Raw genomic sequence first — 57,270 nt, 5'->3', positions numbered from 1 at the left:
GCAAGAAAAAGTGAGCGATATGCTCACTTTTTTATATCCATTATATTTAATCTAAACTCATATCCATTAAAATCATTACCAGTACCACATGATGAGAAGGCTTAAATGAGCAAAGATTTCCATGCCAAAACCTATATTGTAGATGAAAATCTGGCTGACACTTTACACTGGTTAAGCCTGCATCAGGACTGTTATGACTCTTTTAGTTTTGATGCACTGACGCAGGAACTGATCGTACATCATGCCAATGGAACAGACCAGATCCGGATCGGTGATTATCTCAATGCCAGTTATGGCATTTTAATTACTGCGCATAACTTTTCAGCATCTTGAATTATTTCAATTAACTTGCCATTGCATCAGTCGCCAATGCGCGGATGCTTGGCTTTGGTTGTTCTGCTACCAGTCCCAATTTTTCAAAGAGCTGTTGGTCACGACCTTTGGCTGTATTTGGAGTCGTTAGAAGTTTTTCGCCTGAGAAAATTGAGTTGGCGCCTGCCATAAATGCCAATGCCTGATCTGAGTCAGTCAGTGATTCACGGCCTGCCGAAAGACGAATATAACTTTTTGGCATCAGAATGCGGGCCACTGCAATAGTTCGAATCCATTCAATCACATCCAGTTTTTCAACATCTGCCATCGGTGTGCCTTCGATTGGCACCAGCATATTGATAGGCACAGATTCCGGATGAATTGGAAGGGTAGAAAGCTCAAACAATAAACCGATCCGGTCATTACGACTTTCACCTAAGCCGACAATGCCACCACTACACACTTTTAAACCCGCTTGACGCACATGATCCAGTGTATCCAATCGGTCATCAAAACTGCGGGTACTGATAATATGTGAATAGTATTCACGTGACGTATCCAGATTGTGGTTGTAATAATCCAGTCCTGCATCTTTCAGGCGTTCTGCCTGTGAGGCATTCAGCATGCCTAAAGTCATACAGGTTTCGAGTCCCAGTGCTTTGACTTCACGTACCATGTCCAGTACATAAGGCATATCACGTTCATGCGGATTACGCCACGCTGCTCCCATACAGAAACGTGAACTGCCAGAGGCAAGAGCTTCTTTTGCTTCCTGAATTACTTTTTCTACTGCGATTCGTTTTTCCGCTTCGAGTTTGGAGTCATAATGTGCGGACTGAGAACAGTATTTGCAATCTTCTGGGCATTTACCGGTTTTAATAGAGAGCAGGGTACTGACCTGAACGGCATTGGCATCAAAATATTGACGATGAACCTGTTGAGCCTGAAAGATTAAGTCCATTAAAGGTTGTTGATATAGGGCTTCAATTTCTGCACGAGACCAATCATTACGTATTGGATCAATACTGTTCATCTGTCCATCCTTGTTCATATTTATTTATCAGACTCCATCTTAAGTAAAAGTATCGCCATCTTCATTAGCAAAATATGACCTTATAGAAAAAACAAAACCCACACAAGGTGAGCTTTGTAGTTGAACTCTTGATCGGAGTTTATTCACGATGATTTCCGTGAATATTCTGGTTTTGTAAATCACTACGATGTTGCTTGTTTAATACACGTTCATCTTGTTCGTGCTGGTTATTTTTTGGAGAGCCAAGCGGGCCATGTTGTGACTGCTGCTGTTGCTGTTGTTGCTGCTTCTGGTGTTGATGTTGCAACTCTTCAAGCTGTTCCTGATTTTGATGTTGTGTATCAGATGACTTTTGCATATCCACCTCCGGCTTTATTTCTATTCTTTTTCCTTTATGCCATAGCTTGCACAGTAACTGTGTAAGGCTTTGACGAGAAAATGTGAACCGAAGTAAAAATTGAAAATTACCGGGATTTTGCCAGTTGTTCCTGTATGGCCCAGTCAATATGAACTTGTACAATCTCATCATGTTGATTCTGCTGAGCTTGTAATGCCTGGACAATCTGTGGATCAAAAGGCGCATTACCCAAGCCGATCGCAATATTGCGCATAAAGCTCTGATAGCCGGTACGGCGTAATGGACTGCCTTCAGTTGAGCTTAAAAATGTAGCTTCATCCCATTGCCAGAGATCCAGTAAACTCACTTGATCCAGTCCATGTCGGGGGTGAAAATCTTCAATATTAGTTTTTTGAGCAAAGCTGTTCCACGGACAAATCAACTGACAATCATCGCAACCGAAGACCCGGTTACCAATCCCTCGACGTAACTCCTCTGGAATGATCCCTTTATACTCAATGGTTAAATAAGCAATACAGCGACGTGCATCCAGCATATACGGTTCAACAATAGCCTGTGTCGGGCAAATATCAATACAGGCTGTGCATGAACCACAATGTTTGCTTGCAGGCTCATCAAAGGGTAGTTCCAGTGAGCTAAACAGCTCACCTAAAACAAAGAAAGACCCGGATTTTTTATGGATTAATAAAGTATGTTTACCGGTCCAGCCCATGCCCGCACTTTCGGCCAGGGATTTTTCAAATACAGGAGCAGAGTCTGCAAAGGGGCGGGATTCAAATTCACCGACTTTTTCCCGAATTTTAGAAGCCAGCATTTTTAGGCGCCCGCGCATGGTCTTATGATAGTCACGACCACGGGCATAACGGGCAATAATCGCAGAATTTGGTGCATAGGGCACTAGACGCGGTTCTGGAAGATCGACCAGATAATCCATTCGTACACAGATCACGGATTTGGTATTGGGAATAAGCAGTGTGGGATCGGCACGTTTTTCCAGATTTTCTTCCAAAAACTTCATATCACCGTGATAGCCGCGGTCTAAATATTCCTGCAAGCGGACTAATTCTGCTTGAGCATCCGGTTGGGCAATGACACAATCAGAAAAACCCAGTTCTCGTGCCTGCGCTTTGATCCACGCTTTCAGTTCATGGGGATCTTGTTGATAAACTTGGATTTGCGCTTGGGAATCGGGTGTTGTCATAAACCAGAAACAGGAAATAAGAAATGCAGCAGCAAGTTTATCATAGCCGCAATATACAAGCATGGGAGCAGCGCTGGTTTGGCAAGCAAAATAGTTCTTATGGTTTGATGCAACAGGTAGCATGGTCGATTGCGCAGCGACTCATCCCTTTGTTGGAACAACAGCAATTGACCCGAATCGCTGTGTGTTGCGGTCAGGGTAATAATGCCGGTGATGGTTATCTGATAGGTAAATATTTAAAACAGGCCGGTTTTGAAATAGATATTTATGCAGCAGAACCCAATCCATCACAGGATCTGGCTCAAGCAATCCGGGAAACTCAGCAAATCGGTATACCCACTTATTCAGGTTTTAATTTTCAGAAACAATATGATGTCTATATTGATGCCTTATTTGGGATCGGCTTGAACCGTGATCTGAATGAAAATTGGCAACAGATTATTCAAAGCATTAATGCCCAGCAAGGTCTTAAAATTGCAGTGGATATTCCAAGCGGACTGCATGCCAATACCGGACAGCCTTTGCCGGTTGCCATTAAGGCAGATCATAGTTTTACTGTTTTAGGTTTAAAGGCGGGACTATTTACCGGACAAGGCAAAGAATATGCCGGCAAGGTAGAGGTCATCTCGGTTATTCCTCCCGATGCTGAACTTGTGCCGATAGCTCAAATTTCCTCGACTCAAATTCATCTGCCTAAACGTGAAGCTTTTGGACATAAGGGCAGTTATGGGCATGTGCTCGTAATTGGGGGGCATGCCGATATGGGCGGTGCGGTCATTATGGCAGCTGAGGCAGCCTTTGCTGCCGGTGCAGGTAAGGTCACTGTGGTTTGTGATGCCAAACATCATACTGCCATTTTGTCACGTGCTCCGAATATCATGCTGCGTGATATTAATGCGCTAGATGCTGAGCAACGCCAAGCTTTAGTTCGTCATGTGGATGCTGTCTGTTTTGGTATGGGGTTAGGACGAGATACTTGGGCTGAACAGCAATATAAATACTGGTTTGACCTGATTCAGCAATCAGAACTGGAGACAGTTCTCGATGCAGACGCCTTGTGGTTTCTGGCAAAATCACCACAAAAGTTGAATGCCCATACTTATGCAACACCACATCCGGGTGAAGCGGCTACTTTGTTAGAAATGAAAGCATCAGAAGTCGAAGCAGATCGTATTCAGGCAATTCAACAGCTCCAGCAAAAATATCAGGGACAATGGGTGCTCAAAGGTTCAGGTAGCCTGATTTTAGAAGATGCTCTTTTCATCTGTACCGCAGGCAATGCCGGTATGGGAACCGGAGGAATGGGAGATGTACTTGCTGGCATGATCGCCAGTTTGAAAGCCCAATTTAAAGATGCCATTCATTTACATGAGATCGTAACTTTGCACGCACTTGCAGGCGATTTGCTGGCAAAAAATGGGGAGCGCGGCTTGCAGGCACAAGATATGAAACATGCCATTTACCAGGTTGTGAACCACTAAGGAAAATAAAAATGCAGGCCATTCATTTGATCATTCAGGGCAAAGTGCAGGGCGTGGGCTACCGTCGCTGGTTTGAACAACAAGCAATTCAATTAGGTTTAAAGGGTTTTGTGCGTAATCTGGAAACAGGCGAAGTTGAGGCTATCATTGTGGGGAAGGAAACGATTGTTCGGGAAATGATCCAGCTCAGCAGAACTGGACCACAACGTGCAGAAGTCACTGCAATTCATCAGCAGAGTTTGAATCTTCAAGACGCTGATTTTCAAGATTTTAAAGTATTAACTGAAGACTAACGGCGGCGGGTGCTGACCCGACTGCGCCCACGTGCCATACCACCCAAGGCATTCAATACAGCCATTTTACTCATGCTGCCTGAAGCATGAGCATGACAAATCGCAGCAGCAAGTGCATCGGCAGCATCCTGTTGCGGTTTGATTGTCAGGTTCAGAATACGCATAACCATCATCTGAACCTGTTCTTTGTCTGCAGCGCCATAGCCCACAACAGACTGTTTGATCTGCCGTGCCGTATATTCGGCAACTTTCAGATCCAGATTCACCAAGGCTGCGACTGCCGCACCACGAGCCTGACCCAGTTTGAGAGCAGAATCCGGATTTTGTGCCATAAACACCTGTTCCACCGCAGCCTCGGTCGGGCCGTAAAATTTGACAATTCGTTCGACACCAGCAAAGATTCGTTTTAAACGTTCAGGCATTTCCGCTGTTTCAGTTCTAATCGTTCCTGCATCAACAAAAGTGAGTTTTGAACCTTCTTTTTGGATGATACCGTAACCTGTTAGACGCGAACCGGGATCAATCCCAATAATTAATGACATGCCTGCACTTTAAAAATAAAATAATGCCCATATTGTTACATAAGCGTATCAAAAAAGCTTGATCCTGATGAAGCAGTTGATTACAGCATCCTAATATTTATTTTACTGAGATTAGATTAATTTTCATGAAATTATTTCTTATTATCCTGGCCGGCTTAGTCCTCGAAGTATTTGTATGGATTGGCGTGGGTGACCTTGTCGGGAGCATGTGGTACGTATTTTTCTGGTTCGTAGCGGCCTTCTTTATCGGTATGAACCTGATCCGGAAATATTCGGCCGGTGTAATGCCACAAATGCAGCAAATGCAGATGGGACAGATGAGTGCAGATCCAGCATTATCAAATAATTTGCCTAAAATCTTAGCCGGCTTTTTCCTGCTGATTCCTGGTTTGATTAGTGATGTGCTTGCGGTATTAATGCTGATTCCACCTGTACAACGTGCTTTCCAGGCAGCCATGATGAAAATGATGATGAAACGTCAGCAAGCCATGATGGAAAAAATGATGGGTGGCATGATGGGCGATGTCGGTGGAGGTGCAGGTCAAAACCCGTTTGCTGAAATGATGCGTCAAATGCAGGATATGCAGAACCAGCAGGGGGGGCATGGTGATTCGACCATTATTGATGGTGAAGCCCGTGAAGTGACCCCGGAAGCCAAGAAAATTGAAATGAAAGATGTGAACAAGAAATAAAATCACGCTTTCAATATAAATACTTCAAGCCGAATCTCATGATTCGGCTTTTTTATTGGAACTTTCTAATTTCATTAAACAAAAGTTATAATAGTTTTTTTACCATTTGATCTTTTTTAAATGTCCTTGCTTTTTACCATCTGTTTTCTGCATTTTGTTGCTCAATTAAGCCCGGGTCCTGACATTTTACTTATCGCAAAAAGTGCTGCTTCTACGACACGTATGAATGCCTTAAAGGTGATTGCCGGAATTTCAGCGGGGATCGTGGTTTGGGTGATATTGACGCTAGCTGGCTTTACCGTACTGATCGATCAGTTTCCCTGGATTCAGCAAGTATTGATGGTCATCGGTGGGCTATTTTTGGCCAAAATGGGCTGGGCCATGCTAAAAAGTGGCTGGCAAAGTTTTCAGAACAGACATCAAACTCAAGATGATTTAAATACGGTAGAAGCACCAAAAAGTTATTTTATGCAGGGTTTATTGACTAATCTGTCGAATCCCAAAACCCTGATCTATTTCAGTAGCGTATTTTCACTTGCACTGAGTTCATCAGCTTCTGATTATTTAAAAGCACAACTGGCAGTGATTATTCCACTGCAAACATTTATCACTTTTACTTTACTGATGCTATTAATTTCCCATCCTAAAATTAAAGAGGCTTACCAGCGATCAGGAAGTTATATCGATATGATTTCAGGCGGGTTATTCCTGATTTTTGCAGTCTGGTTATGGTATGACGCGCTGGTTCTAATGAACTAAAAATCTTAATTTGATGGAGTGACAGAGGAGTTTTCGTTAGAAAGCTGCTGTGCAGCGGAAGCGTCAGAAACTGGATGATCCTGTTTCTGCACTGGAGACTGATAACGATTCGGTTTAAGGGTGGCCTCAGTATTTTCCGAACCCTGATAACTGCGACTGCGATTGGCACGCTCACGTAAGCCGCCTTTTTTAATTAACTGAACCATTTTCATCTCTCACTGCAAGATGACTTATTGTAATTCAAATTTTCTATTCTGGCAGCGTTTCATATTCAAGTTAAAAACGCATAAAAAAGACCTGATCCAAGTCAGGTCTTGCTGGAGGATAAAAAATTAGCGCGGACGTTTATTATCTTGTTGCAGCACATCAAATAAAGACGACTGAGCTGGCACTTCCTGCTGCTGTGACTGGATATAAACATGCATTACCTTGAACGCGATTGCAGTAACCAGACAGGCCACCAGACATAAAATCCAAAAACCATAAGGGCTGCGAATATTATGTGAGCCACAGGCATGACATTCTTTTTGGCCAGCTTCCACAACTTTATCGCAGCACGCACAGTGATATTGATAGTACATTGCTAAGCTCCATTACATTTCTGATATTTTTTTTGTTATCTTTCACGGACTTTTATTTCAGGTCTGCATGTCATGTTAATGATGCAATTAGACGCTGACAAGTCATATAACAAAAAGTTACCCAAGTCTCAGTGAGGAAAACAAATAATAATTGGCTAAGTACATAACATCATTAAGTTATTCCGAGAAATTTCTCTGGAATAATTAACTATGCTATCTATCAATTCATAAGCAATTTTTGAACCAGTTCGAGTGGAGCTTAAGAACAACAAGTATAAAATGGGAAATAGATAGGGCAAGAACTTAGATGAATTGATCTGCCCTAAAAAATAGAATGATATGGAATATATTTTGCTTATTTTTTAACTATTCGTTGCACTGTATTAAGTCTATAAAAATGTTTAATTTCAATAATTTTTATGAAAGTGCATTATAAACTTAAGGAACAATACTGATCTCATGAAGAAAATATCACTGTTTTTATCATCCTTGCTCTATATGAGCAGTCTTTATGCACAATCGGATATTGAAAAGGAAGTTATTGCCCAGTTTCAGCAGGATTTTAATGCGCAAAATTATGCAGCAATTTTTGAAAAGTTTTCACCTGAAGCGAAAAAGGCGATTCCTTTAAATATGTTTGAAAAAGTCTCTAAAGACTTACAGCAGCAACTCGGCAAAATACAAAGTCTTAAGTATATAGAGTCTAAAGGTAAAGAGACTGCAGTCTATAAGGCCAACTTTGAAAAAGACCGTCTGAAACTCAGCATGAGTTTGAATAATGATCAACAGATTTCCGGCCTTTTATTTACGCCCTATATCGAATCTACCGCAGCAAATAATAAGACAGTCAATGCTATTCAAGGCTATCCAAAAGCGATTGCAGAGAAAATTTATCAGGCTACTCGTACTTTTCCAGAACAAACTCAAGTAGCGATAGCGGTATTAGATCAGGACAAACCCCATTACTATGGAGTACAGAAGCATAAGGACAAAATCCAGGCCCAGGCCAATCAGGATAAAGTCTTTGCAATCGGTTCTCTGACCAAAGTAATGACATCAACTATATTGGCTGAACTGGTGACACAAAATAAAATTAAACTCGATGACAAGATTAATCCTTATTATGCCTTTCCATTCAAGGAAAATATCCAGATTCGCTTTCAGGATTTAGCCAATCATACGTCTGGACTGCCACGACTACCGAGTAATTTGGAAGTAGATGATGATACTGATCCATATAAGGAATATGATGCAGCTAAACTGGAAGAATATTTAAAAAATTCCTTAGAGCTTGAACATGCAAATAACAGTGGAAAAGTGCCACATTATTCTAATTTGGCTGTGGCTTTATTGGGACAGAGTTTGAGTCAATCACAAAATAAGGATTTTGCTGAGTTACTTAATGAATATGTCTTTAAAAAGTATGGGATGAAACATAGCTATACCTCGCTTGATCAAGCAGCTAAGCAGCTTGTACCTGCATTTGATGCCCAAGGAAAAGAAATCACCACTTGGGTATTTGATACCTTTTTACCTGCGGGCGGCGTACTCTCTACAGCTTCAGATTTAACCAGATTTGCACAAGCTCAGCTCGATGCAAAAAATGCGGCAGTACAATTAACTCAGCAAGCAACCACAGAACAAGCAGGTAGCTACCAATTGGGATTGGGCTGGTTTGTGCGAGAACAGGAAAATGGCACCAAAATCATCTGGCATGGGGGAAATACCGCAGGGCATTCTGCTATTTTGATGATTGATTTAAACAAGAAGAAAGCAGTCACGATTTTAGCTAATATTGCTGCTGTACATCCTGAAATGGGAAATATTGAAAAACTGGCTGCTCAATTACTACAGGAATAAATCAGCTTTAAGATATAAAAAAGCCCGCATTACGCGGGCTTTTTTAATTCATGAATTTTAAGGATTACTGACCAGAACGGATGATGTAGTCGAAGGCAGATAATGATGCTTTGGCACCTTCACCAGTCGCGATGATGATCTGTTTGTAAGGAACAGTGGTACAGTCACCTGCAGCAAATACACCTTTCACATTGGTTTCGTTGCGCTCGTTAATCACAATCTCACCACGGTTAGTTAGCTCAACATCGGTTCCTTTCAGGAAGTCAGTGTTCGGCAACAAACCGATCTGAACGAAGATACCTGCCAATTCAACAGTGTGCTCTTCATCAGTTGCACGGTCTTTGTATTTCAACGCTGTGACTTGTGAACCATCACCGATCACTTCGGTAGAAAGTGCATTTTTGATCACAGTCGTATTTGGCAAGCTGTTCAGTTTGTCCTGCAATACCTGATCCGCACGAAGTTTAGTATCGAACTCAACCAGCGTTACATGCTCAACGATACCCGCAAGGTCAATTGCAGCTTCTACACCCGAGTTACCACCACCGATCACTGCAACACGTTTACCTTTGAACAGTGGACCATCACAGTGTGGGCAATACGCTACACCACGAGTTTTGTATTCTGCTTCACCTGGAACATTCATTTCTCTCCAGCGTGCACCGGTAGATAAAATCACAGTTTTAGATTCAAGTTTGGCACCATTTTCTAAAGTCACTTCTACCAGACCATTGGCTGTGCGATCTGCACCTTTGATGTCAGACACGCGTTGCAGGTTCATGATGTCAACACCGTATTCACGCACGTGTGCTTCCATTTCAGCCGCAAATTTTGGACCTTGGGTTTTTTGCACTGATGTGTAGTTTTCAATGTCCATGGTATCCATCACCTGACCGCCCATGCGTTCAGCCACGATGCCAGTTTTGATGCCTTTACGTGCTGCATAGATCGCTGCAGTATTCCCTGCAGGTCCACCACCAATCACTAGGATATCAAATGCATCTTTGGCATTCAGTTTTTCCGCGTCTTTGGCTGCGGCATTGGTATCCAGTTTGGCAATGATTTCTTCCAGTGTCATACGACCCTGACCGATATGTTCATTGTCCTGGAAGACCATCGGTACGGCCATGATTTTACGTTCTTCTACTTCTTCCTGGAAGAAAGCACCATCGATCATGGTTGCTGTGGTACCCGGGTTATAGATGGCAATCAGGTTCAATGCCTGCACCACATCAGGACAGTTATGGCAGCTTAAAGAGACAAATACATCAAAGTCAGATTTAATGCCTAAACCTTTAATCGATTCCAGAACTTCGGCAGAGACTTTTGGTGCATAGCCTGAAGTTTGCAGCAATGCCAGAATCAGGGAAGTAAACTCATGGCCCATCGGCAAGCCTGCGAAGAACACACGAGGCTGTTCACCGGCTTTTGCCACACCAAAGCTTGGTGCACGTTTGTTGGTACCATCAAAACGGGCAGTCACTAGATCAGAAAGCTGGGCGATTTCCTCAACCAGTTCTTTGATTTTGGCTGATTTGTCAGAGCCATCCAGAGTTGCCACTAATTCAATCGGGCCCTCCAAACGTTCAAGTAGTGTTTTTAATTGAGCTAAAGTATTTTGATCTAACATTGCTAACGTCTCCAAAGGAGTAAGAATTCATTCGATAAGTAGATACTAAGCTAAATCGATAAATAGATAAAACAGTTTGTTTTTATAAATTTAATCGGTTTTGCAAATGTATTGAAAAATTCATGATTAATTTCAAGCTTATATCTGGGTGCTTAGCATGAATTTTCAAGTAGTTTAGAATGATATTGCTCTTTTTCGGTTAAGATTGGAATTCTGCATTTGAGAGTTGAACGATGGAATTACAACGCGGTATTTATCAACATTATAAAGGCAAGCTTTATCAGGTCCTGCATATGGCAAGGCATAGTGAAACAGAAGAAAAACTAGTGGTTTATCAATGCCTTTATGGGGACTATTCAATTTGGGTACGACCACTATCCATGTTTACTGAACGTATTATCACCAGTGATGATCGTGAAGTAGAACGCTTTAAATTGGTTCAGGCACTTTAATCAATCCATAAAAAATTTATTTAGATCACCTCAGGGAAGAGCAATGAATCAATTACAACATTTTGAAAGTTTTATGCAGGAACTGTATAAGACCTTTCATGCGCATGATCTTCAGCAAACTGAACGTCTGCAACGCTATCGAAATATTGAGCCTGAATCAGGCCGATTTTTATCATTACTCATTCGTGCCCAGCAGTCCAAACGTATTCTGGAAATTGGGACTTCTACAGGCTATTCCACTTTATGGCTGGCCGAAGCTGCCCGGCAGACTCAAGCGATGATTACAACATTAGAAATAGATGCAGAAAGAGTTGCGCAGGCCGAGCAGTATGCAAATCAGCTAGGCTTAAAGGATTTGATTGATTTTAAAGTGACAGATGCCTTGTATTATCTGCAAGCTGAGCAGGACGTATTTGATTTTATATTGTTAGATGCGGAACGTGATGCTTATGTGGATTATTGGACCCATTTGGCCCGATTGCTCAAGCCAAAAGGTGGAGTATTGCTGGTGGATAATGTGATTTCACATGCTGCGGAAGTAGAAGAATTTATTCAGCTGATCCAGCAGGATTCAGGTTTTATCATGAGTACATTGCCGATTGGAGCTGGCTTACTCATAGTGACTTATCGTTAAGCAGAAATTAGTTAAATTAAAACAGGCAAACTCGGTCGAAATGTAAGTTGTATTCAAGATATTTCTGTACAAAGGCCATTTTATCTTGTCGTCTTAACAGGTTGTCATAAACAAATTCGGGAACAGGATGGTAGAGCTCTATATCGCCATTGCTATAAATGATTTTCAGGTGGCGGCTAGAAGGACTATAAGCCCATGAGATCACGGTTAGCAGTTTTTGCATACGTTTTCCTCCACTGAATATTATTATCTTATGTCTTGAACTTATGCCAACTGACATTGAAGATGTATAACTGAATTGTAAGCATAAGTAGGGGATTGTTATGGAGAGGATGCAATATGCATGCCTGATTTTTATATGATCTTTAAAGTGAAAAATAAAGATTTGGCAGGATGGCTTTAGATAGAAGAAAAAGGAAAATAAAACGTTTGGCCAATAGAGCAATCAAATAAATGTTCAAATAAAAAAACCACGCTAAAAGCGTGGTTTTTTTAAATCAGTTCAATCTAATACAGATTAGATTTTACCAACTAGGTCGATTGAAGGAGCAAGAGTTGCGTCGCCTTCTTTCCATTTAGCTGGGCAAACTTCGCCTGGGTGAGCGTGTACATATTGAGCTGCTTTAACTTTACGAAGAAGTTCTTGAGCATCACGACCGATACCGCCAGCGTTGATTTCAACGATTTGGATTTTACCTTCTGGATCGATCACGAAAGTACCACGGTCAGCAAGGCCGTCAGCTTCGATTAGTACGTCGAAGTTTTTAGCAAGAGTCCAAGTAGGATCGCCAACCATTACGTATTGGATTTTTTTGATTTCTTCAGAAGAATCGTGCCAAGCTTTGTGAGTGAAGTGAGTGTCAGTAGAAACTGAGTAGATTTCAACGCCTAATTTTTTGAATTCTTCGTAGTTGTCAGCAAGGTCGCCAAGTTCAGTTGGGCAAACGAAAGTGAAGTCAGCTGGGTAGAAGAATACTACAGACCATTTACCTTTAAGGTCAGCTTCTGTTACTTCGATGAATTTACCATTTTGGAACGCAGTTGTTTTGAACGGTTTAACTTCAGTATTAATTAAGCTCATCATTGTCTCCATGATTGAGGTTTGTATTTAATTTCCAATAGGGTACAGAAATTATTTTTCTTGCTGAAACAGTATTTTTACATAACATACATCGGAAAAACCGAATTAAGCTAAAAATAAAACACCATCAGCACAAACAGCATTGCTCTTGATATAAATGATTCAACCGTAGAATGGTGAATACATCATGACAAGACTCACCCCGATTTAATGCCTATTCAGACATGATGCCGCAAGCAGTAAAATTCAAGGGCAAAAATTAAAAAATTATAAAAATATTCAAAATGGCCGTTCTTTCGCTTAGGGGCAATACAGCGTAAAATAGCTGCCTATTGTCTTTTTTTATATCAGGTGTTTTCTCAGTGCAGAGTCCTTTAAATGTAGATCAGCTCGTTATGGCGCGTGACCGTCATCGTTTAAATCGACTCCAAAAAGGTAAAGATGCCAACCAAAAGCAATATCAAGAATTATTTGAAAAATCGCATGCCAAAGTCATGCAGCGTATCGAACGCATTCCCAATATCAAGCTGAATCAGGATCTGCCTGTTACCCAGTATGCAGACAAGCTGATTGAAGCGATCCAGCAACATCAGGTCATTATTGTGGCTGGTGAAACCGGTTCCGGTAAAACTACGCAATTACCACAAATCGCCATGCTGGCAGGTCGAGGCCTGACTGGTCTGATTGGCCATACCCAGCCACGTCGTCTAGCTGCGCGTAGCGTCTCACAGCGTATTGCAGAAGAAGTTGGCGAGAAACTGGGTGAGTCAATTTCCTTTAAAGTCCGTTTTAATGAACAGGGCTCGCAGGATTCGATCGTCCGTTTGATGACGGATGGTATTTTATTGGCAGAGCTGGCCAATGACCGGTTCCTGACCAAATACGACACCATTATCATCGATGAAGCGCATGAACGTTCGCTGAATATCGATTTCATCATGGGCTATCTCAAGCAGCTCTTGCCGCGTCGTAAAGATCTAAAAGTGATCATTACCTCGGCAACGCTGGACGTAAACCGTTTCAGTAACTACTTCAATGGCGCACCGATCTATGAAGTGGAGGGACGTAGCTATCCGGTAGAAGTGCGTTATCGTCCAATTTCTGAAATGAGCATTGTCGGCAGTGATGACGACGAGTTTGATGATTTTGAAGAAAATTTGCCACGTGCAGTGGTTGCAGCAGTAGAAGAATGTTTTCAGGATGCACAGGAAAAAGGTCATCCGGAACATGCCGATATCCTGATTTTTGCCAGTACCGAACAGGAAATTCGTGAACTGCAGGAAACCCTGATCAAGCATGGTCCACGCCATACTGAAGTGTTACCACTTTACGCACGATTAGCATTAGCAGAACAGCAAAAGATCTTTAATCCATCCGGTGGCGGTCGGCGGATTATTATCGCCACCAACGTAGCAGAAACTGCACTGACTGTGCCGAATATCCGTTATGTGATTGATAGCGGTTTTGCCCGTATTTCCCGTTATAACTATCGTTCACGGGTGCAGCGCTTACCGATCGAAGCAGTTTCTCAAGCTGCTGCCAATCAGCGTAAAGGCCGTTGTGGCCGTATTGCGCCAGGCGTCTGTGTTCGTCTGTACAGTGAAGAGGACTTTTTAAGTCGTCCTGAATTTACCGAACCTGAGATTAAACGGACCAATCTGGCATCCGTTATTTTACAGATGCAAAGTCTGGGCCTAGGTTCACTGGAAGATTTTGATTTCATTGAGCCACCAGATCACCGCCTGGTCAATGATGGTCGCAAGCTCTTGATTGAGCTTGGGGCAATGGTGGAGAAGAGTAAAGCCCCTCTTTCTGAAAGAGGGGTTGGGGGAGATTCTACTAATCCTCCTAAATCCTCCTTTACGAAAGGAGGACTTCAAGGCAAGGGAGATTCTCTAACCAAGATCGGTCAGCAAATGGCAAAAATGCCAATTGATCCACGTCTGGCGCGAATGATTCTTGGCGGTGCGCATTTTGGTGCATTGAATGAAGCTTTGGTGATTGTCGCGGCGCTGGCAGTACAAGACCCACGTGAACGTCCTGCGGATAAGCAGATGCAGGCTGATCAGAAACATGCCTTGTTCCGTGAAGCAGATTCAGATTTCCTGTTTTATATCAAGCTCTGGGATACCCTGCATAACAACCGTGAAAGTATGAGCGAAAACAAACGCCGTACTTTTGCACGGAATCATTTCCTGAGCTGGTTACGTCTGCGTGAATGGAAGAAAACTCATGAGCAGCTGGTGGATCTGGCTAAAGGCTTAAAACTGTCCTTTAATGAAAAGAAAGCCAGTTATGAAAATCTGCATCGCGCTTTATTGACTGGCTTACTGTCTTTTATTGCCAACAAGACTGATGAACGTAATGTGTTTATGGCAGTTCGTCAGCAGAAAGCACGGATTTTCCCGGCATCAACGCTGCACAAAACCAATACCCCATGGGTAATGGCTTTTGAAATGGTTGAAACCTCGCAGGTATATTTACGGACTCTAGCGAAGATTGAGCCGGAATGGATTCTGCTGGCTGCGCGTGACTTGCTAAAACATCATTATTTTGAGCCGCACTGGTCGAAAAAAGCAGGTGTCGTAAATGCATACGATCAGATTTCGTTATTCGGCCTGATCATTGAACCGAAACGTCCGGTCAATTATGAGAAAGTGGATCAGCCAGCTGCACATGAAATCTTCCTGCGTGATGCACTGACTACTGGCAATCTCGGTATTAATCCCCCATTCCTGAAGCATAATTTGCTGAAACTGGAAGAAGTGGAACGGGTAGAAGACAAGCTACGCCGTCGTGACTTGGTCGTGGATGAAGAAACTATTTACCAGTTTTATGCCTCCAAAGTGCCGCCAGAAGTGGCGAGTCGCCGTAGTTTTGAAGACTGGCGTGCCACGGTAGAGCCACATGATCCACGTTATCTGTTTATTGATGATGATGCGCTGTGGCTGAATGATCGTCCGACCACACAACAATTTCCGGATTATTTACGTAATGGTGAATTGCGCCTGGCGACCAGTTACCGTTTTGACCCAAGTCATGATGAAGATGGTGCAACGGTTAAAATCCCGCTGCAGGCTTTGCCGCAGGTCGATGAAAATATCTGGTCATGGGGGGTTCCAGGCTGGCGTCTGGAACTGATCGAAGCTTTATTAAAGACTTTGCCTAAAGATAAACGCCGTAGTCTGGTGCCGATTCCAGATACTGCGAAAAAGCTGGCAGCCCGTATTGATGCAGTCAATTTACGTGAGCATATTTTCAGTTTTCTGGCTTTCCAGTTGCGTGGCGAGCAGATTACAGAAAAAGATTTTAGTCTGGATCGGGTTGAGCAATATCTCTTGCCTTTGATCAAGTTGATAGATGAAAAAGGTCACGTGATTGAACAAGGCCGTGATCTGGCCGAGCTAAAAGCCCGTTGCCGTACTGAAACTCATAGTCCGGTGAAACAGTTAAAAGGTGAGTTTAAAACCTTCCCGGAAAACTTTGTCTTTGAAGCGTCGCAGAAAGTGACGGGTGTAGTGGTCAAGCAATATCAGGCATTGGTTCCGACCAAAGACTTTGCTGCACTGGAACAGAAAGATGAATCTGGTGTCGTGATTCAGACCTTTAATGATCAGGCTGAAGCCGTCAAACAGCATCGTGAAGGGATTATCCGACTGGTGCATATGCAGCTCGGAGATCTGGTGCGTCAGCTGAAAAAACAGATTTCCAAACCGCTGGCACTGGCATATTCACCGCTTGGCGATAAGGCTCAACTGGAGCAAATGTTAGTTTATGCCACACTGCACCTGTCAATTAATGAGCTGCCTGTCAATATGCAAGAGTTCCAAAAGTTGGTAGAGGATGTAAAAAAATCTTTCCTGACACATGGCCAGACTGCACTGAAAGAAATCACGGATATTTATATCCAGTGGCAGGAAATCCGTCGTAAATTACTGGTTTTAGACCCATCTATATTTGGAAAAAATATTGATGACATTGAGGATCAGCTTGATTTGATGAATCTTTCTGACTTCGTTTATCGGAAACCTTCCGACGTATGGTCAGAATTTCCACGTTATTTGAAAGCCCTGATCTTGCGTTTAGAGCGCTTGCCAAATAACCTACAGAGGGATGATTCCGCCATTGACCAAATTGATCCGTGGATGGAAAAATTATTTAAGTTTAAAAATGACGCTCGCCTTAAAGAATTGTATTTTATGGTTGAGGAGTTAAGGATCTCATTGTTTTCTCAACCGATGAAAACGAAAACACCCGTTTCTCCAACTCGCCTGCAAAAAGTATGGGAACGTCTTGGAATCAGTTAAGATATAGGTCATTTTGAGAAGGAGTTTTACATGGGCATCCGTATTACGGGTACTGGCTTGTTCCATCCGGAAGATGTCATTACCAATGAAGAGTTAGTTGAAAGTTTAAATGCTTATGTGGAACTGTATAATCACGAAAATGCAGATAAAATCGCTGCAGGCGAATTAGATGCGCGTCGTGGTTCTAGCGCAGAATTTATTGAAAAAGCGTCAGGCGTACAACGCCGTTATGTGTCAGAAAAAACTGGCATCCTCGATCCAAAACGTTTACGTCCAAATCTACGTGAACGTTCAGATGATGAAATTTCCCTTCAGGCAGAATGGGGCGTGATCGCAGCAAAACAGGCGATGGAAAATGCTGGTGTCACTGCTGAAGATATCGATGTTGTGATCCTGTCATGTTCAAATCTGCAACGTGCTTATCCTGCGGTTGCGATTGAAATCCAGACTGCTCTGGGTATTCAAGGTTATGCGTATGACATGAACGTCGCATGTTCAGCAGCAACTTTTGGTTTAAAACAGGCTGCCGATGCCATCAAAGCAGGTGCACGTCGTGTATTGCTGGTAAATGTCGAAATTACCTCTGCACATACCGATTTCCGTTCACGTGACTGTCACTTTATTTTTGGTGATGTCGCAACTGCATCGATCATTGAAGATACTGAAACTAAAACCGGTTTCGAGATTCTGGATACATCATTATTTACCCAGTTCTCAAACAATATCCGTAATAACTTCGGCTTCCTGAATACGTCTGAAAATGCAGATATTGACGACAAACGTTTCCGTCAGGACGGTCGTAAGGTATTTAAAGAAGTGTGTCCACTGGTTGCCAAGATGATTACTGCTCAACTTGAGAAAAATCATATTGCACCTACAGATGTAAAACGCTTCTGGTTGCACCAAGCCAATGCCAGCATGAATGAATTGATTCTGAAACTGGTAGTGGGTAAAGAAAATGCCAAACCAGGTCTGGTACCTATCATTCTGAATGAGTTTGCCAATACTTCTTCCGCAGGTGTCATTATTGCCTTACATCGTACTGCAAATGAAGTTGAAGACGGCGAATATGGCGTACTGTGTTCATTTGGTGCAGGCTATTCAGTGGGTTCAATCCTGGTACAAAAACGCGTGGCGTAAGCCGAGTATATTTTGCAGGTCAAGCATGACGCAGCATGGATCAGGCGCTTAAGTGCCTTATCCAAACTGTATTTCACGCCTACTTTTTTAGGGGCTGAAAATATTGATGCCAGTCGACCTGCAATGTATGTCGGTAATCATTCCATGTATGGCATCTTTGATGCGCCAATGCTGATTGATTACCTGTACAATGAACATCAAGTGGCTGTGGTCAGTATTGCTGATCATAGCCATTTTTATGTGCCGCTATGGCGTGAAGCAGTGAAGAAATTTGGTGCTATTGATGGCATACAGGACTATGTCCGCTCGGCCATGCAGCAAGGCTACTCGATTCTGGTCTTTCCGGGGGGTGGCCGTGAAGTGCTGAAACGGGAAGGTGAGCAGTATCAGCTGATTTGGAAAGAGCGTTATGGCTTCCTTAAGCTGGCTCAAGAGTTTCAATACGATATAGTCCCTTTTGCTGCACTCGGCGGTGATGAAATCTATGAGATTGGATTTGATGCCAATAAGATCATTCAACATAAGTATTTTCAAAAATTATTAAAAATTCCCCAACTCAATAAATTATTACGTCATGGTGACGTGATTCCTTCCTTACCTAAAAATCTGTTTCCCAAACGCTTGCCTTTTTATTTTCAGTTTATGCCGCGGCAGCCAATTCATCATGTGCAGCACGAGAATGATCTGATTGATTTTCGTGAGTATTTACAACACAAGATCTATCAGGGGCTAGAACTGTTGGCTGACAGACGTCGGCAAGATGAAGTCTAGGTCTTTTCATCATTCCTGCTTTGCTTTACATTGAGATCGAATCGTCTAAAAAATCACCATGCTTCAATTTCTGTAATAGAAAGGAAAAAGCGATTTTAAAGGATTGAAATTCAGTAGGTCTGTAACTCAATAGGGTTAAAACGAAGGGGGAAATATGGAACAGGAGGGTTTGTTACTGCCATTCAGACAGCTCGCTGAACAATGCCTCAGTATTTTTCCTGAGTTAAATCAGCTGTATCTGGATCAAATGGCGCTTATTGGTCATGTGAATGCCCAGAATTTGTTCAGGATTCATCAGGATGAGCATCGAATTGATCTGCTTAATGGCTTATTAAATATACAGCTATATACACCTCAAGATTTAAATCTGGAAAGTCCCCATGCCTTAGCAGAAATGCAGATTGATTCCAGGCTGGCTAAAGCAGAGGCTTTGGAAGAATTTTTTTTTCAGGATATTTACTTTCTGACTGGCGATTTAAAGCCCCAGCATTCCCTGTTTTTACGTGATAAAGCCAAACAGCTCCGTCAACTTATTATTGATCAAGTCTATATATGGGTTAATGCGCCTGACCGAGTTGCTAATTGCTTAAAACAGATGTCGCTTGTGCAGGCTGAAATCATCGACTCCTTTATGATTAAAGCCGAAGTGTTTATACTCAGCCTTGTATCAGTAATTGTCTTCAAAGTGGACATGAGATTCCGGCGCATGTTTTAAAACAGCTACAGCAAATCTTTTCCTTGCAATATTTGCAGCCAGATGAGTTTCTATCGATTCAGTCAGTGATGGACAGTCTGGATGCATTCTGTTTCAGTGCGCCTGAGTTTCTGCACCCAGCGACCTACCGGATTATCTCTTTATCCTTTGAAAACCGGTTCAATCTGCATGAACTGAATGACCATATTGACGATATCCGTTTGCTGTATCGGCATGCCGAAGAGCAAAGTCATCTACTGGGCTTTGTACGGCTGATGAATCGTGATAGCTGGCATCGGAGTGATCTGCTATCCAAACGCAATTTTCTGGAAAATAATCCTTATTTATGGCAGAAAAAAGTCGCCAAACTTCCTTTATTTGACTGTCATCGGGTAGTGAACTGGTTATTTAAACAGCCTGCGGAAATTTTGGATTGGCTGAGCAGCAATATTCAACATAGTAGTGTGCGGGTGGCGGCAACAGCTTTAAGCTTTATCGATACGCATCATGTTCATCCGCAGATTGTTTTAGCTACCTTGCAATATTTTCAATATATCGCAGCACGTCTGTTTATTGATGATGTTCATCAATATGCTCTTCAGCATTGCTGGTTTGAGCATGAGCGGAATCGAACAGTTGTTCTCAAAGGGACGCGTCAGGCTATTGAGGATCATCGTATTGCGATTAGTCCATCGATTTTATATCTGGATGAATGGATCGGATTATTGCGAGATGTAGTGGCAATGGATGATCAGATGACCAAAAGGGTCTATGCTAACTTAAGTCGGGTGATACAGGCTTATATGCAGTATCTGTATAAGATTACCTGTGATTTGCCTGAGGATGTGCTGGCTTATATTCGGCCTCAAACTCAGCAAGACCGTAATTTTTATAACGTGCTACAACGTAACCAGATTCCATTTGTAGAGTTCAGGAAGCGTTTTTATTTACACGCCCGGCATGTGCGGGAATCCTGTTTTGACGGTTATATCCGCGATTATCTGCCGGAGTATTTTTCTACTCAAACAGAAGTGCCTAAGAATTTAAGCTGGACCAGTTTATTTATGCAGGCAGTTGCCTGGCATGAGCAGATTCAGAAGCAGGAAATTATTGCCAAGCTCAAAAAAGACTTTGCGCTTGCCAGCTGGAGGCCGCTCACACAAGCACATTTTCTACTGTATTTTAATTGGCGTTTTGAGGAGTTGAAAACACTAGAGCGGATTATTGAAGAGGCCAGAATATTCCGGAACTGTCTGGCTGCAAGTTATGCACAGCGTATAGTCGAAGGTGAATATGTGGCTTTTCGCATGTCACATCCTGCAATCAAATTACCTCTGATTTTAGGCTGTCAGTTGCAGAATGACCAAGTCATCTTTGACCAGCTTGAGTATCCAAATAATCAAAAAGCGGAAGTTGAATATATCAATATTGCCCAGCATTTTATTAACTGGTTAAACCTGCAGGCTTGACCTGATTCAATGCTTTTCTGTCCGTGAAGCTTAACTTTTCCGGCAAAAATCGTTAGGCTATAGCCGTTCTTTTACGGTATCTCTTTTATGAAACAGGAAACTGCACTTAAACTCTTAAAAGCAGGGGAAAATGTCTTTTTAACCGGTTCTGCGGGTGCAGGGAAAACTTATACGCTCAATCAATATATTAATTATCTGAAAGCCCGTAAGGTATCGGTCGCTATTACTGCATCGACTGGTATTGCGGCAACGCATATGAATGGTATGACCATTCATACCTGGGCCGGAATCGGGATCAAAGACTTTTTGTCTGAAGAAGACCTGAAGCGCATGAAAGAGCGTAAATACCTGAAAGAACACTTGGAAAATGCGCAAGTTCTGATTATTGATGAAATTTCTATGCTGCATGCCAAGCAGCTCAATCTGGTCAATCAGGTGCTAAAATATTTCAAGGAAAGTGATGAAGCTTTTGGTGGGATTCAGGTCATTATAGCAGGGGACTTTTTCCAGTTACCACCCGTTGGGAAAAATGATGAGCGTAACCGCGATAAATTCTGCTTTATGTCGGATGCTTGGGTTGAAGCCAAGTTTCGGATTTGTTATCTGACCGAGCAGCATCGTCAGGGTAATGACTATCTGAATGATATTCTGAATGCCATTCGTGCGCAGGCCATTTCACCTGAACATCGTTCAGCGCTACAGGGTACACGTCAGCAGGATATTGGCGATACCTATACACGTCTCTATACCCACAATATGGATGTCGACAGCATTAACTTTAAGCATCTGAATGAAATTGATCAGGATTCACGCCAGTTTGATGCGCAATGTGATGGTAATGAAAAACTGATTGAAACCTTAAAGTCTTCAGTCCGTGCACCCGAAGCCTTAACCCTGAAAAAACATGCCAAGGTCATGTTCGTGAAAAATAACTTTGATATGGGCTATATCAATGGCAGCTTGGGCGAAGTAATTGGCTTTGAAGATGATGATGAGCATGGCGTGCTGCCAAAGGTCAAACTGACAGATGGAACTACATTAATTGTAGAGCCTGAAACCTGGTCGGTGGATAATGAAGCAGGCAAAACCATTGCCAGTTTCCAGCAGATTCCATTACGTCTGGCTTGGGCGATTACCATTCATAAGTCTCAAGGCATGACGCTAGAAGCTGCTGAGATTGACTTGAGCCATACCTTTGAAAAAGGTCAAGGTTATGTAGCATTATCCCGTTTGAAAAGCTTAAATGGTCTACGTTTGAAAGGCTTTAATGAACAGGCTCTGGAACTGGATAGTCTTGCCATTAAAGCTGATCGCCGCTTTCGGGAACTGTCGGATGAAGCTGAAGCGAATTTTGAAAACGTGGATTTGACTGTACAGCATAAGGCCTTTATCCGTCATTGTGGTGGTACTTTGAATGAAGTCGAGATCCAGCGTAATGAGAAGAAAATTGCCAAAAATGGTGGCAAGCAAAACTACGCGACTGCAACCTTGGATGAAACCCGTGAATTGTTTGAAGAAGGTTATGAGATTTCCGATATTGCCACTGAACGTGGCTTGACACCTGCCACTATTATTAATCATTTAGGACGTTTGCATAAAGAGCAAGGGCTGGATATCTCAGTAGCTCATCCGGGTGAGGAAGTTGTTGAACAAGTCCGCAAGATTTATAAGCGTCTGACTAAACGTCAAAACTCAGATCATTTCAATGATGACGGCAGTATTAAATTACGTCCGATCGTGGAACTGACCAGTCCGCGTATGGGTTATGATCAGGTACGTTTGGCTTTGCTGTTTGTGGAATAAAATTTGAGTTTTTAAATTTTAGTATTTAACGTGAGCTTTTACTTTTGAAAGATCAAAAGTAACAAAAATCTTTTGTTGGATTGAAGGTACATCCTGTACCTCAATCCAACGAGCGACATCCATGTCGCTGATCATGTGATTTAATACTTTGCAGTTCTTAATTTTAGAATATTAATTTTTAAGAATATTGCACAATCATGGTTAAAGGCTTATTGCGTTCCAATCAATAACGATAAAATCCCGGCTGCAATTAATGGCCCGACAGGGACACCACGAAGTACCGCGACACCTGCGACTGTACCAATTAATAGACCTGCAACGACATCAGGCTGACTCGACATCAGTTTCACCCCACGTCCACCAAGCCAGGCAACAAATAGACCGATTGCAATTGCCAGTAAAGATTTCCAGCTCAGAAATGATTTAAGAATACTGTCACCAGGAATTTTCCCGCTAGCAATCGGAGTCAATACGCCAATGGTTAAAATAATAATCCCGATATTTAGGCCATGTTGCTGTACATAAGGTAAGAGTTCATTGAGAGGCGTAATTTTCAGGACAATCAACACGGCCGCAGCAATGGTCACAGCAGTATTATGACTAAAAATACCGCAAGCCAGTAGAACCAGAAGAACAAGCAGATTCAGATCAAGTTGGGACATGAGGAGATAGGAAAAATGAAAAGTCACAGGATTATAGGCTTTTTAGCCATTTAAAGGGAGAAGACCTTATAAGAACTGAATCTGGTTAGTTTTCAGTATAGAATGCGCCTATCGCTCATTTAAACAGGTTTAGACAGATGCTATTGGAAAAAATGTTGCAATCACAAGGTTTTGGTTCACGAAAACATTGTCAGCAACTGATTAAAAATGGTGCTGTTTCGATTCAGGGCGAACTCATCGATAACCCCAAGCATAAGCTGAATCTGCAAGATCTGACCTTTAGCGTCTATGGTCATGAGTATCGCTATCGGGAAAAAGTATATATCGCGCTCAATAAGCCTCAAGATTATGAATGCTCACATCAGGCTACCCATCATTTCAGTGTATTTGATCTGTTTGATGATACCTTGTTAAACCGTGGAATCCAATGTGTAGGTCGTCTCGATCAGGACACCACCGGACTGTTATTGCTGACGGATGATGGTCAGTTTTTACAAGCGTTGACCCATCCTAAGAAACATGTAGCGAAAGTCTATCAGATGACTACTGCCGATCCCGTAACAGATGAGCAGATTCAACAGCTTGAACAGGGTGTGGAATTGAGAAATGAAAAAGGCACCTTTGCTGCTACAGATATTGTTCGTCTGGATGACAATCGTCTGCAAATGACCATTCATCAAGGGGTTTATCATCAGGTGAAACGTATGCTGGCAGCTGTTGGCAATAAAGTGGAACAGCTGCATCGTGCCCAGATTGGTGCGTTGGCCTTGAATGAGCTGGCAATAGGGGAATGGACCTATCTGGACGCAGAACAAGTGGCACAGGCAAAATTCCGTACCGGATAAAGTCTAGTATTTATTTCAGGAAACAATGGAATGTCACGAATTCATTGTCCTGAATAAATCCAAGTGACTCATAAAGTTTATGTGACTGATAATTGGTTTTTTGCGTTTCCAGGCTGATTCGAAGCGCATTTTCATGCCGGGCAAATAAAATAGCAGTATCAATCAGTTGTTTGGCTGCACCATGCCGGCGATAAGGCGGGCTAATATAGACATCGTCCAGCACATAATAAGTAGAACATGCGACTGAGGAAAATCTTAAATACAGCAGAATAAATCCGGTAAAAATATCATCCTTAGTGTTGATAAAAATGACAGTTTGACCATCTTCAAAACGCTGTTTCAAAAATTCGTAAGATAAATCCAGATTGGAAGAAGTACCATAAAATTGACGGTACTCATCAAATAAAACGGCCAGGTTAGGTAGATCTTCTGACTGGGCGCGTCGCACGATCATCGGCTTACTCCATGTTAATTTTATTATTTATCATTAACATCAAGCATAGCGAAGTTTGAAAGGAGAGAAACTTAAGAATTGTTCGTAAATGCAACAATGTTAAATTTTGTCGCTTTCACCTAAAATAGCATTCAGTTCTTCAAATAAATCAAAATGATCATCATCCAGATTCATTTCCTGATGATCTGCTGGAATCGCTGTAGCACTTGGACTTGAAGTTTGTTCTGACTTTAGTTCACTCTGTTTCTGCTTGCGTAACTTGATCAGCTGTTCCAGATTAATATTCTGATTTTCAATCGAGAAGGGGATTGATTTGGTCAGAACCACCTGTTTAAAAAAAAGACGAACTGCCTGAGCCGGCGTAATCCCCAATTGTTTAAATACTGCAAATGCCTGTTTCTTTTCTTGGGAATCCAGGCGAATTTGATAAACTTCAGTTTTTCTCATAATATTTTCAAAGCTTTAAATTACTTAACTTTTCGCCTTATTCTAATCGATAACTTCGGGATTTCAATCCTCAAGTTGCCGTTTTTAGAAAATAATCTGTAATGACAAGAGATTTACAGTGTCAATTCAAGTTTAGAGCTAAATTGCATCTGCTTTTGGGTAACTGGATCCGTAAACTGAATGTGTTTGGCCAGTAGCTGTAACGGTGCAGAAAAATCATCATCCGCCTTATGGGAAACCTGCGGATAAAAAGGATCATTCTGGATCGGAATCCCCAAATGACTTAAGTGTACCCTTAACTGATGCTGCTTTCCTGTATGTGGTTTTAGCTCATATTTGCCCCATTGCTGATCATGTTGCAGCAATTGAATTTCGGTTTCGCTATTAGGTTCTCCTTCTACCACCTGCATGGTATAAAAGGGCTGGCCTTTCTCCATTTTCAACTTTGTGATGAGCGGAAAACTTAAATCATCACGATAAGCCGCAATCGCATGATAGGTTTTCTGTACCTGCCGAGTCGCAAACATTTGCTGATAAACGCCACGCGATTGCACACATTTTGAAATCAGCACCACACCTGCCGTTTCACGATCCAATCGATGAATCGGAGTAAGATGTTCATTTCCAGTTTGCTGTTTTAGGCGTACCAGCAAGGTTTCCTGTACATATTGTCCAGTAGGACTCATGGTCAGAAAATGCGGTTTATCTACGACCAGCAGATGCTCATTTTCAAATAGAATCTGATGCTGAAAAGGAACATGCACTTCGTGTGCCAAAAAACGATAATAAAAACAATGAGTATTTGCTTGAAAAGAACTTTCGATGGTTAAGGTGTTGCCCTGAGCATCATAAACCAGACCATTATCGAAACGGGATTGCCATTCGCTCGACTCAATATGTGGAAATTGTGCACAGAGATAGGAATAGACTGTCTTGGGTGAATCAGCTGTCGCTTGCAGGAATACTTTACTTGCCGTAACCCCATTCAGCATGGGTGGGCTAAATTCAACAGTCGAAGTCATCACAACGTGGATCTATCTCTGGTCTGGAACGGATGCTGTGAAAAAATACAGTTTCTCACAGAGGTGAATAGGCTTTTAAAGCGTTGCGATGCTATCATAATTATTCTTTTTCATCATGTCGTGAGTAATATGCCTTATTCATTTAATGTCACTTTAAAACATGAAGATGACACCCAAAATCTGGCCAAAGTTCTGGCAAATAATTTTTCTTCGGGCGTTATATATCTGATTGGTGACTTGGGTGCGGGGAAAACCACGCTGACGCGTTATTACTTACAACAACTCGGTCATAAAGGCTCAGTAAAAAGTCCGACTTATACGCTGGTGGAGCCGTATCAGGTGAATGGTCAGGATATCTTTCATTTTGATTTATATCGTCTCAATGACCCTTATGAACTTGAATTGATGGGAATCCGGGATTATTTAGAAACTCCCAATGCGCTATTTCTATTTGAATGGCCTTCTAAGGGGGGTGATGAAATCCCGCAAGCCGATTTAATTATTGAAATTTTAAAATCAGAAGATGAGCTGACCCGTACTGCAAGTCTGATTTCTTCTAATCTGGCTTTACAGCAAGCTTTGGAGCGTGAATTCCCAAATGGTTGATGATTTAAGCATACGCCGTATCCGCGCACTTGATCCTGCGCTGGCGAACCAGATTGCCGCAGGTGAGGTGATTGAACGTCCTGCATCTGTGGTCAAGGAGTTGCTGGAAAACTCGATTGATGCAGGTGCGACCGAGCTGATCATCCGGGTGGAACAGGGCGGCAGTACGCTGATTGAAATCATTGATAATGGCCGAGGCATTCATTATGAGGATTTGCCACTAGCCGTGATGCGTCACGCGACCAGTAAGATTCAAACGGCTGAAGAGCTGCATGCGATTACCAGTTTGGGCTTTCGTGGTGAGGCGTTGGCCTCGATTGCTGCAGTGTCACGCCTGACTTTAACCAGTAGCCAGAATGAAGATGGCATTGGCTATCAGGTCGAAGTGAACGGTACGGCTTTTGATCATCAGGATATTCAACCGGTCGCAGCATCCAAAGGAACTCAGATCCGGGTGCAGGATTTATTCTTCAATGTCCCGGCGCGGCGCAAATTCCTGAAAAAGCCCGGCACTGAATTTGGACATATCGAAGAAATTGTTCGCCGTATGGCTTTAACGCATTTTGATATTCGCTTTGTATTGGAACATAACCAAACGATCAAGCTGAATTTGCCGGTTGCAGATAGTGGAGCTTTGCGTTTTCAACGTGTGCAACAATTACTTGGCCGTCAGTTTACTGAAAATGCTTACTGGATTGATGCAGACAGTATCAATATGCGTTTATCAGGCTGGCTCGGACATCCTTCGGATGCACGGGCTCAAGCCGATTTGCAGTATGTCTATGTGAATGGCCGGATCGTTAAAGACAAGACTATTTCGCACGCTTTGCGTATGGCTTATGATGGTATCCTGCATGGCCATCAGCATGCCGCTTATTTACTGTTTCTGGAAATCGATCCAGAAAGCATCGATGTCAATGTGCATCCAACCAAACATGAAATTCGTTTCCTGAACCAGCGTGAAGTACATGAATTTGTACGACATTATGCCAAGGAAACCCTAGCACAATTCCAGACTGCGAGCGCTGATCTGGCTGAGGCGATGAAACCTGAGTCTGAAGCTGTTGCGATAACACCTCAGCCGCGCTATCAAGAGCAGTTTAGCCTGCATCAGTCCGTAGCCACTCAACCGGTTATTCCAGTCACATCTCCGTATCGTCAGCATGAAGAAGAAGCTTCTGATGTGTTAACGGATTTCGAGTCATCAGGTCCACAAACTGTGCATTATGCGCAGGATTATAATAAGTCATATTCGGGTTCACAGCAGCTGAATAATGCCTTGAAAAGTTATCTCGCGCCTTTAAGAGAAACTGAACCGGAAACCAATACTTCAGCATCGGATGCATTGCAGTCACATTTACACAGTAAAGTGGATGAGCATCCTTTGGGGATTGCGATCGCCCAGCTGCATGGTATTTATATACTAGCGCAAAATACCGAAGGCTTAATCATCGTAGATATGCATGCGGCGCATGAGCGTATTCTGCTGCAACAGATGAAAATGGCTTGGGATAAACCGGAATTCTGGATATCCCAGCAATTGCTGATTCCTAAAGTGGTGAGCATTAGTCGTATGCAAGCCATGCGTGTTGACGAGCTCAAAGATCAACTCGCTCGTTTAGGCCTGGAAATTGACCAGTATGGTGATGAACAGGTCATTGTACGGGGCGTACCGGCCATTTTGCATAAAGCTGATTTTGATGCCTTGATCCCTGAATTATTGAATGATCTGGATCCTAATGATCAGGGACAGGGTTTAATGCAGAAACGTGACCAGATTCTTGCAGGTATAGCCTGTCATGGTGCAGTACGTGCACATCGAATGTTGAGTCTGTCAGAAATGAACGCTTTGCTGCGCCAGATGGAACAAACTGAATTTGCGAGCCAATGTAATCATGGTCGTCCAACCTGGCGAGCATTTCCATTGTCTCAACTTGATAAACTTTTCGCTCGAGGAGAGTAGCCTTACATGTCCAATCAACTGCCGGTCATCAATTTAATGGGACCAACTGCAAGCGGTAAAACTGCTTTGGCATGTGAACTATACGAGCAAGGTCATTTTGAGCTGATTTCTGTCGATTCTGCGCTAGTTTATCGGGAAATGGACATTGGTACAGCGAAGCCATCTAAAGAGGAATTAGGGCGCTATCCGCATCATCTGATTGATATTATTAGCCCGCTCGAAGTCTATTCTGCAGCAAACTTTGTCGAAGATGCTTGCCGTCTGATTGATGATATTCATGCGCGTGGTAAAACACCAATTTTGGTGGGTGGCACCATGCTGTATTTTAAGGCCTTACTTGAAGGCTTGTCTGATAATTTACCAAGTGCAGATTATGCGGTGCGTGCCCAGATTGAAGAGAAAGCCGCTCATGAAGGGTGGGAAGCGGTGTATGCTGAATTATGTCAGGTAGATCCTTTAGCAGGCCAGAAATTTAAAGTCAGTGATAAACAGAGAATTATCCGTGCATTAGAGGTTTTTAAGCTAACAGGTGAGCCGATTACAAAACTACAAGCAGAACAACCAAAAAATTTACCATATCGTTACAGTTTCCATAATTATGCCTTAATGCCCGATCGGTTAGAATTGCACAAACGTATTGAAAAACGTCTTGAAATTATGTGGAAAAACGGATTTTTAAATGAAGTTAAAGGATTAATGGGAAAATACGATTTTGACGAAAATTTACCCTCAATGCGTTCAGTAGGTTACCGCCAAGCCATAGAATTCTTAAAAAAAGGTGACCTAAGTCATGAAAAACAACGGGAAATGGAGGATAAGGCTTTATTTGCGACACGACAACTTGCCAAACGTCAATATACCTGGTTGAGATCTTTGCAAGAAAAGCATAAATTTACAACATATTTTACGCTCGAGCAGGCCCAAGAAGACTTGCGAAACTGTCACGGATAAAGCAAAATTTGAGTACTATCTTTTTTATAATTTTTAATTGAAAAATAGAGATAGTTTTTTGCGCTGATTTTTAAATTTTTGGAGTTATAACATGTCTAAAGGTCAAACTTTACAAGATCCATTCTTGAATTCTCTCCGTAAGGAACGTATTCCAGTTTCTATCTTCCTGGTAAACGGTATCAAATTACAAGGTCACATCGAGTCTTTTGACCAATACGTTGTATTATTAAAAAATACAGTAAGCCAAATGGTTTACAAACACGCGATTTCTACAGTTGTACCTGCACGTAACCCTCGTCCAGCTGGTGCTCCTGCTGGTCCACAAGGTGCTGGCTTCGGTGGTCAAGGCGGCGCAGGTGGCTTCGGCGGTCAAGGCGCTGCTGGTGGCTTCGGCGGTCAAGGTGGCTTCGGCGGTCAAGGCGCTGGCTTCGGCGGTCAAGGCGCTGGCTTCGGTGGTCAAGGCGGCTTCGGTAGTCAAGGTGGCTTCGGTAGTCAAGGTGGCTTCGGTGGTCAAGGTGCTGGTTTTGGTGGTCAAGGTGCTGGTTTTGGTGGTCAAGGCGCTGGTTTTGACAACGATTCAAAATTTGAAGATTCTTCTGACGACGAAAACAATCGTTAATCGGATCTGAAATAAAAAAGCCTCTTAATAGGAGGCTTTTTTATTGCTTAAAAAATTGAGCCATTAAAAAAAGCCAGCATTATACTGGCTTTCTTTTCTTAAATTAACGAGCGCGTTTAGGATCTAGCTGAGGATCTTTGATTTCTACATAGGCATTGCTACGGGTTTCACGTAACCAGCTATCTAGCTCAGCATCAAACTGGCGTTCACCCAGGATCTGGCGTGCCATACGTTCCTGATATTCCTGAGTCATATCTTGCTGACGTGTATCGGTCACTTGCAGGATATGCCAGCCAAATTGTGACTGGAACGGTTCACTAATCTGACCCACTGGCGTACTTTTCATACGCTGTTCAAATTCAGGTACCATGACACCTGGGCTGACCCAGCCTAAACTTCCGCCATCACGTGCTGAACCTGTGTCATTAGAGAAAGTAGACGCCAATACTGCAAAATCTTCACCTTGCTTAAGACGCGTATATAAGCTATCAATCATCTGTTTAGCATTTTCTGGGCTAACCACTTCTGATGTTTGAATCAGAATATGACGGGTCTGGTACTGAGGAACCAATGCTTTCTGCTCACCACCTTTACGCTCTAAAAGTTTCAGGACATGCACGCCATCTGCCGCAGGAATCAGTTCAGATGTTTGACCCGCTTGCAAAGTAGAAACACGTGCAGCGAGTTCGCCTGGGATTTCTGATAAATTTCGCACGCCCATATCAGACGCATCTACTTTAATATCGCCAGTTGAATATTTTTTGCTGATCGCCTGAATATCATTGCTGCTGCTTAAATCATTTCTTACTTGCGCAGCAATCTGTTGAGCATTTTCTCCGGTTATACGTAAATGCAGAACATGTACCTGGCTGCCTAACAGAGCTTGACCTTGCGGTGTATTCAGGAAGTTTTTCACATCCTGATCACTGATCTGGATACGTGAATTTACTGCTTGCTGGCGTAAACGGCTAAGTGCCAGATCTTCAGCAATACGGTTACGTAAAGAGGCATACGTATTCGGCGCGATAGCATCTAGTTTTTGCTGGAAAGCTTCCAAGCTAGGAGAGCCTGACTCACGTGCTACTTTAAGCACTGCTTCATTTAAAGATTTTTCATCTGGACGGATATTGTAGCGTTTGACCTGTTCCAGTTGAGCCTGACGTACAATTAGCTGTTCAAGTGCTTGTTGTTCAAGATAAGGTTGCGGTGGAACAGGCTTGTTTTGCTTTTGTAACTGGTGAGAAATTTCAGCAACGCTTTGTGCCAGATCACTACGCAGAATAGCGCTATTGTCGACAACAGCTACAACTTCATCTTTAGGTTGGGCAACAGCAAAAGTCGTCATCGCTGAAGAAAGACATAGCGCAAGTGCGGTCGCTTTAAAAATTTGTTTTAACTGTTTTGTCTTCATTAACGTTCTGTCCAAGTTTGATTGATATTGTTAAAACCTAGAATACGATTTTCTAGTAATGAGGTTAGCTTGTTGCTTAACCCGCCAAGACCTTTAAGCGTTACTTCAGCCATTACTGCACGTTTCGCTTTCACATCTGGGTCATTGATATCGTCTAAGTCATTGTAGTATGAGCGGCCATAGACAGATACTCCCCAACAGCATGACTCATAGTTTACGCCAAGTAAATATTCACGTGCGACACTATTATCCAGGTCAAATTGCGCATGGCCGACCAGACGCCAGTTATTGGCAATTGGCTGGATAAATGAGCCAACCACCTGATCATAACTTTCCTGGCGGTTTGGAATATCTTTACGATAGAAATAGCCTACGTTATATAGATTGCCCTGATCGCCCGTATAATAAACCTGTACATCACGCTGGGCATTGGAGCCATTCGACATCCAGCTAGAATTTAGGTTGACATGCACGTTTTTGTTTAACTGACTTCTAAGCTGAATAACTGGACCAGTATGGCTTTCACGGTCAAATTTATCTGCTTCACGATCTAATGTGACACGGCGATCTTCAAAGAAGAAACTTTGTCCCACACTGGCGCGTAATCGCTCTAAACCTTCTTCATTAAATAAACTGTAACTAAGACCTAAAGAAGCGAAGTTATTGTCTTCTAAGCGGTCATTACCATAGAAGCGGCGTGCACTAAATAATTGGTCATAATTAATTGAGGCTACGACAGAGTCAAAGTTTGGCTGATTGCGCTGATTTTCATACGGTGAATAAGCGTAAAACAGGCGAGGCGTCAAGGTCTGTAAATAGCGACCATCTTTTTCAAAAATTAAACCGGTGTCCAGCGTAAATTGTGGCACTACGATAGAATGATTTTCACTTGATGAGCTGGTTTGATTATTATTAATACGATCAATAGTATCTTGATCATAGAAAGTATTGATATTGCGTAATGTTGCCTGAGGAATGAAGAATGACCAAGGGGTAAAGTGATTATAGCGTACCGAGAAATCATTATAGATGCGTGTACCACTTGGTTGATAGATGGCTTCATCACCGGTATCAATATTTTCGATATTTCTGATGTCTTTCTGGAAATAAGCTGTATCGTTATTAAATTCGTATTGTAAACCCAGTGGGTTACCGGTCTTATAATTCACCAAAAGCTGCGGCAAACGCGCATAAGGGCGGTCTTCATCCAGAACGGCAGGATCAAGCGTCTGGAAATCTTCAACTTTAAATTGAGCTTTTAAGCCGGGGATACCATTTTTATAATTAACTTCCCAAGCACGGCGCAAGTTCAGGTCTGTTTTTGAATCTGGGTTATTATCCAGATCGGCAAAAAAGTCCTTGTCTGATGCGTAATTATATTCAAGATTTGTTAAGAACTGATCGTTGATTTGCCAGTTATGCAGGAAGTGCAGGTCTTTACGGTCTTTATTGCTATAACTTTCATCAGATGGCAGGTAGCCACCCCAAATCCGGCCTTCACCATAGTTTTCTGTTAGATAACGAAACTCGCCATCCAGCATCGCACCACGGTCACTAATATAACGTGGCGTAATGGTCGCATCATATTGTGGTGCCAAATTGAGATAAACCGGCACACCTAATTCCAGGCCGCCATCATTGGTAAATCCGAAAGTTGGCGTCAGAATCCCAGTGGTACGGCGATCATCGATTGGGAAGTTAAAATAAGGAACAGCGAGTACCGGAACATCTTTCACATAGAGCTTGGTATTACGGGTTTCACCGCGACCGGTTTCCTGATTCAGCTTGATTTGATCTGCCTGAATTTTCCAGGTCGGTTTCTGTTCAGGTGGACAGGTGGAATAGGTGGCATTTTCCAGTTCAAGCGTATCGTCAGAGGTTTTGGCAATCTTTTCAGCACGACCATGCGCATGCTGTTCTTCGGCAATGAAGAAACTGTTGTTTAAGTCACCTTGCTGGGTTTTCAGGTTGTAATTGATATCATCGCTTTGCGAAATTAAGCCACCTTGGGCCAATTGGACTTGACCTTCTGCCTTAGCATAAGTTTGAGTCTGATCAATCGTCACGCGTTCCGCACGAATCTGGCGACCTTCCTGATCAATGACCACATTGCCTTCTAAGTAGGAATCACCGGCCGGATTATAATGGCCATAGTCTGCAGTAATGGTTGAAGTTGCCTGTTCAGGGTCAATCGTCGGTGCATCAGGTGCAATAGGAGTGACCCAGGCACCTTCACAATAGGCTGAACTGAGATATTTACCTTGACGCTGCTGTGCTTCTGGTGAAGATTTATCCACATAATATTGTGAGAAGAATGCTTCACCGGGATAGGTCTCATTAATGCGCTGTTTGAGTTGTTCCGCATTTACATTGGATGAGTCATTTGATGCAGCATAGCTTGAGACCGAGCTACTACATAAAAGGGTTAAGATCGCAGTCGCTAGAGGGTTTATTTTAAAGTGATGCTTCATTTGTCTCATTAACCAATCATGCTTTTATCGCAATTAATTATTGTCGCATCATAGAGAAAAAGTTGATAAGTAGCTACACTTAGCACTTTAAAAACTCAGCCTGTACTAGAATTTATTGCAAATGAATACTCAACGCGAACAATTGATACAATCTTGGATTGCTTCTGTACTCGGTTCAGATCAATTTGAAACACATTTTTTAGCAGGCGATGCAAGTTTTCGTCGTTATGCACGAATCAAACTGAATAATAAAACATTTATGCTCATGGATGCACCACCAGAAAAAGAAGATTGTGTGCCTTTTGTGACGATTGATGAATTTTTTGATGCCCATGGCGTACGTGTTCCACACATTGTGGCCAAAGACCTGGAAAATGGCTTTTTGCTGCTCGAAGATTTTGGTGATGTGCTGTTATCAAATCTGCTAAATGATCAGACAGTTGATGCCTATTATGAGCAAAGTTTTAAACAGCTGATTCAGCTGCAGTCCATTCCTGGAGAAGGTCAGTTTCCTGCTTATTCTTATGAGAAGCTTATTTCTGAAATGGAGCTGCTGACTGACTGGATGCTGCCTGCTCTAAAAATTCAGCCAACAGAATCAGAGTCCGCTCTGATCAAGCGCACATTTGCGATACTGGCGAATGCTGCTTTGGCACAACCACAAGTCATTGTGCATCGTGATTTCCATAGCCGTAACCTGATGAAAATCGAAAATGAAACCGAACTGGGTGTGATTGATTTTCAGGATGCAGTAATCGGTGCTGATACCTATGACCTGATTTCGATTACCCGTGATGCCTATGTGCAGTGGAATGCAGATCGGGTGTATCGCTGGTTTAAAGTGTTCTATGACCTGTTACCAGCAGCGGCAAAACAGGACCGTGATTTCGAACAGTTCAAAAAAGATGCGGATATGATGGCCATTCAGCGGCATATCAAGATTTTAGGTATTTTTGTCCGCTTGTTTGAGCGAGATGGTAAATCAGGTTATCTCAAAGACCTGCCACGTGTGATGTGGTATCTATTGGAAGAAACCAAAGATTATCCAGAGTTACAGCCATTTATGCAGTTTATTCATGAAAAAGTCATGCCTGCCTTTGAAGCAAAATATGGTTCATACGAGGTAGCGGCCTAAATGAAAGCGATGATTCTCGCGGCTGGCTTGGGCAACCGCATGCGTCCTTTGACTTTGCATACGCCAAAACCTTTGCTTGAAGTAGGTGGCAAACCATTAATTGTCTGGCATATTGAAAAACTGGCTGCGATGGGCGTGAATGAAATTGTCATCAATACGGCTTGGTTAGGTGAAAAACTGGCTCAGGCGTTGGGTGATGGTTCACAGTTTGGTGTCAAGATTTTATGGTCACATGAAGGTGAAGGTCTGGAAACAGCCGGTGGCATTATTAATGCTTTACCACTGCTTGGTGATGAGCCTTTCATTTTGGTCAATGGCGATGTCTGGACGACTATGGACTTTGCACCTTTATTGAATGTTGAGCTGGGTGAAAATCTGGCACATCTGGTATTGGTACAAAACCCGGAACAGCATCCAAACGGTGATTTCACACTTGCTGACGGCAAGGCTTATACCTTTGATCAGCAGATCAGTGGTGAAAATCTGACTTTTAGCGGTGTATCAGTGATTCATCCGAAAATGTTTGCAGGCTTAGAGGCTGGAAAGCGTCCTTTGGCACCATTATTAAAAGCAGCAATGCTGGAAAATAAGATTGCTGCCTCTAAATTGACAGGCATTTGGGTAGATGTAGGAACGCCTGAGCGTTTGAATGCACTGGATTCAATGATCCGTGAAGGGAAGTCTGCTTAAGTGAATATTCACTAAGCACTCCCTACTGTGCCAATATAGAGAAAACGGTATACTTCCACTTAACTTTTTCGAGCGTTGATTGTTTATGCACACGTTTTTTCAAGAACTAAAGCAGGGTAGCCAGGCTTTAGGTTTAGAGCTGTCGGATGAAGCTTTAAATTTATTACTCAAGTACCAAGACGCTTTGGTACTGTGGAATAAAGCATACAATTTGACTGCAATCCGTGATCCTAAAGAAATGCTGGTCAAGCATCTGCTTGACAGTCTGAGTATTTTGAAGGATTTGCCTGCAGGTCGTTTGCTCGACATTGGGACTGGTGGTGGTATGCCGGGCATGATCATTGCTTTATGTCAGCCTGAGCGTGATTGCGTACTACTGGATTCAAATGGTAAAAAAATTCGTTTCCTCAAGCAGTTTATTGCAGACCTAAAATTAAAAAATGTCATTGCAGTACAAACCCGTGTGGAAAATGAAGACAGTATCAATGAGCTGGGTCAGTTTGATGTGATTACCAGTCGTGCATTTGCTTCATTGACAGATTTTGTGAATGCGTCTAAACCGTATATGCATGAGCAGAGTATTATTGCTTCCATGAAAGGTTTGATTCCTGAAGAGGAAGTGGCAGCATTAAAAGATGAATTTAGCTGTCAGATTATTGAACTGAAGGTTCCGCGCTTGGACGAACAACGTCATTTACTTCTATTAAAACGTATTTAAAATTTTTGAAGGATCGGGGTCAACATGGCACAAATTATTGCGATTGCCAACCAGAAAGGTGGTGTCGGTAAAACCACAACCGCAGTAAATTTGGCGGCATCTCTCGCTGTGCTAAAAAAACGCGTTTTGCTTGTGGATATGGATTCTCAAGGTAACGCGACCATGGGGTCGGGGATTCAGAAAAATGACCTGCTGTATTCAGTGACTGATGTATTGCTGGGTGAAGTGCCGATTGAAACTGCGATCACCAAGGCTGAAGTTGGATACAAGGTTTTAGGGGCAAACCGTGACCTGGCTGGTGTGGAGCTGGCGATTGCTGAGCAAAAAGGCCGTGAATTTATTTTGCGTGAAGCTTTGCAGGAAATTGAATCCTCATTCGACTATATCATTGTCGATTGTGCACCAAGCTTAAGTCTGATCACCGTGAATGCACTGGCAGCTGTGGATGGCGTCATCATTCCGATGCAATGCGAATATTATGCTCTCGAAGGTCTGGCTGATCTGACACAAACCATCGACCGGATTCAGCAGGCACTTAATCCAGACCTGCAGATCGTGGGTGTATTGCGTACCATGTATGATGCTCGAAATGCCTTGACCCGTGATGTTTCGGAAGAGTTAGAACAATATTTTGGTAAAAAACTTTATGAAACCGTGATTCCACGTAATATCCGTCTGGCTGAAGCGCCGGCACATGGTTTACCAGTGATTTATTTTGAAAAAAGTTCAAAGGGCGCAGTTGCTTACTTAAATCTGGCAGCTGAAGTATTAAAGAAAAGCAAAGTGAAAAAAGGAAGTAAAGCATGACCGTCAAGAAACGTGGACTCGCCAAAGGTCGTGGTTTAGATGCCTTGCTGGGATCAATTCAAAAAGAAAAATTACAACTCGAAGCACAAGGTCTTGATCATGGTCAGTTGAAACAGATTGATGTCAATCTGCTGAAACGTGGTGAATATCAGCCACGTCGCTATATCAATGAGCAGGATCTGCAGGAACTGGCCGCATCGATTGAGAAGCATGGCATCATGCAGCCAATCGTGATCCGTCCGGTCGATGATGAACGCTATCCATACGAGATTATTGCGGGTGAGCGTCGTTGGCGTGCGGCACAGTTAGCAGGTCTGACTGAAGTTCCTGCGATTGTGCGTGAGCTGAATGATCAGGTCGCAATTGCATTAGCTTTAATCGAAAACATTCAGCGTCAGGACCTGAACCCGATTGATCAGGCGATGGCTTTGCAGCGTTTCCATGACGAATTTGGTTTAAGCCATCAGGAAATTGCCGATACCGTCGGTAAGGCACGTACTACAGTGAGCAATTTGCTGCGTCTGCTAACTCTGGCTGAAGAAGTAAAAGACTTTATGCAGCAAGGCTTGCTGGATATGGGACATGCACGTGCCATCCTGACTTTGAAGGCTAAAGATCAGCTTAAAGTTGCTGAGATGGTCATTGAAAAGAGTCTGTCAGTACGCCAAACCGAACAGTTGGTACGCGACTACAATGCACCGAAAACAGAAAAACCAAAAGCAGCGATTGCGCCAGACATTCAGCAGTTGACTCAGCGTCTGTCTGAGCGCTTTAGTGCGGATGTTAAAATTGACTACAACAAGCAAGGGAAAGGCAAGCTGGTCATTAGCTATCATTCTTTAGAAGAGCTGGACGGGATTCTTTCGATCCTGGGCGATGAATAATTAATTTAAAATTTGTTTTTATTGGGGAATAAATCAGATGTGGGAATTGGTTAAAGCAGGCGGCTGGTTGATGCTGCCGCTGGTATTGTGTTCGATATTTATGCTAGCGATCTCGGTCGAGCGCTTCATTCGTTTAAAAAAGAGTCTGGTACTGCCCAACTCACTTCTGATGGGTCCTGCACAAAATGCAGACCAAGCTATGCAAAAGCTGCAACAAAGTTCAGCTTTGAAAAACAGTACTTTGGGTCGTGTATTTACTGCTGGTTTTGAAGCGTGTCACCAGTCTGAGCAATATGCTCGTGCCCAGATGGAAGTGGTAGCTTCACAGGAAATTGGCTATCTGGAAAAGAATATTAATTTTCTGGGTACTTTGAGTGCAGTAGCGCCTCTACTCGGTTTGCTCGGTACAGTGATTGGGATTATTGAATCATTCTTAATGATTGATGTCGGAACTAATAGTGACCCAGTTTTAATGATGCCCGGTATTTCCAAAGCACTGATCACGACAGCAGCGGGTATGCTGATTGCTATTCCTGCTTTATTTGCACATCGTTATTTCCAGCGTCTGGTTCAGGAATATGTGGCGGAACTTGAACAGCAAGCAACGTTATTTCATGCCAACCTGTTCTATTTAAATGCTTCAGATGATGTAGAAGAACGCATCAAGAAAGCAAGTTAGGAGCAGGGGCATGAAATTTAAACGTAACCAGGTGGAAGATGTACATATCAATCTGACGCCCATGATTGATTGCCTGCTATTTATTTTGGTCTTTCTGCTGCTTTCAACCACGTTTAACCAGATGAGCCGAATGAACCTGACGCTTCCAGATGCGCAAGGTGTACCGCCCAAGAATTTTGATCAGAAAATTGAAGTGATTGTGGATTCCAATGGCCACTATGCCGTGAATGGTCAGTCTATTGCCAGTAAAGATGCAGCAGATTTAAATACGGCAATTAAACAGATTTCGAATGAACGTCGTGATTTAATGTTTGTCATTGCCGCTGATGCAAAAGCGACACATCAGGATGTTATTCGTGTCATGGACGTTGCAGGGCAACTTGGCTTTGTTAATGTCAACATCAGTACGAAAGTACCAACTCGAGGTTATTAGTGAAGCACGATTTTAAGGTCTATCTTCGCCTTTTAAGCTATTTAAAACCATTTTGGGGCACAGCCTTAATTGTCCTGCTTGGTTTCTCTATGAATGCGGCCACAGAAGTTTCTGTAGCCAAATTACTGGAATATATCATTGAGGCGATACAAAACAGAGACCAGGGTTTCACCTTACTTTTCCCATTCTTAGTGGTAGTACTGATGTTCTTCCGGGGCTTAGGTCTATTCCTCGGTGGGTATTATACGGCGGTCATCTCCCGTAATCTGGTATTTAATATTCGTCAGGAAGTCTTTGCCAAAATATTGCGTTTGCCTGCGCAATATTTTCTGGACAATACCAGCGGTCATATTACGGCCAAAATTATGTATAACGTTGAGCAGCTCACCGCAGCCTCAACTGAAGCACTTAGAACGATCATTCAGCAAGGTCTGATCACTATTGCCTTATTGGGATATCTTTTATATACCAACTGGCGTTTAACCATGTGTATTCTGATCTTTGGACCCGTGATTGGTTTTGTGATCAGTAAAGCTTCAAAACGGATGCGCAAGCTATCACAACAGGTTCAGGACACTATGGGTGATGTGAACCATGTGGTTCAGGAAACGGTAAATGCTAATCTGATTGTCAAAGGTTTTGGTGGTCAGATTTATGAGCAGGAACGCTTTAAACAGAATTCTTTGGAAAATCTACGCCGTGGCTTGAAAATGGTGGCAGTACAGCAGCTGAACAGTCCAGTGGTACAGCTGATCATGTCAGTTTCACTCAGTATCGTGATGTATATTGCATTGCGCCCACAAATTTTGGGAGATACGACTGCGGGTGAATTTGTTGCTTATATTACAGCTGCTGGCATGTTGGCGCGACCAATCAAGACATTAACTGATGTGAATGAAAAAATTCAGCGTGGTATGGCGGCCGCACATTCTGTGTTTGAATTGCTAGATATGCCTGAAGAGCATAATACCGGCAAACTCAATGATGCCTTAAAAGGCAACATTCAATTTAAAGATGTCAATCTGGTTTATGGCGATGGTCACCATGCGATTCATGACTTTAACCTAGAAGTGAAAGCGGGCGAGACTGTAGCATTGGTTGGGCGTTCAGGAGCAGGTAAAACCTCGCTGGTGAATCTGTTGGTACGTTATCAGGAAACTTCATCCGGGCAAATTTTACTGGATCAAAAACCGATTACTGATTATGAGTTGACTGCTTTACGTACCCAGATCGCGATGGTAAACCAGCAGGTAGTGCTGTTTAACCGTACTGTTCGTGAAAATATTGCTTATGGCCAGCTAGAAAATGCGAGTGATGAAGAAATCATTGCAGCGGCAAAAGCTGCCTATGCACATGATTTCATTATGGCCTTGCCACAAGGTTATGATACGCCACTAGGTGCTCAAGGTCTGAATCTGTCAGGTGGTCAGCGTCAGCGTATTGCGATCGCCCGTGCTATTCTGAAAAATGCACCGATTCTGATTCTGGATGAAGCGACCAGTGCGCTGGATAATGAATCTGAATACTTTATTCAGCGTGCCTTTGATCAGGCGATGCGAGATCGGACTACGATTGTGATTGCCCACCGTCTATCAACAATTGAAAATGCCGACCGCATTGTAGTGATGGATCAAGGTCGTATTATAGAGCAGGGTAATCATGCTGAGCTGATTGCACGTCAAGGTGCTTATTATCAGCTGCACCAACGTAATTTCGAGGAACATTAAGTCATGGCTTTGGCACAGATCATTCAGGATGCTTGGAATACACAGGCAAAGTGGCTGGTTGTGCTGCGTCCTTTGTCCTGGCTTTACCGCTTGGGTTTTGTCAGTAACCACTGGCTTTACCGTAAAGGGATTAAAAAAAGCTATACCGCACCTATTCCAGTAATGGTGATTGGAAATATTACCGTAGGTGGGAGTGGTAAAACACCTTTACTGATTCATCTGGTGGATTACCTCACTGAAAAAGGCCTACGGATTGGTGTAATCAGTCGAGGTTATGGTGGTAAAGGTCCTTTTCCTGCTTATGTAGATTTAAATACCTTGCCTGAAGTGGTAGGTGATGAACCAGCCTTAATTGTCCAAGCGACTGGTGTGCCGATGGCTGTAGGGCCAAATCGTCAAAAGAGCATTGAGCTTCTGCTAGAAAAGCATGCACTGGATTTAATTATTTGTGATGACGGTTTGCAGCACTGGGCTTTAAATCGTCAGATTGAATGGATTGTGCTGGATAATAACCGAGGCTTGGGCAACCAGAAACTTTTACCAGAAGGTTATCTGCGTGAACCCGTTACCCGGTTGGAAAAAGGTACCGTGATTGAACATGCAGCAAATCCAGTTTCGCCTTTGCATATGCATCTTGCAGCCTCTCAGCCGTATTTATTAAATCAGGATGTTATCAAAAGCTTTGATCCAACTGCGGCTTTCTATGCAGTAGTCGGCATCGGTTTTCCACAGCGTTTTTATCAAACACTAGAACATCTGGGGCTGCAGCAATTTCAGTGTCATGAATTTCCAGATCATCATGATTATGAAATTGAAGATCTGCAATTCGATGACAATAGTCCGATCATTACTACTGAAAAAGATGCAGTTAAAATTATGGCATTACTCAAACAGTATCCAGATTATCAGCGGGATATCTGGGTGGTGCCGGTCGATGCAGTCTTGTCACCTGCCTGTTATACAATATTGCAGCAGCAATTAGAGCAACAGGGTATTTCTATTTCCTAAGGTTTATTTACGATGAAACATATAGTTATTCCTGCACGCTTCTCCAGTTCACGTTTGCCGGGTAAACCTTTGCTGGAAATCCATGGTCGTCCGATGATTCTGCGTGTCGTGGATCAGGCCAAAAAAGTACAGGGCTTTGATGACCTGTGTGTGGCAACAGATGATGAACGTATTGCCGAAGTTTGCCGTGCTGAAGGCGTTGATGTGGTCCTGACTTCAGCAGATCATCCATCAGGTACCGATCGTCTAAGCGAGGTAGCTCGAATCAAGGGCTGGGCGAGTGATGACATTATTGTGAATGTACAGGGTGATGAACCTTTATTGCCAGCCCAGTTAGTTAAACAGGTCGCGCAACTCTTAGAAGATCAACCAGCTTGCTCAATGTCGACTCTGTGTGAGCCAATTCATCATTTAGAGGAATTCAAGCGTGACAGTATCGTTAAGGTTGTGATGGCTAAGCATAATCAGGCACTGTATTTTAGTCGTGCTACGATTCCTTATGACCGTGATGGTGCCAAGCTGACTGAACAGAAACTGCATGATCAGGCTTATCGCCATTTGGGCTTATATGCTTACCGCGTGAAACTGCTACAGGAATATGTAACCTGGGAAATAGGTGTGCTGGAAAAACTGGAATCTTTAGAACAGTTACGTGTACTGGAAAATGGTCACCGTATTGCCATTGCTGTGGCAGAAGCCAATTTACCGCCAGGTGTCGATACGCAGGAAGATCTAGATCGCTTGAACCAGATGGATCCATCTTCTTTTGCTTAATTTGAGAATTCTCCATGCCGCTTGATGTCAATGCACAGATTTATCCATGGCAGCAACAGGTTTGGGATACGCTAACCGGGCGTTTTCCTAAGCTTGGGCATGGTTTATTGTTCTATGGAAAAAAAGGCTGTGGTAAAGAAGCCTTTGCCCAGCAGTTTCTGGCCTGGGTTTTATGCCTGAACCGTCAGCCTAAGGGGTCATGCGGTGAGTGTGGCAGTTGTCAGTGGCTGAAAGCGGATACCCATCCGAATTACGTCTATATCAGCACTGATGAAGACAATAAAAAACAGAATGCCAAAATTAAAATTGAAAAGATCCGTGATCTTCTGCCTTTTGTACAGCAGACCGTCGATGGCTGGCGTGTCATTGTCATTGAACCCGCTGAAGCATTAAATATTGCTTCTTCTAATGCCTTGCTGAAAACTCTGGAAGAACCGGGTGAAAATATTGTCATTATTCTGCTTGCGGATCATTATCTGAAATTGCCTGCAACTATTCGCAGTCGTTTACAGCATTTTGCCTTAGACCGGATTTCATCAGCGCAATTCAGTGAATATGTAGAGGCGCAGTTACCTGAAGCAGGTTCGAGCCAGCAGCAGCTATTAATGAATTTATCCAATCAGATGCCTTTGCAAGCGATTGAGGTTGCACGAAGTTCCTGGTTGCCATTACGTCAGGAATTCATGGAAGACTGGAAAAAACTGGTCATTCAAAAAAATATGCCAATGGCAATTGCGACCAAATGGAATAAAAGCCTAAGTTTTGGTGAATTTAGTCAAATGTTTGAATACTTGTTGTCCGATTTAATTTGTGTCAAGCTAAATCAGGCCGTAAAAAACATTGATCTGGACTTTAATGTATTGGCCGAACAATATTCATTGGAAACACTTTTTAAAATTTATGAGGATTTTCAGCGAGCCAAACAATATCTAGAGCAGAACGTACAAAGTAATCTGGTGCTCGATGAATTGTGTATCAAGCTGATGAATCTTTAGCTTAAGGGGAAAACAAGATGCAACCACGTATGGGCGGTATTATTCAGGCCAATATTCCGGATATTGAAACGTTATTTGCCAGTTATATGCCATATGTTGTAGGTGGTGGACTTTTTATTCCTTCCAAGCAGCCAGTAAAATTAGGTGAAGAAGTTTTTGTTTTGACGACTTTACCTGAACAGACGCAGAAAATTCCTTTAACCGGAAAAGTAATCTGGGTTTCTCAAAAGCAGAATGGCATCAAGCCACAAGGTTTTGGGATTCAGCTCACCGGTGAAAAAGGTGTTTTCTTCAAAAATGAAGCAGATCGTCTGGTTGCGGGTCTTAAATCTGATGGACGTAAAAGTTACACTATGTAGTTAATTTACCTTTGGTAGGAACTCATTGTGTTTGTAGATACTCATTGCCATTTAACGCTGCTTGATTTAACACCTTATAACGGTGATCTGGATCAGGCGCTCGCTCAGGCCCGTGAAGCAGGCGTATCCAAGTTTATGAGTATCTCGGTGGATCTGGATGATCATATCGAGTTGGCTAAAATCGCGGCCCGTCATCCTGATGTCGGTTATACCGTTGGTGTACATCCTTGCGAAGATGCGGCGACAATGGCGCGTGCGACCACTGAATATCTGGTTGAACTGGCACAGCCAGAAAAAGTCTGGGCGCTGGGTGAAACGGGACTCGATTATTATCACAGCACCGATTTTATTGCCGAGCAAAAAGACTGTTTTGCCCGTCATATCCATGCCTCACAAATCGTGAAAAAACCTGTCGTCGTGCATACCCGTTCCGCCAAGCATGACACGGTTGATATTATCCGTGCAGAAAAATCTACCCATGGCATTTTGCACTGTTTTACCGAAGATTGGGAAACCGCTAAAACTGTTTTAGACTGCGGTTATTATGTGTCTTTCTCCGGTATTGTTTCTTTTAAAAATGCCCAGGATTTGCGTGACGTGGCCAAACAGGTTCCACTTGATCGCGTTTTAATCGAAACGGATAGTCCTTACCTTGCTCCAATGCCATATCGTGGCAAATCTAATGAACCAAAATACGTTCCTTATGTAGCCAAAGCCCTTTGCGATGTATATGATAAGTCGCTAGAAGAAATGGCTTATATCACAAAGCAGAACTTTGAGAATCTTCTGAATTCAAAGTAAGTAAAGTTAGATAAGAGTACAAGAGAGTTATAGGGTGAAGATGGATCGTCAGGCTCAGTTTCGAGCAAGAGAAACCTTGATTTTTCAAGTTGCAGAACAGTTACTGCTAGAAAATGGTGAAGCAGGGATGACCCTGGATGCACTGGCAGCAGAACTGGATCTGGCCAAAGGCACTCTTTATAAGCATTTCCAGAGTAAAGATGAATTGTACATATTGCTGATTATCCGTAATGAGCGCATGTTGCTGGAAATGATCCAGGATAGTGATAAGGCTTTTCCTGAACATCTGGCATTCTTTATGTTGCATCATCTGCATCACCCTGAACGTACTGTCTTGTTCCATCAGATTGAAGAGCGTTTGTCGACAACGGGTGTGGGTATCCAACATCTGTTTAGCGAACTTTATCAGGTGCGCAAACAGCGCTTACGTCTGATTATCCGTATGACTGAAAGCTATCTGGCTTCAATCAATAGCAGCATGTCGGTGCGTGATTATCTGGCCTCAATTTGGTCGATGACCCATGGTGCAGCTGCGATTCTGAACTCCAGTTTTTATCAGCGCTATCTCGGTTCACGCGATACCTTGCGCGTTGCCCTTATTGATCAAGCTTTAGCTTTACCGAAACAGGTCCATCCTGCCGAGCAGTTCGCCTAAGAGTTGCCTATGATCAGATCACATCACGCCTCCATTCGTGGATTCACTCTAATCGAAGTGATGGTGGTGATTGTGATTATGAGTATTATGGCGTCATTGGTTGTATTGAATATTGGTGGGGTAGATCAGCGCAAGGTAATGCAGGCGCGGGAAGTCCTGTTACTGGATTTGCAAAGAATCTTGCGGGAATCCAATGATCAGTCTCGTATTCTTGCGCTTGATGTTCAGGCTGCCACTGATGTTTCACCATTTCGCTACGGGGTCGTGGAATATCGCGCCCTTAATCCAGCAGAACCCACTTTAAATCAGCAGAAATGGCAAAGCTATGCGGAGTTTAATCTGCGTAATTTGCCAGAGCAGGTCTCTTTCCGGATTCAGTCTTTAGAGCAGCGTTATAATAATGCCCAAAATCGGGATCTTACTGAAGCCAATGCACCCAAGCTGATCTGGTTAGGCAATGGTGAAGTTAAACCGGTCAGAATCCAGTTCTATCTGGAAGATCGTGTAGTGGGCAATCCGATTGAAATTGATCACTTGGGTAAAGTCCATGAAAGCTAGGGTTTTCAAGCAGAGTGCCGGAGCTGATGTAATCAAGCCGTTTAAGTCAAATGCTGATCGTGCGCAATCCGAGTATAGCTCTTCGTCTTGCGCAGCGGTGAAACAGCGTTTCACTCATCGCGGCTCCTCAAGCACAGCTTTCGGACTTTTTTGCGCGATAATGCCGCTCAGGTCGAGGATTACTCGACTTAATCGTGCCTCAGGATTTACCTTGCTGGAAGTGATGGTCGCGCTGGCGATCTTTGCCACAGCAGCCATGACCCTGACTAAAGTTGCTATGCAATATACCCAATCGACTTCGAATGCCATTTTGAGAACCCAAGCCCAGTTTGTTGCCTTGAATGAAGCGGCACTGATGGAAATTAATCAGCAGTGGCTTACTGGTACAGAATCTAAACAACTCACTCAACAGGGCGAAACCTGGCAAATTGATAAGCGCAGTGAACCCACTGTAAGTCCTAATGTACAACGCATTGAATTACAGGTGAGTCTGGTCAACACTGAAACCGGTCAGGCAGAAAATGGAATTAGCAGCTTGATGTTCTTTAATCACCGGATGAATGAAGCGCCATGAAGTCTAAGGGATTTACGCTGGTCGAACTACTGGTTGCTATTGCTATTTTCGCCGTACTCTCTGCTCTAGGCTGGAAAGTATTTGATTATATTGTACAAACCAAAGACCGTAATGCAGTGCATGAACAGCGCTTAAGTCAGTTGCAAGATACTTATCAGCAGATCTTGCGTGATACGGTGCAGGCGGTGCCTTTAACGGCCAATATTAATGGTGATATTCAGCCGGCACTGGTTTTGCAAAACGGACGTTTTAACTTTAGTAAGACTGGAGTCACCGATCCTCTGGAAGAGGGGATTTCTCCAGATGAACGGGTTGAATATCAGTACCGGGCAGATGAACAAAAACTCTATCGCCTGAAATACCGGAATTTAAACCAGACCGGGCGTGATCAACCTGAATCCAGTGTGTTGTTGTCCGAGGTTGAGCAGTTTCAGATCGTAGTACTTAATCCAAATGAAATGACCCAATGGCCAGACTCATCTTTTGATTTAAATCAGATTGAGCAAAAACAGCGTTTACCCAAAGGCATTAAAATTAACTTAATGGTTAATGGGGTCAGTTATGAGTGGATTTTCAGTTTATTGAATACAGATTTCCTGCTTGAAACCCAAAAGTTAACCTGACAAAGAATAATAAAATGCAGATGAACAAAGCAATGATGATCAAACAGCAGAAGGGGATTGCTCTGATTACCATTCTAGTGATGGTGGCACTTGCAACTATTTTGGCTGCGACTATTGCTAAACGTCAGGCCGCAACTGCTGAAAGCACCGCCTATTTAATGCGACAAAACCAGTCTTTGATGTATGCCAAAAGTGCTGAAGCGTTTTTTTCTGAATTGCTGGTCGATGACGCAGAGAATGCAGCGGAAGTTGATCATTTAAATGAAACCTGGGCGCAGCCAATGCCGGCTTTTCCGGTTGAAGATGGTTATGTCTCGGGAATACTGCAAGATGAGTCAGGTAAGTTTAATTTAAATAGCCTGATTACAGCAGAAGGCACGGTGAATGAAAATGCTAAAGCCTGGTTCGAGCTGATATTAAAACGTGCTGGATTGCCAGAGCAGTTGAGTGAAGCCGTGATCGACTGGCAGGATGAAGATGAAATGCCAAGTGGACCAATGGGCGCAGAATCCAATTATTATCAGGGCTTGCCGAATGGTTCTCTACCTCCGAATGCCAAATTTCATAGCGTTGAAGAGCTGAAACTGGTACGAGGCTTTGAAGAAAACAAGTACAAACTAATTGCACCTTATCTAAGTACTGCGCCTGTAGCAGATACTACGGTCAATATTAATACCGCATCTGCATTTCTTTTGGCGAGCATGGATGAAAAGCTGGATGTGAATGCCGTGCAGCAATTGCTGGATCGCCGTCAGGCAAATCTGGAATATTTTTCCAATGTAGCTGATCTTTGGACACTAGAACCCTTTGCTCAGGTGGATGCAGCCAAACACAACCTGTTTAATAACCTGCTTGGGGTGCAATCCAATCACTTTAAAGCACGTATCGAAGTGATGCTGAGTGAGCGTAAACGTCAGTTTAGTAGTGATCTGGTGCGGCAGGACAAGAAGGTTTATGTTGCCTATCGAAGCATGGCACCTTTTTAAAATTCCACCATTTTTAAATAATCTCATTTTTTGGAATTTAATCTGTTTTCGCTTCAATCCCTTTTGCCTATCATGACGAACTGCAAAATTAATCCTCATCGGTTTACTTTTGCTTTATAATTGAAATTAATTCACCTATTTTTTGACGACATTACGGCATATGTTAATTCGTAAGTTATTTAAGTTTGAAAATGCTCATATTGTGCGTAACTGCACCTCGGATCGCTGTAAACGTTCGATTCATGGTCACAGTTATAAAGTTGAGTTATTGCTGAAAGCGTCGAAGTTGGATCATGGCCAGATGGTATATGATTTTGGTCTGCTCAAAGGGGTGATTAAGGATTTTTTTGATTCTTTTGACCATGCGATCTGCTTTTGGCAAAAAGATGATCCTGAATATATTCAGGCATGCAAGAATTTTAGTGCACGCTGGGTATCTTTGCCGGTTTCGCCATCTGCAGAACAGTTTTCACGTATTTTCTTCTTCTTGGCTCAGCAGGTACTGATATCTACTGTCACCCAGAATGGTGAAGGGGATGTTGAAGTTTACTCTGTGATTGTCCATGAAACTGATACCGGCTATGCGCAAAGCTTTCTGGAAGATATCCAGAATGAACAAATGGGTCCACTTAGCCTGGAACAGATTGAATTCTCGGAGCAGGTGCGTGCAGAATGGACAGATCCAGAGATGTTTGCGAAACTGAAACAGGGTCTTCCATTTCATAATCCGGCTGTGGATCTGCAAGTCCAGCCTTAAAAATTCGAATATAAACGCAGACTGACATAGATTTAGGATTGAAGCATGTCTTTAAATGAACAGCAAATTGCCAAACTGAATAAAGTTCAGTTAGATGACAGCTGGAAATATGGACTCAGTGAGTTTTTATTGAGTCCAAAAATGGATGCGTTAAAAACGTTTTTAATTGAAGAAAAAAAAGCAGACAAGGTGATTTATCCACCGAATCACCTGATTTTTAATGCTTTGAATACGACGCCATTAGACCGGGTTAAAGTGGTGATTATTGGTCAGGATCCTTATCATGGTCCGAATCAGGCGCATGGTTTAAGCTTCTCGGTGCAAAAAGGGGTTGCATTACCTCCATCTTTACGTAATATTTTTCATGAGTTACATAATGATTTAGGCGTAAAAATCCCTAAACATGGTGATTTAACTCATTGGGCGGAACAGGGTGTACTTCTGCTCAACGCTGTACTGACCGTAGAGGCTGCACAGCCAACTTCACATCAGAAACGTGGTTGGGAAGAATTCACAGATCACGTCATTGATGTATTGAATGAACAACGTGAACATATCGTTTTTATTCTTTGGGGCGCATACGCACAGCGTAAAGGACAGCGCATTGATCAAAATAAACACCTGGTCTTAAAGGCAGCACATCCTTCGCCTTTGTCAGCAAACCGGGGTGGTTTTTTTGGTTGTAAAGTTTTTTCGAAAACGAATAATTATCTCAAACAACATGGCATTGAGCCTATAGATTGGCAGCTGGACGCATGACTTATTCTCCTGTAACTAAACCTTACCATCCGGACCTGATTGTTGAACAAGCCAACAATGGCTGGCGCATTGTACGCCTGAATCGTCCAAAATCATTACACGCTTTAGATGAATCTCTGGTTTCTGCACTACTGGAAGTTTTTCAGGACTTTCATACAGATGACAGCGTAAAAGCGATCTGGCTGGATTCAACTACCCCGAAAGCATTTTGTGCCGGTGGGGATGTACGTAAGCTGCGTCAGTTAGTAATTAATGATGAAGTGGCAACCGCTAATAAGTTTTTTGAACAGGAATATGCGCTAGATCTATTGCTGCATAACTATGCCAAGCCGGTATTGGTGTGGGGTGAAGGTTATGTTATGGGTGGTGGTTTAGGCCTGTTTATGGCGGCTCCATTCCGTTTGGTGACGCCGTATTCACGTCTGGCCATGCCTGAGATTAATATCGGTTTATATCCAGATGTGGGTGCGACCCGCTTCCTGGCAGACCGTGGAGCGATTGGTCTGTTTACGGGTTTAACGGGTTCAATCATGACCGCTGCTGGTGCTTACGGTATTGGCTGGGCGACTCATATCTGTGATGCACAGCGTGATTCAGTATTAGATAAGGTCGTAAATATAGACTGGGAACATTATCCAGCTGGCGATTTCCGTGCGATTGATGATACCTTGAATAGTATGCATCGTCCGGTAGGCCCGGGTCCTCTGCAAAACTCACTGGATGTAATCCACAGTGTATGTCGTGGAATGAACTTTGAACATGACTATGAATCGATTATCGGTCTAAGTGATGCGCGCAGTGACTGGTTGCGTCAGGCCAGCGAAAACCTGCAAAAAGGCTCACCTGCAACCGCTGCTCTAAGCTGGTTATTATGGCAATGGGGTAAACAGGTTCATTCATGGAATGAAATTTTTGAACTGGAAACCCAGATTTCAGATTGGAAAATCCGTCATCCTGATTTTGTTGAAGGTGTACGTGCACGACTGGTTGATAAAGATCTGTCTCCAGAATGGCAAAAGGGTAGTGATTTAAGCCTGAAAGGCATTCTGTCTCAGAATCCACCGGTAACCACCATTGAAAGCTGGAATGAGCTACTCAAGCACTATGATGTGATTTAAGTCTGAATGTCCGAAACACAATTTACCGATGAATACTGGATGCGGCTTGCTTATGAGCAGGCTGCACTTGCTGCTGAGCAGGGTGAAATTCCTGTAGGTGCGGTGATTGTCAGTCAAAATCAGGTCATTGGCCGTGGCTACAATGCGCCTATTTCTTTAAATGATCCGACTGCCCATGCTGAAATCGTAGCATTACGTGAAGCTTGTCAGAACCTGAAAAACTACCGCCTGCCTGAAGATGCTGTCCTCTATGTAACTCTGGAACCGTGCACCATGTGTGTAGGTGCATTGGTGCATTCGCGTATTTCACGGGTCGTTTTTGGTACAAATGAGCCCAAAGCAGGTTCTTTGGTGAGTGCACGCAAGCTTTTTGAGACTGGCTACTATAATCATGTATTTCTATTTGACTCGGGCTGTATGCAGCAGCAGTGTGCTGAGCAGTTGAGTGCATTTTTCAAGTTGCGTCGTGAACAAAAACGCCAGCTGAAATTGCAAGAAAAATTACTGAATGCTCATAAATAAATCGAATCTAATTCGTTAAACTTTGCTCACTTTAAAATCATTTATTTTCAGGAAAAAGAAAAATGAAAAATGCGATTCAGGTAAAAAAAGAATTCCCAGCAGCGATTGATAAGGTTTTTGAATTGCTGTCTAAACACGATGCTTATAACGTGGCTTTTGCACCAATGCAGGTGGAACGGATTAAGGATTCGGCAGACCCTGAGCGCCCAGATGGGGTGGGTTCTGTGCGTAGCATGGGTTTAGGTCCAGTCAAGCCGCTAAAAGAGCAAATTACCTTGCTAGAGCCGAACTCCCGTATTGAATACAAGATCGTAAAGAATCCTTTGATTAAACATCATTTGGGTATTATTGAATTTGAAGCATTGGATGATAACAAAAGTCTGGTGACTTATACGATAGAATTGCAGGCGCGTTTTCCATTTGTCAGTAAATTAATTCTTGCACAGCTTAAAACAGGGATTAAACTAGGCCTCGCAAAACTTGCAAAATCTGTATAAATAACGGGAAAGTAATGACAGTTCAAATTATTACCATTGATGGTCCAAGCGGATCTGGCAAAGGCACACTGGCTGCAAAACTGGCAGCACATTACCAGTTTCATTTACTGGATTCAGGGGCTTTGTATCGTTTATTAGGACTGTCATTGCATCACCATAATTTACTCGATGAACTGGATACTAAACTGGCTGAATGCGTACAAATTGCAACAAATTTGGACATCCGATTTGTCAGTACTGAATCAGGTGTTCAAGTATGGCTGAATGGTGAAGATGTCTCCCAAACTATCCGTACTGAACGTGTCGGTGAGTATGCTTCAAAAGTTGCTGCAATTCCTGAACTTAGAACCGCTTTGGTGGCCCGGCAGCATGCTTTTGCTCAAGCCCCTGGTCTGGTGGCAGATGGCCGCGATATGGCGACCAGTATCTTCCCAGAGGCACAAGCCAAGATTTATTTGACAGCTTCGGCTGAATCCCGTGCGCAAAGACGTGTAAAGCAGTTGCAGGGTATGGGGCTGGATGTTAAAATAAACGACATTTTAGCTAATATCGAAGCGCGGGATAAACGAGATATGGAACGCACTGTTGCTCCGCTCAAACCTGCTGCTGATGCGTACATCATCGACAGTTCAGATCTGAATATCGATGAAGTATTCAAGCTGATGACCACATATGTGGATCAGCAATTAGCTCAATAACCCTATTATTTCAGCAGACGCATAGCTTGATCAGTTTTATATGGACTATGTAGATGCTTAATTAAACCGGCCTTGTCTGATCCAAGACCGCTGACTTTATCGGATATATCATGACCGAATCTTTTGCAGCCCTCTTTGAAGAAAGCGAATTAAACCTCAACGTTGAAAAGGGTGCAGTCATCCAAGGCGTTGTAGTAAGCATCGACTCTGATTGGGTAACTGTTGACACTGGCCTTAAATCTGAAGGCGTTGTTGACCGTGCTGAGTTCTTAAATGAACAGCGCGAACTTGAAGTTCAAGTTGGCGACACTGTAGACGTAGTTGTTGAAGCACTTGACAACGGTATGGGTCAAACAGTTCTTTCTCGCGAAAAAGCTAAACGCGCTGAGACTTGGACTAAACTTGAAAAAATCTTTGAAGACGGCGAAATCGTTACTGGTGTTATCTCTGGTAAAGTTAAAGGCGGTTTCACTGTTGACATCGGTCCAGTTCGTGCGTTCCTTCCAGGTTCTTTAGTTGATACTCGTCCTATCCGTGATACTACTCACTTGGAAGGTAAAGAGTTAGAATTCAAAGTAATCAAACTTGACGCTAAACGTAACAACGTTGTTGTTTCACGTCGTGCTGTTATGGAAGCTGAATCTTCAGCTGACCGTGAAGCGCTTCTTGCTCAGCTTGAAGAAGGTCAAACAGTTACTGGTACTATCAAAAACCTTACTGACTACGGTGCATTCGTTGACCTTGGCGGTATCGACGGTCTTCTTCACATCACTGATATGGCTTGGAAACGTATCAAGCACCCATCAGAAGTTGTTGAAGTGGGTCAAGAAGTTACTGTTAAAGTACTTAAATTCGACCGCGAACGTAACCGCGTATCTTTAGGCCTTAAACAATTAGGCGAAGATCCATGGTTAGCGATCATGAGCCGTTACCCTAAAGGTTCTATCGTTAAAGCTCGCGTAACTAACCTGACTGACTACGGCTGTTTCGCAGAAATCGCTGAAGGCGTTGAAGGCTTAGTACACGTTTCAGAAATGGACCACACTAACAAAAACATCCACCCATCTAAAGTAGTTCAGATCGGTGACGAAGTTGATGTTATGGTTCTTGAAGTAGACGAAGAGCGTCGTCGTATTTCTCTTGGTATCAAACAAACTCGTGCTAACCCATGGGAAGAGTTTGCTAAGAACCACGACAAAGGTGAAAAAGTTTCAGGTACTATCAAGTCAATCACTGACTTCGGTATCTTCATCGGTTTACCAGGCGGTATCGATGGTCTAGTTCACTTGTCTGACATCTCTTGGAACGAACAAGGCGAAGAAGCGATCCGTCGTTACAAGAAAGGTGACACTGTTGAAGCAGTTATCCTGTCTGTAGATGCTGAAGGCAACCGTATCAGCCTTGGTATCAAACAATTGAACAGCGATCCGTTCAACGATTTCTTAGCTGCTAACGAACGCGGTGCGCTTGTTAAAGGTACTGTAACTGCAGTTGACGCTAAAGGCGCTACTGTTAAGTTAGCTGATGAAGTTGAAGCAACTCTTAAAGCATCTGAAATCAACCGCGACCGCGTTGAAGATGCGACTAAATTCCTAGAAGTTGGTCAAGAAGTTGAAGCTAAGATCATCAATGTAGATCGTAAATCTCGCTCTATCAACTTGTCTATCAAAGCGAAAGACGAAGCTGAAGAGAAAGAAGCTGTTGCTAACCTGAAAACAGCTGCTGCTGGTCAAGACAATGGTCCTAAAACTATTGGTGACTTGATCAAAGCGCAAATGAATCACTAAGAGTAGATGGTGAATTGTATTGTTAATGTAAGTTAAGTAATACTTTTTACACAAATACTGTAAACGGTAGCGTAGTATTTAATTATTGCGCTACCGTTTTGTATTTAAACAGGTTATTATCGGAAAATAGATCCCGAGTAGCTTGATAATTAAAGAGGTCGCAGATGACTACTGAAGCACTTAATAAGTCTGACTTAATAGAGCGCATCGCGCTAAAGAATCCGCATTTGGCTGAACCTTTAGTGGAAGAAGCAGTTAAAATTATGATTGATCAAATGATTGAAGCTTTATCATCTGATAACCGTATTGAGATTCGCGGGTTTGGCAGCTTTGCATTGCATCATCGTGAGCCTCGTGTGGGTCGTAATCCTAAAACTGGTAAATCTGTTGAAGTTGCAGCAAAAGCTGTTCCACACTTTAAGCCAGGTAAAGCACTTCGTGATGCAGTAAACGAATCTGCAAACAAATAAACAAGATATTTACGGGGTGTTCATGCGTTACGTTCTGGTCATTCTTTTATTGCTCATCTTTGGCTATTCATTAGCTTTGGTGTTGCAAAACGGGACTGAGGTCTCAGTGGACTTGTTATTTACTCAAGTTCCTGCAATGCGCTTAGGGTTATTGCTCCTTTTGACTCTTTCCTTAGGAATAGTGGTTGGCTTGTTACTCGGTGTGCAGGTTTTCCGCGTTTTTCAGAGTAATTGGGAAATTAAACGACTACGTAAAGATATTGAACATCTACGTAAGGAACAGTTGAATACTGCCAAGATGATGGCAGCAGAAGCGGCAGCTCATACACGACATGAGAAAACAGTATTAGATATTAATTCTAATGACAGGCCATCGGCACCGCTTTAGACAAAAATGAGAAGTCGAAGTAATCTACTGATTTTTTTACTTCGCCTGTTTTGATTAAACGCCTTTTAGCTTAGCTTCTAAGGCGTTTTTTTATTGTTAAATTATATTTAGAAAAAATATATAAAAATTATATAAATAAATGACTTAATTTGAATCAAAAAATCATTTTTGCGAAAATATTCTTGGTTGTTATAGGGCTAATCCGTATAATGGTTTAATTTTGTCAATTTGAAGGGTCTTCTCATGAGTATCATCGTTGCACTGGATGCTAAAAGTCAATTTGATGCCTTAACGATTGCAGAGCAGCTCGATCCTGCCTTATGTCGAGTAAAGGTGGGCAAAGAGTTATTTACTCATGAAGGTCCTATCATTGTAAAAGCACTTCAAGACAAAGGTTTTGACGTGTTTTTAGATCTGAAGTTCCATGATATTCCGAATACCACTGCACAAGCGGTATGTGCTGCGGCAGACTTGGGCGTGTGGATGGTCAATGTCCACGCTTCAGGTGGTCGTAAAATGATGGAGACCTGTGTTGAGCGTTTAAAAGCAGGTAACTATAAGACTCAACTCATTGCGGTAACTGTGTTGACTTCAATGGGGCGTGAAGACTTGAAAGATATTGGCTTGGATATCGAGCCTAATGAACATGTAAAACGTCTGGCTCAACTCACCAAAGACAGTGGCCTGGATGGGGTGGTCTGTTCCGCACAAGAAGCGAAAATGCTGCGTGAAACCATTGGACAAGACTTTGCACTGGTCACTCCTGGGATTCGTCCTGAAGGTTCAAATGCAGACGATCAAAAACGTATTGTGACACCAAAACAGGCAATGCTGGATGGATCAACACATCTGGTGATTGGACGACCAATTACCAAGTCGGAAAATCCTCGTCAGACTCTAAAAGATATTTTGGCAACATTGTAATTCCGGTTACCTGATGAAAAGCCTTTCATATGAAAGGCTTTTTTTATACATTGAGAAAAGCTGTATAAAAATAAAAAGGAACTTCAAATGAGAATAATAAAGACACCAGAACAAAAGATGCTAGAACAAAGGCTGGAGATGGAAAAAATAGCAGATCAGTTCGAACAGCAGGAAAAATATAAACAACAGGCACAGTCGGGTTCATGGGACTGGATGTCAGGCCTTGATAGCATAGATATTGTAGAACTCGCTTCAGAGATGATGGAGACAGTAGGAGATTCATTGAGTAGGGTTGATTTGAATTTTTAATATTCCGTAGTTTATTTTATTTCTAATTGAATCCCCCTAAATCCCCCTTTATGAAAGGGGGACTTCTCCTCACTGCTGTCCCATAGTTTGC

61 protein-coding genes and 1 pseudogene are annotated in these 57,270 nt (G+C 42.8%); 47 read left to right on the top strand and 15 right to left on the bottom strand.

The features are described from left to right. Positions 1-105 precede the first annotated feature (105 nt). Positions 106-333, top strand: coding sequence for a hypothetical protein (locus G5T77_RS05060; RefSeq protein ID WP_166139389.1), 228 nt, complete (start codon positions 106-108; stop codon positions 331-333). Positions 334-343: 10 nt separating this feature from the next. Here the strand turns inward: G5T77_RS05060 and bioB are convergent, their stop codons facing one another. The 3 genes from bioB to queG form a co-directional block, all read right to left on the bottom strand. Further along, entirely contained in the window at positions 344-1,345 is a 1,002-nt protein-coding gene (gene bioB / locus G5T77_RS05055; protein WP_166139392.1) for a biotin synthase BioB, read from the bottom strand. 139 nt (positions 1,346-1,484) lie between these two features. Then, on the bottom strand, positions 1,485-1,703 hold the full coding sequence (locus G5T77_RS05050; protein WP_005236211.1) for a hypothetical protein: 219 nt from the start codon (positions 1,701-1,703) through the stop codon (positions 1,485-1,487). 106 nt (positions 1,704-1,809) lie between these two features. Further along, positions 1,810-2,904, bottom strand: coding sequence for a tRNA epoxyqueuosine(34) reductase QueG (queG, locus tag G5T77_RS05045; protein ID WP_159124491.1), 1,095 nt, complete (start codon positions 2,902-2,904; stop codon positions 1,810-1,812). Between the two features lie 23 nt (positions 2,905-2,927). Between queG and G5T77_RS05040 the strand changes: the two genes are divergently transcribed. Together G5T77_RS05040 and G5T77_RS05035 are read left to right on the top strand one after the other, a co-directional pair. Continuing rightward, the gene (locus G5T77_RS05040; RefSeq protein ID WP_166139394.1) at positions 2,928-4,385 is read left to right on the top strand and encodes an NAD(P)H-hydrate dehydratase; all 1,458 of its coding nucleotides are present in this window, start codon (positions 2,928-2,930) and stop codon (positions 4,383-4,385) included. Between the two features lie 11 nt (positions 4,386-4,396). After that, positions 4,397-4,678, top strand: coding sequence for an acylphosphatase (locus tag G5T77_RS05035; protein WP_166139396.1), 282 nt, complete (start codon positions 4,397-4,399; stop codon positions 4,676-4,678). Here the strand turns inward: G5T77_RS05035 and ruvC are convergent. Further along, positions 4,675-5,220 (bottom strand): crossover junction endodeoxyribonuclease RuvC, encoded by a 546-nt coding sequence (gene ruvC, locus G5T77_RS05030; protein ID WP_004784062.1) that lies wholly within the window; start codon positions 5,218-5,220, stop codon positions 4,675-4,677. The genes G5T77_RS05035 and ruvC overlap by 4 nt on opposite strands. A 125-nt stretch (positions 5,221-5,345) precedes the next feature. On the opposite strand from ruvC, the gene G5T77_RS05025 reads away from it, so the two are divergent. After that, positions 5,346-5,912, top strand: a complete 567-nt coding sequence (locus G5T77_RS05025) for an FxsA family protein (RefSeq protein ID WP_159124495.1) — start codon at positions 5,346-5,348, stop codon at positions 5,910-5,912. A gap of 120 nt (positions 5,913-6,032) precedes the next feature. After that, positions 6,033-6,671, top strand: coding sequence for a LysE family transporter (locus tag G5T77_RS05020; RefSeq protein WP_159124496.1), 639 nt, complete (start codon positions 6,033-6,035; stop codon positions 6,669-6,671). A 5-nt stretch (positions 6,672-6,676) separates the two neighbouring features. Here the strand turns inward: G5T77_RS05020 and G5T77_RS05015 are convergent, their stop codons facing one another. Both G5T77_RS05015 and G5T77_RS05010 read right to left on the bottom strand, forming a co-directional pair. After that, a complete protein-coding gene (locus G5T77_RS05015) occupies positions 6,677-6,877 on the bottom strand; it encodes a hypothetical protein (protein ID WP_005236199.1) in 201 nt (66 codons plus the stop codon). A gap of 126 nt (positions 6,878-7,003) precedes the next feature. Further along, the gene (locus G5T77_RS05010; protein ID WP_004784054.1) at positions 7,004-7,252 is read right to left on the bottom strand and encodes a hypothetical protein; all 249 of its coding nucleotides are present in this window, start codon (positions 7,250-7,252) and stop codon (positions 7,004-7,006) included. Positions 7,253-7,711: 459 nt separating this feature from the next. On the opposite strand from G5T77_RS05010, the gene G5T77_RS05005 reads away from it, so the two are divergent. Next, positions 7,712-9,112: a serine hydrolase gene (locus G5T77_RS05005; protein WP_166139399.1), complete on the top strand. Its 1,401-nt coding sequence runs from the start codon at positions 7,712-7,714 to the stop codon at positions 9,110-9,112. A 64-nt stretch (positions 9,113-9,176) separates the two neighbouring features. Here G5T77_RS05005 and ahpF read toward each other — a convergent pair whose 3' ends face one another. Continuing rightward, positions 9,177-10,742 (bottom strand): alkyl hydroperoxide reductase subunit F, encoded by a 1,566-nt coding sequence (ahpF, locus tag G5T77_RS05000; protein ID WP_166139401.1) that lies wholly within the window; start codon positions 10,740-10,742, stop codon positions 9,177-9,179. Positions 10,743-10,975: 233 nt separating this feature from the next. Between ahpF and G5T77_RS04995 the strand changes: the two genes are divergently transcribed. Both G5T77_RS04995 and G5T77_RS04990 read left to right on the top strand, forming a co-directional pair. Next, on the top strand, positions 10,976-11,194 hold the full coding sequence (locus G5T77_RS04995) for a DUF1653 domain-containing protein (RefSeq protein ID WP_166139403.1): 219 nt from the start codon (positions 10,976-10,978) through the stop codon (positions 11,192-11,194). 43 nt (positions 11,195-11,237) lie between these two features. Continuing rightward, positions 11,238-11,828, top strand: a complete 591-nt coding sequence (locus G5T77_RS04990; protein WP_166139405.1) for an O-methyltransferase — start codon at positions 11,238-11,240, stop codon at positions 11,826-11,828. Positions 11,829-11,844: 16 nt separating this feature from the next. On the opposite strand, the gene G5T77_RS04985 is transcribed toward G5T77_RS04990, so the two are convergent. After that, a complete protein-coding gene (locus G5T77_RS04985; protein ID WP_004784043.1) occupies positions 11,845-12,051 on the bottom strand; it encodes a KTSC domain-containing protein in 207 nt (68 codons plus the stop codon). A 294-nt stretch (positions 12,052-12,345) separates the two neighbouring features. Next, on the bottom strand, positions 12,346-12,909 hold the full coding sequence (ahpC, locus tag G5T77_RS04980; protein ID WP_004784041.1) for an alkyl hydroperoxide reductase subunit C: 564 nt from the start codon (positions 12,907-12,909) through the stop codon (positions 12,346-12,348). A gap of 362 nt (positions 12,910-13,271) precedes the next feature. Between ahpC and hrpA the strand changes: the two genes are divergently transcribed. The 5 genes and pseudogenes from hrpA to G5T77_RS04955 all read left to right on the top strand — a co-directional run bounded on the left by hrpA (position 13,272) and on the right by G5T77_RS04955 (position 23,093). After that, positions 13,272-17,216 carry an ATP-dependent RNA helicase HrpA gene (gene hrpA, locus G5T77_RS04975; RefSeq protein WP_166139407.1) on the top strand — a complete coding sequence of 1,315 codons (3,945 nt, stop codon included), beginning with the start codon at positions 13,272-13,274 and terminating at the stop codon, positions 17,214-17,216. 30 nt (positions 17,217-17,246) lie between these two features. Continuing rightward, positions 17,247-18,356: a beta-ketoacyl-ACP synthase III gene (locus G5T77_RS04970; protein ID WP_004784039.1), complete on the top strand. Its 1,110-nt coding sequence runs from the start codon at positions 17,247-17,249 to the stop codon at positions 18,354-18,356. Between the two features lie 12 nt (positions 18,357-18,368). After that, positions 18,369-19,127 carry a 1-acyl-sn-glycerol-3-phosphate acyltransferase gene (locus tag G5T77_RS04965; protein WP_159124014.1) on the top strand — a complete coding sequence of 253 codons (759 nt, stop codon included), beginning with the start codon at positions 18,369-18,371 and terminating at the stop codon, positions 19,125-19,127. A 154-nt stretch (positions 19,128-19,281) separates the two neighbouring features. After that, a pseudogene (locus tag G5T77_RS04960) lies at positions 19,282-21,290 on the top strand (hypothetical protein). Between the two features lie 87 nt (positions 21,291-21,377). Continuing rightward, entirely contained in the window at positions 21,378-23,093 is a 1,716-nt protein-coding gene (locus G5T77_RS04955; protein WP_166139409.1) for an AAA family ATPase, read from the top strand. A 209-nt stretch (positions 23,094-23,302) separates the two neighbouring features. Here G5T77_RS04955 and G5T77_RS04950 read toward each other — a convergent pair whose 3' ends face one another. After that, the gene (locus G5T77_RS04950) at positions 23,303-23,755 is read right to left on the bottom strand and encodes a DUF441 domain-containing protein (RefSeq protein ID WP_159124011.1); all 453 of its coding nucleotides are present in this window, start codon (positions 23,753-23,755) and stop codon (positions 23,303-23,305) included. A gap of 137 nt (positions 23,756-23,892) precedes the next feature. Here G5T77_RS04950 and G5T77_RS04945 point away from each other — a divergent pair, with 137 nt between their 5' ends. After that, positions 23,893-24,600: a 16S rRNA pseudouridine(516) synthase gene (locus G5T77_RS04945; RefSeq protein ID WP_166139411.1), complete on the top strand. Its 708-nt coding sequence runs from the start codon at positions 23,893-23,895 to the stop codon at positions 24,598-24,600. A 10-nt stretch (positions 24,601-24,610) separates the two neighbouring features. Here the strand turns inward: G5T77_RS04945 and G5T77_RS04940 are convergent, their stop codons facing one another. The 3 genes from G5T77_RS04940 to G5T77_RS04930 all read right to left on the bottom strand — a co-directional run bounded on the left by G5T77_RS04940 (position 24,611) and on the right by G5T77_RS04930 (position 26,523). Beyond that, positions 24,611-25,054, bottom strand: a complete 444-nt coding sequence (locus tag G5T77_RS04940) for a GNAT family N-acetyltransferase (protein ID WP_004784033.1) — start codon at positions 25,052-25,054, stop codon at positions 24,611-24,613. Positions 25,055-25,153: 99 nt separating this feature from the next. After that, the gene (locus G5T77_RS04935) at positions 25,154-25,501 is read right to left on the bottom strand and encodes a type II toxin-antitoxin system RelB/DinJ family antitoxin (RefSeq protein ID WP_166139413.1); all 348 of its coding nucleotides are present in this window, start codon (positions 25,499-25,501) and stop codon (positions 25,154-25,156) included. Positions 25,502-25,614: 113 nt separating this feature from the next. Continuing rightward, complete coding sequence (locus G5T77_RS04930; protein ID WP_166139455.1) at positions 25,615-26,523, bottom strand: RluA family pseudouridine synthase; 909 nt, start codon at positions 26,521-26,523, stop codon at positions 25,615-25,617. A 129-nt stretch (positions 26,524-26,652) separates the two neighbouring features. Between G5T77_RS04930 and tsaE the strand changes: the two genes are divergently transcribed. From tsaE to hfq, 4 genes are all read left to right on the top strand, one after another. Beyond that, a complete protein-coding gene (gene tsaE, locus G5T77_RS04925; RefSeq protein WP_034590094.1) occupies positions 26,653-27,129 on the top strand; it encodes a tRNA (adenosine(37)-N6)-threonylcarbamoyltransferase complex ATPase subunit type 1 TsaE in 477 nt (158 codons plus the stop codon). Next, a complete protein-coding gene (mutL, locus tag G5T77_RS04920; RefSeq protein WP_166139415.1) occupies positions 27,122-29,092 on the top strand; it encodes a DNA mismatch repair endonuclease MutL in 1,971 nt (656 codons plus the stop codon). The genes tsaE and mutL overlap by 8 nt, the downstream gene beginning before the upstream one ends. Before the next feature lie 6 nt (positions 29,093-29,098). Next, a complete protein-coding gene (gene miaA, locus G5T77_RS04915) occupies positions 29,099-30,043 on the top strand; it encodes a tRNA (adenosine(37)-N6)-dimethylallyltransferase MiaA (protein ID WP_166139417.1) in 945 nt (314 codons plus the stop codon). 91 nt (positions 30,044-30,134) lie between these two features. Beyond that, positions 30,135-30,662, top strand: coding sequence for an RNA chaperone Hfq (hfq, locus tag G5T77_RS04910; RefSeq protein ID WP_166139420.1), 528 nt, complete (start codon positions 30,135-30,137; stop codon positions 30,660-30,662). 103 nt (positions 30,663-30,765) lie between these two features. On the opposite strand, the gene G5T77_RS04905 is transcribed toward hfq, so the two are convergent. Next, positions 30,766-32,073, bottom strand: a complete 1,308-nt coding sequence (locus G5T77_RS04905) for a peptidylprolyl isomerase (RefSeq protein WP_166139422.1) — start codon at positions 32,071-32,073, stop codon at positions 30,766-30,768. Beyond that, positions 32,073-34,544 (bottom strand): LPS export ABC transporter periplasmic protein LptC, encoded by a 2,472-nt coding sequence (lptC, locus tag G5T77_RS04900; protein WP_166139457.1) that lies wholly within the window; start codon positions 34,542-34,544, stop codon positions 32,073-32,075. Before lptC ends, G5T77_RS04905 begins: the two co-directional genes overlap by 1 nt. Before the next feature lie 121 nt (positions 34,545-34,665). On the opposite strand from lptC, the gene G5T77_RS04895 reads away from it, so the two are divergent. The 29 genes from G5T77_RS04895 (at position 34,666) to G5T77_RS04755 (ending at position 57,179) form a co-directional block, all read left to right on the top strand. Beyond that, the gene (locus G5T77_RS04895) at positions 34,666-35,679 is read left to right on the top strand and encodes a phosphotransferase (RefSeq protein ID WP_159124004.1); all 1,014 of its coding nucleotides are present in this window, start codon (positions 34,666-34,668) and stop codon (positions 35,677-35,679) included. Beyond that, complete coding sequence (gene murU / locus G5T77_RS04890) at positions 35,680-36,369, top strand: N-acetylmuramate alpha-1-phosphate uridylyltransferase MurU (RefSeq protein WP_166139424.1); 690 nt, start codon at positions 35,680-35,682, stop codon at positions 36,367-36,369. 85 nt (positions 36,370-36,454) lie between these two features. Further along, on the top strand, positions 36,455-37,087 hold the full coding sequence (rsmG, locus tag G5T77_RS04885) for a 16S rRNA (guanine(527)-N(7))-methyltransferase RsmG (protein WP_166139427.1): 633 nt from the start codon (positions 36,455-36,457) through the stop codon (positions 37,085-37,087). Positions 37,088-37,111: 24 nt separating this feature from the next. Next, a complete protein-coding gene (locus tag G5T77_RS04880; protein ID WP_004784019.1) occupies positions 37,112-37,894 on the top strand; it encodes a ParA family protein in 783 nt (260 codons plus the stop codon). Next, positions 37,891-38,778: a ParB/RepB/Spo0J family partition protein gene (locus tag G5T77_RS04875; protein WP_004784018.1), complete on the top strand. Its 888-nt coding sequence runs from the start codon at positions 37,891-37,893 to the stop codon at positions 38,776-38,778. The genes G5T77_RS04880 and G5T77_RS04875 overlap by 4 nt, the downstream gene beginning before the upstream one ends. A gap of 37 nt (positions 38,779-38,815) precedes the next feature. Further along, a complete protein-coding gene (locus G5T77_RS04870; protein ID WP_125279032.1) occupies positions 38,816-39,457 on the top strand; it encodes a MotA/TolQ/ExbB proton channel family protein in 642 nt (213 codons plus the stop codon). Between the two features lie 10 nt (positions 39,458-39,467). Continuing rightward, entirely contained in the window at positions 39,468-39,890 is a 423-nt protein-coding gene (locus G5T77_RS04865) for a biopolymer transporter ExbD (RefSeq protein ID WP_159124000.1), read from the top strand. Further along, positions 39,890-41,617: a lipid A export permease/ATP-binding protein MsbA gene (msbA, locus tag G5T77_RS04860; RefSeq protein ID WP_166139429.1), complete on the top strand. Its 1,728-nt coding sequence runs from the start codon at positions 39,890-39,892 to the stop codon at positions 41,615-41,617. Before G5T77_RS04865 ends, msbA begins: the two co-directional genes overlap by 1 nt. A gap of 3 nt (positions 41,618-41,620) precedes the next feature. Next, a complete protein-coding gene (lpxK, locus tag G5T77_RS04855) occupies positions 41,621-42,625 on the top strand; it encodes a tetraacyldisaccharide 4'-kinase (RefSeq protein ID WP_125279030.1) in 1,005 nt (334 codons plus the stop codon). Positions 42,626-42,637: 12 nt separating this feature from the next. Then, entirely contained in the window at positions 42,638-43,399 is a 762-nt protein-coding gene (gene kdsB, locus G5T77_RS04850; protein ID WP_166139431.1) for a 3-deoxy-manno-octulosonate cytidylyltransferase, read from the top strand. Between the two features lie 14 nt (positions 43,400-43,413). Then, complete coding sequence (locus G5T77_RS04845; RefSeq protein WP_166139433.1) at positions 43,414-44,394, top strand: DNA polymerase III subunit delta' C-terminal domain-containing protein; 981 nt, start codon at positions 43,414-43,416, stop codon at positions 44,392-44,394. 17 nt (positions 44,395-44,411) lie between these two features. Continuing rightward, positions 44,412-44,753 carry a PilZ domain-containing protein gene (locus G5T77_RS04840; RefSeq protein WP_004784000.1) on the top strand — a complete coding sequence of 114 codons (342 nt, stop codon included), beginning with the start codon at positions 44,412-44,414 and terminating at the stop codon, positions 44,751-44,753. A 27-nt stretch (positions 44,754-44,780) separates the two neighbouring features. Next, positions 44,781-45,554, top strand: a complete 774-nt coding sequence (locus G5T77_RS04835; protein WP_166139436.1) for a TatD family hydrolase — start codon at positions 44,781-44,783, stop codon at positions 45,552-45,554. 40 nt (positions 45,555-45,594) lie between these two features. Further along, on the top strand, positions 45,595-46,209 hold the full coding sequence (locus G5T77_RS04830; protein ID WP_125279027.1) for a TetR/AcrR family transcriptional regulator: 615 nt from the start codon (positions 45,595-45,597) through the stop codon (positions 46,207-46,209). Between the two features lie 9 nt (positions 46,210-46,218). Continuing rightward, complete coding sequence (locus tag G5T77_RS04825) at positions 46,219-46,767, top strand: type II secretion system protein (RefSeq protein WP_166139438.1); 549 nt, start codon at positions 46,219-46,221, stop codon at positions 46,765-46,767. Further along, positions 46,757-47,341, top strand: a complete 585-nt coding sequence (gene gspI / locus G5T77_RS04820) for a type II secretion system minor pseudopilin GspI (RefSeq protein ID WP_171521873.1) — start codon at positions 46,757-46,759, stop codon at positions 47,339-47,341. Before G5T77_RS04825 ends, gspI begins: the two co-directional genes overlap by 11 nt. Next, the gene (gene gspJ, locus G5T77_RS04815; RefSeq protein ID WP_166139440.1) at positions 47,338-47,964 is read left to right on the top strand and encodes a type II secretion system minor pseudopilin GspJ; all 627 of its coding nucleotides are present in this window, start codon (positions 47,338-47,340) and stop codon (positions 47,962-47,964) included. Before gspI ends, gspJ begins: the two co-directional genes overlap by 4 nt. A 14-nt stretch (positions 47,965-47,978) precedes the next feature. Further along, positions 47,979-48,950 (top strand): type II secretion system minor pseudopilin GspK, encoded by a 972-nt coding sequence (gspK, locus tag G5T77_RS04810; protein ID WP_166139442.1) that lies wholly within the window; start codon positions 47,979-47,981, stop codon positions 48,948-48,950. 160 nt (positions 48,951-49,110) lie between these two features. Beyond that, complete coding sequence (locus tag G5T77_RS04805) at positions 49,111-49,707, top strand: 6-carboxytetrahydropterin synthase (RefSeq protein WP_166139444.1); 597 nt, start codon at positions 49,111-49,113, stop codon at positions 49,705-49,707. A 45-nt stretch (positions 49,708-49,752) separates the two neighbouring features. After that, positions 49,753-50,466: a uracil-DNA glycosylase gene (gene ung / locus G5T77_RS04800; protein ID WP_004783992.1), complete on the top strand. Its 714-nt coding sequence runs from the start codon at positions 49,753-49,755 to the stop codon at positions 50,464-50,466. Next, entirely contained in the window at positions 50,463-51,584 is a 1,122-nt protein-coding gene (locus G5T77_RS04795; RefSeq protein ID WP_166139446.1) for an enoyl-CoA hydratase/isomerase family protein, read from the top strand. The genes ung and G5T77_RS04795 overlap by 4 nt, the downstream gene beginning before the upstream one ends. Before the next feature lie 6 nt (positions 51,585-51,590). After that, positions 51,591-52,106 (top strand): tRNA adenosine(34) deaminase TadA, encoded by a 516-nt coding sequence (tadA, locus tag G5T77_RS04790; RefSeq protein ID WP_104425959.1) that lies wholly within the window; start codon positions 51,591-51,593, stop codon positions 52,104-52,106. A 62-nt stretch (positions 52,107-52,168) separates the two neighbouring features. Next, entirely contained in the window at positions 52,169-52,603 is a 435-nt protein-coding gene (locus tag G5T77_RS04785) for an SRPBCC family protein (protein ID WP_166139449.1), read from the top strand. A 14-nt stretch (positions 52,604-52,617) separates the two neighbouring features. After that, positions 52,618-53,301: a (d)CMP kinase gene (cmk, locus tag G5T77_RS04780; protein WP_166139451.1), complete on the top strand. Its 684-nt coding sequence runs from the start codon at positions 52,618-52,620 to the stop codon at positions 53,299-53,301. A gap of 110 nt (positions 53,302-53,411) precedes the next feature. Beyond that, the gene (gene rpsA / locus G5T77_RS04775; RefSeq protein ID WP_004783987.1) at positions 53,412-55,088 is read left to right on the top strand and encodes a 30S ribosomal protein S1; all 1,677 of its coding nucleotides are present in this window, start codon (positions 53,412-53,414) and stop codon (positions 55,086-55,088) included. Between the two features lie 164 nt (positions 55,089-55,252). Next, positions 55,253-55,558: an integration host factor subunit beta gene (locus tag G5T77_RS04770; protein WP_005097312.1), complete on the top strand. Its 306-nt coding sequence runs from the start codon at positions 55,253-55,255 to the stop codon at positions 55,556-55,558. Positions 55,559-55,580: 22 nt separating this feature from the next. Then, positions 55,581-55,946: a LapA family protein gene (locus G5T77_RS04765; RefSeq protein ID WP_166139462.1), complete on the top strand. Its 366-nt coding sequence runs from the start codon at positions 55,581-55,583 to the stop codon at positions 55,944-55,946. Between the two features lie 228 nt (positions 55,947-56,174). Beyond that, positions 56,175-56,870, top strand: coding sequence for an orotidine-5'-phosphate decarboxylase (pyrF, locus tag G5T77_RS04760; RefSeq protein ID WP_171521872.1), 696 nt, complete (start codon positions 56,175-56,177; stop codon positions 56,868-56,870). An 87-nt stretch (positions 56,871-56,957) separates the two neighbouring features. Continuing rightward, positions 56,958-57,179: a hypothetical protein gene (locus G5T77_RS04755; protein ID WP_005236122.1), complete on the top strand. Its 222-nt coding sequence runs from the start codon at positions 56,958-56,960 to the stop codon at positions 57,177-57,179. Positions 57,180-57,270 lie beyond the last annotated feature (91 nt).

This window comes from Acinetobacter sp. GFQ9D191M (assembly GCF_011174875.1).
In the GTDB taxonomy this organism is placed as follows: domain Bacteria; phylum Pseudomonadota; class Gammaproteobacteria; order Pseudomonadales; family Moraxellaceae; genus Acinetobacter.
This window is presented reverse-complemented; position numbering and strand designations above follow the sequence as displayed.

Bases quoted from the DNA above. Each gene is read 5' to 3' on its own strand.
- G5T77_RS05060 (WP_166139389.1), top strand. From the start codon at position 106: ATGAGCAAAGATTTCCATGCCAAAACCTATATTGTAGATGAAAATCTG.
- bioB (WP_166139392.1), bottom strand. From the start codon at position 1,345: ATGAACAGTATTGATCCAATACGTAATGATTGGTCTCGTGCAGAAATT.
- G5T77_RS05050 (WP_005236211.1), bottom strand. From the start codon at position 1,703: ATGCAAAAGTCATCTGATACACAACATCAAAATCAGGAACAGCTTGAA.
- queG (WP_159124491.1), bottom strand. From the start codon at position 2,904: ATGACAACACCCGATTCCCAAGCGCAAATCCAAGTTTATCAACAAGAT.
- G5T77_RS05040 (WP_166139394.1), top strand. From the start codon at position 2,928: ATGCAGCAGCAAGTTTATCATAGCCGCAATATACAAGCATGGGAGCAG.
- G5T77_RS05035 (WP_166139396.1), top strand. From the start codon at position 4,397: ATGCAGGCCATTCATTTGATCATTCAGGGCAAAGTGCAGGGCGTGGGC.
- ruvC (WP_004784062.1), bottom strand. From the start codon at position 5,220: ATGTCATTAATTATTGGGATTGATCCCGGTTCGCGTCTAACAGGTTAC.
- G5T77_RS05025 (WP_159124495.1), top strand. From the start codon at position 5,346: ATGAAATTATTTCTTATTATCCTGGCCGGCTTAGTCCTCGAAGTATTT.
- G5T77_RS05020 (WP_159124496.1), top strand. From the start codon at position 6,033: ATGTCCTTGCTTTTTACCATCTGTTTTCTGCATTTTGTTGCTCAATTA.
- G5T77_RS05015 (WP_005236199.1), bottom strand. From the start codon at position 6,877: ATGGTTCAGTTAATTAAAAAAGGCGGCTTACGTGAGCGTGCCAATCGC.
- G5T77_RS05010 (WP_004784054.1), bottom strand. From the start codon at position 7,252: ATGTACTATCAATATCACTGTGCGTGCTGCGATAAAGTTGTGGAAGCT.
- G5T77_RS05005 (WP_166139399.1), top strand. From the start codon at position 7,712: ATGAAGAAAATATCACTGTTTTTATCATCCTTGCTCTATATGAGCAGT.
- ahpF (WP_166139401.1), bottom strand. From the start codon at position 10,742: ATGTTAGATCAAAATACTTTAGCTCAATTAAAAACACTACTTGAACGT.
- G5T77_RS04995 (WP_166139403.1), top strand. From the start codon at position 10,976: ATGGAATTACAACGCGGTATTTATCAACATTATAAAGGCAAGCTTTAT.
- G5T77_RS04990 (WP_166139405.1), top strand. From the start codon at position 11,238: ATGAATCAATTACAACATTTTGAAAGTTTTATGCAGGAACTGTATAAG.
- G5T77_RS04985 (WP_004784043.1), bottom strand. From the start codon at position 12,051: ATGCAAAAACTGCTAACCGTGATCTCATGGGCTTATAGTCCTTCTAGC.
- ahpC (WP_004784041.1), bottom strand. From the start codon at position 12,909: ATGAGCTTAATTAATACTGAAGTTAAACCGTTCAAAACAACTGCGTTC.
- G5T77_RS04970 (WP_004784039.1), top strand. From the start codon at position 17,247: ATGGGCATCCGTATTACGGGTACTGGCTTGTTCCATCCGGAAGATGTC.
- G5T77_RS04955 (WP_166139409.1), top strand. From the start codon at position 21,378: ATGAAACAGGAAACTGCACTTAAACTCTTAAAAGCAGGGGAAAATGTC.
- G5T77_RS04950 (WP_159124011.1), bottom strand. From the start codon at position 23,755: ATGTCCCAACTTGATCTGAATCTGCTTGTTCTTCTGGTTCTACTGGCT.
- G5T77_RS04945 (WP_166139411.1), top strand. From the start codon at position 23,893: ATGCTATTGGAAAAAATGTTGCAATCACAAGGTTTTGGTTCACGAAAA.
- G5T77_RS04940 (WP_004784033.1), bottom strand. From the start codon at position 25,054: ATGATCGTGCGACGCGCCCAGTCAGAAGATCTACCTAACCTGGCCGTT.
- G5T77_RS04935 (WP_166139413.1), bottom strand. From the start codon at position 25,501: ATGAGAAAAACTGAAGTTTATCAAATTCGCCTGGATTCCCAAGAAAAG.
- G5T77_RS04930 (WP_166139455.1), bottom strand. From the start codon at position 26,523: ATGACTTCGACTGTTGAATTTAGCCCACCCATGCTGAATGGGGTTACG.
- tsaE (WP_034590094.1), top strand. From the start codon at position 26,653: ATGCCTTATTCATTTAATGTCACTTTAAAACATGAAGATGACACCCAA.
- mutL (WP_166139415.1), top strand. From the start codon at position 27,122: ATGGTTGATGATTTAAGCATACGCCGTATCCGCGCACTTGATCCTGCG.
- miaA (WP_166139417.1), top strand. From the start codon at position 29,099: ATGTCCAATCAACTGCCGGTCATCAATTTAATGGGACCAACTGCAAGC.
- hfq (WP_166139420.1), top strand. From the start codon at position 30,135: ATGTCTAAAGGTCAAACTTTACAAGATCCATTCTTGAATTCTCTCCGT.
- G5T77_RS04905 (WP_166139422.1), bottom strand. From the start codon at position 32,073: ATGAAGACAAAACAGTTAAAACAAATTTTTAAAGCGACCGCACTTGCG.
- lptC (WP_166139457.1), bottom strand. From the start codon at position 34,544: ATGAAGCATCACTTTAAAATAAACCCTCTAGCGACTGCGATCTTAACC.
- G5T77_RS04895 (WP_159124004.1), top strand. From the start codon at position 34,666: ATGAATACTCAACGCGAACAATTGATACAATCTTGGATTGCTTCTGTA.
- murU (WP_166139424.1), top strand. From the start codon at position 35,680: ATGAAAGCGATGATTCTCGCGGCTGGCTTGGGCAACCGCATGCGTCCT.
- rsmG (WP_166139427.1), top strand. From the start codon at position 36,455: ATGCACACGTTTTTTCAAGAACTAAAGCAGGGTAGCCAGGCTTTAGGT.
- G5T77_RS04880 (WP_004784019.1), top strand. From the start codon at position 37,112: ATGGCACAAATTATTGCGATTGCCAACCAGAAAGGTGGTGTCGGTAAA.
- G5T77_RS04875 (WP_004784018.1), top strand. From the start codon at position 37,891: ATGACCGTCAAGAAACGTGGACTCGCCAAAGGTCGTGGTTTAGATGCC.
- G5T77_RS04870 (WP_125279032.1), top strand. From the start codon at position 38,816: ATGTGGGAATTGGTTAAAGCAGGCGGCTGGTTGATGCTGCCGCTGGTA.
- G5T77_RS04865 (WP_159124000.1), top strand. From the start codon at position 39,468: ATGAAATTTAAACGTAACCAGGTGGAAGATGTACATATCAATCTGACG.
- lpxK (WP_125279030.1), top strand. From the start codon at position 41,621: ATGGCTTTGGCACAGATCATTCAGGATGCTTGGAATACACAGGCAAAG.
- kdsB (WP_166139431.1), top strand. From the start codon at position 42,638: ATGAAACATATAGTTATTCCTGCACGCTTCTCCAGTTCACGTTTGCCG.
- G5T77_RS04845 (WP_166139433.1), top strand. From the start codon at position 43,414: ATGCCGCTTGATGTCAATGCACAGATTTATCCATGGCAGCAACAGGTT.
- G5T77_RS04840 (WP_004784000.1), top strand. From the start codon at position 44,412: ATGCAACCACGTATGGGCGGTATTATTCAGGCCAATATTCCGGATATT.
- G5T77_RS04830 (WP_125279027.1), top strand. From the start codon at position 45,595: ATGGATCGTCAGGCTCAGTTTCGAGCAAGAGAAACCTTGATTTTTCAA.
- G5T77_RS04825 (WP_166139438.1), top strand. From the start codon at position 46,219: ATGATCAGATCACATCACGCCTCCATTCGTGGATTCACTCTAATCGAA.
- gspI (WP_171521873.1), top strand. From the start codon at position 46,757: ATGAAAGCTAGGGTTTTCAAGCAGAGTGCCGGAGCTGATGTAATCAAG.
- gspJ (WP_166139440.1), top strand. From the start codon at position 47,338: ATGAAGTCTAAGGGATTTACGCTGGTCGAACTACTGGTTGCTATTGCT.
- gspK (WP_166139442.1), top strand. From the start codon at position 47,979: ATGCAGATGAACAAAGCAATGATGATCAAACAGCAGAAGGGGATTGCT.
- G5T77_RS04805 (WP_166139444.1), top strand. From the start codon at position 49,111: ATGTTAATTCGTAAGTTATTTAAGTTTGAAAATGCTCATATTGTGCGT.
- ung (WP_004783992.1), top strand. From the start codon at position 49,753: ATGTCTTTAAATGAACAGCAAATTGCCAAACTGAATAAAGTTCAGTTA.
- G5T77_RS04795 (WP_166139446.1), top strand. From the start codon at position 50,463: ATGACTTATTCTCCTGTAACTAAACCTTACCATCCGGACCTGATTGTT.
- tadA (WP_104425959.1), top strand. From the start codon at position 51,591: ATGTCCGAAACACAATTTACCGATGAATACTGGATGCGGCTTGCTTAT.
- G5T77_RS04785 (WP_166139449.1), top strand. From the start codon at position 52,169: ATGAAAAATGCGATTCAGGTAAAAAAAGAATTCCCAGCAGCGATTGAT.
- cmk (WP_166139451.1), top strand. From the start codon at position 52,618: ATGACAGTTCAAATTATTACCATTGATGGTCCAAGCGGATCTGGCAAA.
- rpsA (WP_004783987.1), top strand. From the start codon at position 53,412: ATGACCGAATCTTTTGCAGCCCTCTTTGAAGAAAGCGAATTAAACCTC.
- G5T77_RS04770 (WP_005097312.1), top strand. From the start codon at position 55,253: ATGACTACTGAAGCACTTAATAAGTCTGACTTAATAGAGCGCATCGCG.
- G5T77_RS04765 (WP_166139462.1), top strand. From the start codon at position 55,581: ATGCGTTACGTTCTGGTCATTCTTTTATTGCTCATCTTTGGCTATTCA.
- G5T77_RS04755 (WP_005236122.1), top strand. From the start codon at position 56,958: ATGAGAATAATAAAGACACCAGAACAAAAGATGCTAGAACAAAGGCTG.